This is a genomic window from Cryobacterium inferilacus (assembly GCF_019599185.1).
Classification (GTDB): domain Bacteria; phylum Actinomycetota; class Actinomycetes; order Actinomycetales; family Microbacteriaceae; genus Cryobacterium; species Cryobacterium inferilacus.
Map to the genome: position 1 here is coordinate 114,580 of NZ_JAIEUL010000007.1, position 57,671 is coordinate 172,250.

45 protein-coding genes (2 of these 45 only partly in view) are annotated in these 57,671 nt (G+C 70.0%); 17 read left to right on the forward strand and 28 right to left on the reverse strand.

What is annotated here, in order from left to right; genetic code table 11:
• The 6 genes from K2F54_RS08435 to nirD form a co-directional block, all read right to left on the reverse strand.
• A protein-coding gene (locus tag K2F54_RS08435; protein ID WP_220605426.1) for an FdhF/YdeP family oxidoreductase crosses the window boundary here: on the reverse strand, positions 1-1,372 show its 5' portion. 992 nt of this gene lie to the left of the window's left edge; the window shows 1,372 of its 2,364 coding nt (coding positions 1-1,372); it begins with the start codon at positions 1,370-1,372; its stop codon lies beyond the left edge, outside the window.
• Positions 1,373-1,775: 403 nt separating this feature from the next.
• Positions 1,776-3,578 carry an FAD-dependent oxidoreductase gene (locus K2F54_RS08440; RefSeq protein ID WP_220605427.1) on the reverse strand — a complete coding sequence of 601 codons (1,803 nt, stop codon included), beginning with the start codon at positions 3,576-3,578 and terminating at the stop codon, positions 1,776-1,778.
• Positions 3,571-5,721 carry a molybdopterin oxidoreductase family protein gene (locus K2F54_RS08445; RefSeq protein ID WP_220605471.1) on the reverse strand — a complete coding sequence of 717 codons (2,151 nt, stop codon included), beginning with the start codon at positions 5,719-5,721 and terminating at the stop codon, positions 3,571-3,573. Before K2F54_RS08445 ends, K2F54_RS08440 begins: the two co-directional genes overlap by 8 nt.
• 138 nt (positions 5,722-5,859) lie before the next feature.
• Positions 5,860-7,281, reverse strand: a complete 1,422-nt coding sequence (locus tag K2F54_RS08450) for an MFS transporter (protein WP_220605428.1) — start codon at positions 7,279-7,281, stop codon at positions 5,860-5,862.
• 319 nt (positions 7,282-7,600) lie between these two features.
• Positions 7,601-8,449, reverse strand: a complete 849-nt coding sequence (locus tag K2F54_RS08455) for a sirohydrochlorin chelatase (RefSeq protein WP_220605429.1) — start codon at positions 8,447-8,449, stop codon at positions 7,601-7,603.
• Positions 8,446-8,871, reverse strand: a complete 426-nt coding sequence (gene nirD, locus K2F54_RS08460) for a nitrite reductase small subunit NirD (protein WP_220605430.1) — start codon at positions 8,869-8,871, stop codon at positions 8,446-8,448. Before nirD ends, K2F54_RS08455 begins: the two co-directional genes overlap by 4 nt.
• A gap of 235 nt (positions 8,872-9,106) precedes the next feature.
• On the opposite strand from nirD, the gene nirB reads away from it, so the two are divergent.
• The 3 genes from nirB (at position 9,107) to K2F54_RS08475 (ending at position 14,187) form a co-directional block, all read left to right on the forward strand.
• Positions 9,107-11,872, forward strand: coding sequence for a nitrite reductase large subunit NirB (nirB, locus tag K2F54_RS08465; RefSeq protein WP_255576863.1), 2,766 nt, complete (start codon positions 9,107-9,109; stop codon positions 11,870-11,872).
• A 4-nt stretch (positions 11,873-11,876) separates the two neighbouring features.
• On the forward strand, positions 11,877-12,977 hold the full coding sequence (cobA, locus tag K2F54_RS08470) for a uroporphyrinogen-III C-methyltransferase (protein WP_220605431.1): 1,101 nt from the start codon (positions 11,877-11,879) through the stop codon (positions 12,975-12,977).
• A gap of 103 nt (positions 12,978-13,080) precedes the next feature.
• Positions 13,081-14,187, forward strand: a complete 1,107-nt coding sequence (locus K2F54_RS08475; protein WP_255576883.1) for a uroporphyrinogen-III synthase — start codon at positions 13,081-13,083, stop codon at positions 14,185-14,187.
• Positions 14,188-14,363: 176 nt separating this feature from the next.
• Here the strand turns inward: K2F54_RS08475 and K2F54_RS08480 are convergent, their stop codons facing one another.
• Positions 14,364-15,242, reverse strand: coding sequence for an LLM class flavin-dependent oxidoreductase (locus K2F54_RS08480; RefSeq protein WP_220605432.1), 879 nt, complete (start codon positions 15,240-15,242; stop codon positions 14,364-14,366).
• A gap of 130 nt (positions 15,243-15,372) precedes the next feature.
• On the opposite strand from K2F54_RS08480, the gene K2F54_RS08485 reads away from it, so the two are divergent.
• From K2F54_RS08485 to K2F54_RS08500, 4 genes are all read left to right on the forward strand, one after another.
• Positions 15,373-16,512, forward strand: a complete 1,140-nt coding sequence (locus K2F54_RS08485; RefSeq protein WP_220605433.1) for a M4 family metallopeptidase — start codon at positions 15,373-15,375, stop codon at positions 16,510-16,512.
• A gap of 142 nt (positions 16,513-16,654) precedes the next feature.
• A complete protein-coding gene (locus K2F54_RS08490; RefSeq protein ID WP_220605434.1) occupies positions 16,655-16,921 on the forward strand; it encodes a protealysin inhibitor emfourin in 267 nt (88 codons plus the stop codon).
• 167 nt (positions 16,922-17,088) lie between these two features.
• Complete coding sequence (locus tag K2F54_RS08495; RefSeq protein WP_220605435.1) at positions 17,089-18,366, forward strand: hypothetical protein; 1,278 nt, start codon at positions 17,089-17,091, stop codon at positions 18,364-18,366.
• A 112-nt stretch (positions 18,367-18,478) separates the two neighbouring features.
• Positions 18,479-18,904 (forward strand): pyridoxamine 5'-phosphate oxidase family protein, encoded by a 426-nt coding sequence (locus K2F54_RS08500; RefSeq protein ID WP_220605436.1) that lies wholly within the window; start codon positions 18,479-18,481, stop codon positions 18,902-18,904.
• 15 nt (positions 18,905-18,919) lie between these two features.
• Here K2F54_RS08500 and K2F54_RS08505 read toward each other — a convergent pair whose 3' ends face one another.
• The 3 genes from K2F54_RS08505 to K2F54_RS08515 form a co-directional block, all read right to left on the reverse strand.
• A complete protein-coding gene (locus tag K2F54_RS08505; RefSeq protein ID WP_220605437.1) occupies positions 18,920-19,348 on the reverse strand; it encodes a hypothetical protein in 429 nt (142 codons plus the stop codon).
• A gap of 101 nt (positions 19,349-19,449) precedes the next feature.
• Positions 19,450-19,821: an FKBP-type peptidyl-prolyl cis-trans isomerase gene (locus K2F54_RS08510; protein WP_220605438.1), complete on the reverse strand. Its 372-nt coding sequence runs from the start codon at positions 19,819-19,821 to the stop codon at positions 19,450-19,452.
• Positions 19,822-20,002: 181 nt separating this feature from the next.
• Positions 20,003-21,211 (reverse strand): PrsW family intramembrane metalloprotease, encoded by a 1,209-nt coding sequence (locus K2F54_RS08515; RefSeq protein WP_220605439.1) that lies wholly within the window; start codon positions 21,209-21,211, stop codon positions 20,003-20,005.
• Between the two features lie 161 nt (positions 21,212-21,372).
• Between K2F54_RS08515 and K2F54_RS08520 the strand changes: the two genes are divergently transcribed.
• The 3 genes from K2F54_RS08520 to K2F54_RS08530 are packed head-to-tail and all read left to right on the forward strand — an operon-like array spanning position 21,373 to position 24,648.
• On the forward strand, positions 21,373-22,983 hold the full coding sequence (locus tag K2F54_RS08520) for an AlkA N-terminal domain-containing protein (RefSeq protein WP_308287583.1): 1,611 nt from the start codon (positions 21,373-21,375) through the stop codon (positions 22,981-22,983).
• Between the two features lie 4 nt (positions 22,984-22,987).
• Entirely contained in the window at positions 22,988-23,863 is an 876-nt protein-coding gene (locus K2F54_RS08525; protein WP_220605440.1) for a fumarylacetoacetate hydrolase family protein, read from the forward strand.
• Positions 23,864-23,868: 5 nt separating this feature from the next.
• Positions 23,869-24,648 carry a glycosyltransferase family 2 protein gene (locus K2F54_RS08530; RefSeq protein ID WP_308287580.1) on the forward strand — a complete coding sequence of 260 codons (780 nt, stop codon included), beginning with the start codon at positions 23,869-23,871 and terminating at the stop codon, positions 24,646-24,648.
• Positions 24,649-24,691: 43 nt separating this feature from the next.
• Here the strand turns inward: K2F54_RS08530 and K2F54_RS08535 are convergent, their stop codons facing one another.
• The 4 genes from K2F54_RS08535 to K2F54_RS08550 all read right to left on the reverse strand — a co-directional run bounded on the left by K2F54_RS08535 (position 24,692) and on the right by K2F54_RS08550 (position 30,628).
• Positions 24,692-25,606 carry an alpha/beta fold hydrolase gene (locus K2F54_RS08535; protein ID WP_308287581.1) on the reverse strand — a complete coding sequence of 305 codons (915 nt, stop codon included), beginning with the start codon at positions 25,604-25,606 and terminating at the stop codon, positions 24,692-24,694.
• Between the two features lie 60 nt (positions 25,607-25,666).
• Positions 25,667-27,121 (reverse strand): aspartate ammonia-lyase, encoded by a 1,455-nt coding sequence (locus K2F54_RS08540; protein WP_374107276.1) that lies wholly within the window; start codon positions 27,119-27,121, stop codon positions 25,667-25,669.
• A 289-nt stretch (positions 27,122-27,410) separates the two neighbouring features.
• Positions 27,411-28,832 (reverse strand): NCS2 family permease, encoded by a 1,422-nt coding sequence (locus tag K2F54_RS08545; RefSeq protein WP_308287582.1) that lies wholly within the window; start codon positions 28,830-28,832, stop codon positions 27,411-27,413.
• 206 nt (positions 28,833-29,038) lie between these two features.
• On the reverse strand, positions 29,039-30,628 hold the full coding sequence (locus K2F54_RS08550; RefSeq protein WP_220605441.1) for a carboxylesterase/lipase family protein: 1,590 nt from the start codon (positions 30,626-30,628) through the stop codon (positions 29,039-29,041).
• A gap of 121 nt (positions 30,629-30,749) precedes the next feature.
• Here K2F54_RS08550 and K2F54_RS08555 point away from each other — a divergent pair, with 121 nt between their 5' ends.
• A complete protein-coding gene (locus K2F54_RS08555) occupies positions 30,750-32,024 on the forward strand; it encodes a uracil-xanthine permease family protein (protein ID WP_220605442.1) in 1,275 nt (424 codons plus the stop codon).
• 65 nt (positions 32,025-32,089) lie between these two features.
• Here K2F54_RS08555 and K2F54_RS08560 read toward each other — a convergent pair whose 3' ends face one another.
• The 3 genes from K2F54_RS08560 to K2F54_RS08570 all read right to left on the reverse strand — a co-directional run bounded on the left by K2F54_RS08560 (position 32,090) and on the right by K2F54_RS08570 (position 34,263).
• A complete protein-coding gene (locus tag K2F54_RS08560; RefSeq protein ID WP_220605443.1) occupies positions 32,090-32,422 on the reverse strand; it encodes a peptidase in 333 nt (110 codons plus the stop codon).
• Positions 32,419-33,609 (reverse strand): inorganic phosphate transporter, encoded by a 1,191-nt coding sequence (locus tag K2F54_RS08565; RefSeq protein WP_220605444.1) that lies wholly within the window; start codon positions 33,607-33,609, stop codon positions 32,419-32,421. Before K2F54_RS08565 ends, K2F54_RS08560 begins: the two co-directional genes overlap by 4 nt.
• 177 nt (positions 33,610-33,786) lie before the next feature.
• Positions 33,787-34,263 (reverse strand): 8-oxo-dGTP diphosphatase, encoded by a 477-nt coding sequence (locus K2F54_RS08570; RefSeq protein WP_220605445.1) that lies wholly within the window; start codon positions 34,261-34,263, stop codon positions 33,787-33,789.
• Positions 34,264-34,337: 74 nt separating this feature from the next.
• Between K2F54_RS08570 and K2F54_RS08575 the strand changes: the two genes are divergently transcribed.
• Positions 34,338-34,601: a mycoredoxin gene (locus K2F54_RS08575; RefSeq protein WP_220605446.1), complete on the forward strand. Its 264-nt coding sequence runs from the start codon at positions 34,338-34,340 to the stop codon at positions 34,599-34,601.
• Positions 34,602-34,695: 94 nt separating this feature from the next.
• Here the strand turns inward: K2F54_RS08575 and K2F54_RS08580 are convergent, their stop codons facing one another.
• The 6 genes from K2F54_RS08580 to K2F54_RS08605 form a co-directional block, all read right to left on the reverse strand.
• Positions 34,696-35,724: a 6-phosphofructokinase gene (locus K2F54_RS08580; RefSeq protein WP_220605447.1), complete on the reverse strand. Its 1,029-nt coding sequence runs from the start codon at positions 35,722-35,724 to the stop codon at positions 34,696-34,698.
• Between the two features lie 132 nt (positions 35,725-35,856).
• Complete coding sequence (locus tag K2F54_RS08585) at positions 35,857-38,031, reverse strand: DEAD/DEAH box helicase (RefSeq protein WP_220605448.1); 2,175 nt, start codon at positions 38,029-38,031, stop codon at positions 35,857-35,859.
• Positions 38,032-38,242: 211 nt separating this feature from the next.
• Positions 38,243-38,581 carry a DUF6804 family protein gene (locus K2F54_RS08590; RefSeq protein ID WP_255576864.1) on the reverse strand — a complete coding sequence of 113 codons (339 nt, stop codon included), beginning with the start codon at positions 38,579-38,581 and terminating at the stop codon, positions 38,243-38,245.
• The gene (locus tag K2F54_RS08595; RefSeq protein ID WP_220605449.1) at positions 38,581-40,476 is read right to left on the reverse strand and encodes a DUF2207 family protein; all 1,896 of its coding nucleotides are present in this window, start codon (positions 40,474-40,476) and stop codon (positions 38,581-38,583) included. The genes K2F54_RS08590 and K2F54_RS08595 overlap by 1 nt, the downstream gene beginning before the upstream one ends.
• Positions 40,477-40,536: 60 nt before the next feature.
• Positions 40,537-41,097, reverse strand: coding sequence for a GDSL-type esterase/lipase family protein (locus tag K2F54_RS08600; protein ID WP_220605450.1), 561 nt, complete (start codon positions 41,095-41,097; stop codon positions 40,537-40,539).
• A 137-nt stretch (positions 41,098-41,234) separates the two neighbouring features.
• A complete protein-coding gene (locus K2F54_RS08605) occupies positions 41,235-42,821 on the reverse strand; it encodes an SDR family oxidoreductase (protein ID WP_220605451.1) in 1,587 nt (528 codons plus the stop codon).
• 108 nt (positions 42,822-42,929) lie between these two features.
• On the opposite strand from K2F54_RS08605, the gene K2F54_RS08610 reads away from it, so the two are divergent.
• Complete coding sequence (locus K2F54_RS08610) at positions 42,930-43,856, forward strand: TOMM precursor leader peptide-binding protein (protein WP_220605452.1); 927 nt, start codon at positions 42,930-42,932, stop codon at positions 43,854-43,856.
• Here K2F54_RS08610 and K2F54_RS08615 read toward each other — a convergent pair.
• Positions 43,747-45,498, reverse strand: coding sequence for an ATP-dependent helicase (locus K2F54_RS08615; protein ID WP_374107275.1), 1,752 nt, complete (start codon positions 45,496-45,498; stop codon positions 43,747-43,749). The two genes, K2F54_RS08610 and K2F54_RS08615, sit on opposite strands and share 110 nt — an antisense overlap.
• Positions 45,491-46,492, reverse strand: coding sequence for an NAD(+) diphosphatase (gene nudC / locus K2F54_RS08620; RefSeq protein ID WP_220605453.1), 1,002 nt, complete (start codon positions 46,490-46,492; stop codon positions 45,491-45,493). Before nudC ends, K2F54_RS08615 begins: the two co-directional genes overlap by 8 nt.
• 94 nt (positions 46,493-46,586) lie before the next feature.
• On the opposite strand from nudC, the gene K2F54_RS08625 reads away from it, so the two are divergent.
• Positions 46,587-47,786 carry a phosphotransferase gene (locus tag K2F54_RS08625; protein WP_220605454.1) on the forward strand — a complete coding sequence of 400 codons (1,200 nt, stop codon included), beginning with the start codon at positions 46,587-46,589 and terminating at the stop codon, positions 47,784-47,786.
• Here the strand turns inward: K2F54_RS08625 and K2F54_RS08630 are convergent.
• The gene (locus tag K2F54_RS08630) at positions 47,696-51,196 is read right to left on the reverse strand and encodes an ATP-dependent DNA helicase (RefSeq protein WP_220605455.1); all 3,501 of its coding nucleotides are present in this window, start codon (positions 51,194-51,196) and stop codon (positions 47,696-47,698) included. The two genes, K2F54_RS08625 and K2F54_RS08630, sit on opposite strands and share 91 nt — an antisense overlap.
• Positions 51,193-54,744: an ATP-dependent helicase gene (locus tag K2F54_RS08635; protein WP_255576889.1), complete on the reverse strand. Its 3,552-nt coding sequence runs from the start codon at positions 54,742-54,744 to the stop codon at positions 51,193-51,195. Before K2F54_RS08635 ends, K2F54_RS08630 begins: the two co-directional genes overlap by 4 nt.
• 99 nt (positions 54,745-54,843) lie before the next feature.
• Here K2F54_RS08635 and K2F54_RS19540 point away from each other — a divergent pair, with 99 nt between their 5' ends.
• Complete coding sequence (locus K2F54_RS19540) at positions 54,844-55,068, forward strand: DUF3107 domain-containing protein (RefSeq protein ID WP_220605457.1); 225 nt, start codon at positions 54,844-54,846, stop codon at positions 55,066-55,068.
• A 17-nt stretch (positions 55,069-55,085) separates the two neighbouring features.
• Entirely contained in the window at positions 55,086-55,379 is a 294-nt protein-coding gene (locus K2F54_RS08645; RefSeq protein ID WP_255576890.1) for a hypothetical protein, read from the forward strand.
• A 77-nt stretch (positions 55,380-55,456) separates the two neighbouring features.
• Here K2F54_RS08645 and K2F54_RS08650 read toward each other — a convergent pair whose 3' ends face one another.
• Entirely contained in the window at positions 55,457-56,158 is a 702-nt protein-coding gene (locus K2F54_RS08650; RefSeq protein ID WP_220605459.1) for a ferritin-like fold-containing protein, read from the reverse strand.
• Positions 56,159-56,342: 184 nt separating this feature from the next.
• Between K2F54_RS08650 and K2F54_RS08655 the strand changes: the two genes are divergently transcribed.
• Positions 56,343-57,671, forward strand: partial view of a DEAD/DEAH box helicase gene (locus K2F54_RS08655; RefSeq protein WP_220605460.1) — the 5' portion only. 174 nt of this gene lie beyond the right edge of the window; only the first 1,329 of its 1,503 coding nucleotides appear in the window; its start codon is at positions 56,343-56,345; the stop codon falls past the right edge of the window.

A 57,671-nucleotide genomic window follows, 5' to 3' on the forward strand; every position in this document is an offset into this window, starting at 1 on the left:
CGAAGCCGAACTCCCGCTGCAGGGAGTCGAGGAACGCCGGCGGCATTTGTTCCCAGATGCCCATGGTGCGGTCGCCCTGCACGTTGCTGTGGCCCCGGATCGGCGAGGCGCCGGCGCCCGGCTTGCCGATGTTGCCGCGCAAGAGCAGTAGGTTGATGATCTCCTTGATGGTGGCCACCCCCTTCTTCTGCTGGGTCAGCCCCATCGCCCAGGTGATGATCACCTTCTCCGCGCGGAGGTAACGCTCGGCCAGCTCATCGATCTCGACGGCGCTCAGCCCGGTCGCGGCGCGCACGGCTGCCTCATCGACCTGAGCCAGGTGCGCGCTGAGTTCCTCCAACCCGTGGCAGTGCTCGGCCAGGAAGTCGTGATCGAGAACGGTACCCGGGTTCGCGGCCTCGGCGGCGAGCACCCGCTTGGACACCGCCTGCAGCAGCGCCATGTCGCCCCCCAGCCGGATCTGCAGGAACTGGTCGGCCATGTCCGTGCCTCGCCCGACGATGCCCTTCACCCGCTGTGGGTTCTTGTACCGCTTCAGTCCGGCCTCCGGCATGGGATTGACCGCGACGATCTCGGCACCGTTCTCCTTGGCCTCTTCCAGGGCCGTCAGCATCCGCGGGTGGTTGGTGCCCGGGTTCTGTCCCATCACGATGATGAGGTCGGCCTGGCCGAAGTCGTCGTAGGTGATGGTGGCCTTGCCGATGCCGATGGTCTGCCCCATCGCCCATCCCGACGATTCGTGGCACATATTGGAGCAGTCCGGCAGGTTGTTGGTGCCGTAGGCACGCACGAACAGTTGGTACGCGAACGCGGCCTCGTTGGAGGTGCGGCCGCTGGTGTAGAAGGCGGCCTGGTCGGGTGAGTCCAGGGAGTTGAGCTTGTCTGCGATCACCCGGAACGCATCCGCCCAGCTCACCGGACGGTAGTAGTCGTCTCCGGCGGCCTTGTAGACGGGTTCGGTGAGACGGCCCTGCATGCCCAGCCAGTAATCGGTGCGTTCCTGCAGGTCGCTCAGCGGATGCTCGGCCCAGAATTCCCTGCCGATGGTGATGGGCGTGGCCTCCCAGGTGACCGCCTTGGCGCCGTTCTCGCAGAATTCGAAGGTCTTGCGGTGGGTGGGGTCCGGCCAGGCGCAACTCATGCAGTCGAAGCCGTCCTTCTGGTTCATCGCCAGCAGGGTCTTGCGGGTGCGGCTGAACCCCATCCCTTCGAGGGCCGGGATGGTGGAGTGCAGCACCCCCGGGAGCCCAGCGGCCCAGGATTTCGGAGAGCCGACCTCGAGCGAGGATTCACCGACCTCATCGGTGTCATCCAGGTGCACCGGACTGGCGTTGTGCTCCGCCGGGTTGGTGGTGGGCTTCTTGGGCGTCATCGTGGGCATCCCTTCGCAGTGGGAGTCCGGCGCTGACGCACCGGCCCCCGGAAACACTGGAGTTACCCTCTCAGAGCTATCAGCATCCGCTGCCCACGGCAAGGACCAGGCAACGTTCAGGGCACACTCCGGGGCGAGAGCCGCTCGGCCCGGCTCGCCGCGCCGACTTGCGCCAAAGCAACCCCTCCAGCGGGCTGAAGGGGCGTTGTGCGGCAAGTGGGCGGTGCGGGCTGCACCGACTTGCCTCGAACAGCCCCTTCGGATGCGCCAAAGGGGTGCTTTTTCGGCAACTCGGCGGATGGCGGCTCAGCGGAGGGCGGCTCAGCGGAGGGCGGCTCAGCGGAGGGCGGCTCAGCGGAGGGCGGCTCAGCGGAGGGCGGCTCGGGCAGGTGCAGGCTCGGGCTCAGGCGACCGGCTGGGCGGCGACGCGTTCCAGGACCTCCCCGATCCGACCCTTGCAACCCCCGCACCCGGTGCCGGCCCTGGTCGCCGATCCGATGCAGGCGACGGTGTCGTTGCCAGCGTGCGCCGAGGCGGTGATCGCCTCCACCGTCACGCCGTTGCACCAGCACACGGTGGACTCCGGCGCGAAGGCGTCGCCCGCGCTCGCCGGGTCGTAGTCAGGGCCGTCGAACCGAAGCAGCACCGACCGGTCGGCGGGCAGCTCACTGCCGCGCTCGAACAACAGGGTGAGCTCGGCACCGGTGCGGGGCATACCCACGCAGACGAAGCCGGTGAGAATTCCGCCGCGGGTGACCATCTTCACGTAGCGGCCGTGCTCCGGGACGGCCCACTGCGCCACGGCCAGCGGAGCGGGGGCGCCGGTGCCGCAGCCGTGCGCGTGCGCGGAGTCGTCGACGTCGAACGGGTCCGCGGCGGTGTCCCCGGCCGCGACCACGTCGATGCCCTCGGCTTTGAGCATCACCACGGATGCGCCGGGTCCGGCCGCGACGTTCGGCGCCTGGATCGACGCCACGGGTGCCGGGCCGGCCGGCGTAACACCCGCGGCGACCGACTCGACGAGAGCAGCCGACGCGGGGCTCGCGGTGGCCGTTCCGGCGACGCCCGCCCGGATCTCGGCGCTGAACCGGGCCGCGAGGCTGTCGGCCTGGCGCCAGCCGGGTCCGATCAGTCCGCTCGGACCGCCGGCCGGCGCCATCCGGGCCCCGTTCCAGGCGGCCCCGAGGTCGGCGTCGGCGGGCCGGGCGGCCACGTGCGCGCAGTCCCCGATGGCGTGGATGGCCGTATCCGCCCAGCTCTGCAACGACTCATCGACCAGGATGCCGGTGGACACGGGCAGCCCCGCCAGGTGAGCGAGTTCGGTGCGGGCCCCCACACCGCAGGAGAGCAGCAGCAGGTCGCCGCTGATCTGCTTGCCGTCGGCGCAGATGAGCGCCTCGAACCGCTCCACGCCGTCGTCGTCGTGCTGGAACAGCACGCTCTCGGCCCTGGCGTGGTTGACCATGGTGACGCCGGCGCGCCGGGCGGCGCGGGTGAGCACCGAGCCGCCGCCGCGGTCGAGATTGCGGTTCATCGGGATCTCGCCGTGATAAACCACGCACACCTGGGCGCCGCCCGCCGCGGCGGCGAGGGCGATCTCCATGCCCAGCACCCCGGCGCCGAGCACCACGATGCGCCGGCCGGCCTGCACGGCGGCGAGCACCACGGCCGCGTCGGCGAGGTCACGGAGAGCGCTGACCCCGCGGGGCAGCGGCGCATCCGCCCAGTCCAGAGCCGCGGCGTCGAGGCCGGCGGCATCCGTACCGGGTTTCATCACGGCCCGCCGCACCCGCTTGACACCGTCGAGGGTGGGCACGTTGGCGCGGGCGCCGGTGGCCAGCACCAGCCGGTCGTATGGCAGGGTGCTGCCGTCGCTGAGGCTGACGGTGCGGATGGTGCGGTTCACCGATGTCACGGTGGTGCCGGTGAGGATGCGCGCCCCGGCCGCCATGGCCCGGCCGCCGTCGGTGAGGTCGAGGGTGTCGCGGTCGGTGTGGCCCACCGCGTAGTCGGCCAGCAGCACCCGGTTGTAGGCGTGCACGGCCTCGGCGCCGACGACGGTGAGTTCGGCCAGGCCGGCCTCCACCAGCGGAAGGATCTCGTCGACGAACCGGGCGCCGACCGGTCCGTAGCCGACCACGACGATGCGTTCGGGAGCGGCGGGGCGCCCAGGTGACGTCGGGCCAGATGAAGTCAGCTCAGGCATCCGCCATCACCCTTTCGTGGTCGGTGGCCGGCCGGCCTGGCGCCGCAATCGCCCGCACCCGCACGGCCGTGCGCTTGAACTCCGGCATGCCGGAGATCGGGTCGGTGGCCGCCGCGGTGAGCAGGTTGGCGCGCTGGTCGGCTGGAAAGTGGAACGGCAGGAAAACCGTGTCGGGTCGGATGTCGGTGCTGAGTTGCGCGCGGCACCGCACGACGCCGCGTTCGTTGGTCAGCTCGACCCAGCCGCCGTCGATCACGCCCAGGCCCACTGCCGTGGCCGGGTGCACCTGCATCCGGGCCTCCGGCTGGGCGCCGGAGAGCTCCGGCACCCGCCGGGTCTGCGCACCGGACTGGTAGTGCTCGAGCAGGCGGCCGGTGATCAGGGTGAGCGCGCCCTGCGTCTGGGCGGGCGCCGGCACGGCGCGGGGTGTGACGGCGACGATGCGGGCCCGGCCGTCGTCATGGGCGAACCGGTCCAGGAACAACCGTGGGGTGCCCGTGGACCCGACCGGGTACGGCCAGTAGGCCGGCTCCCCCGTGTCCAGCAGCGCGTAGTCGAGGCCGGAGTAGTCGGCGACACCTCCCGCGGACGCCCGGCAGAGCTCATCGAAGACCTCGCCGGGCTCGGCGCTGTACACCCCGGGCGCGTCCAGGCGGCGGGCCAGCTCCTGGAAGATCCACAGTTCGCTCCGCACCCCGGCGGGCGGGTCGATCGCCCGCCGGCGACGGATGACACGACCCTCGAGCGAGGTCATGGTGCCCTCCTCCTCGGCCCACTGGGTGACCGGCAGCACCACATCGGCCAGCGCCGCGGTCTCAGAGAAGAAGAAATCGCAGACCACGAGGAAATCAAGGTTCTTCAGGCCCCGGCGCACACTGTCGGCGTCCGGCGCGGAGACCACGACGTTCGCGCCGTGCACGAGCAGGGTACGGATGCCGCCCGGCCGGCCGAGCGCGCCGAGCAGTTCGACGGCGGGGATTCCCGCACCGGGAATGACCGCCGGGTCGACGCCCCACACGCCGGCGACGTGGGCGCGGGCGGCGGGGTCGGTGATCTTGCGGTAGCCGGGCAGCTGGTCGCACTTCTGGCCGTGTTCGCGGCCGCCCTGCCCGTTGCCCTGACCGGTGAGGGTGCCATAGCCGGAGTGCGTCGTGCCGACCAGGCCGAGCACCAGGGCCAGGTTGATCGCGGCAGTGGCGGTGTCGGTGCCGTCGACGTGTTGTTCGACGCCCCGACCGGTGAGGATGTAGCTGCCCCGGCCCGCGGCCAGCCGCCTGGCCAGCTCACGCAGCTGCCAGACCGGCACGCCGGTGTGCTCCTGCACCCGGTGCGGGTACCAGCCGGCCACGCTGAGTCGCAGTTGGGTGAGGCCGGTCGTGCGCCGGGCCAGGTAGTCGGTGTCGGCCAGGCGTTCGGCGAGCACCAGATGGGTGAGGCCGAGCAGCAGCACCAGGTCGGTACCGGGCGCTGGCTGCACGTGCATCCCGGCGCCGTCGTCGGTGAGGCGGGCGGTGGCGGTGCGGCGAGGGTCGACCACGATCAGGCCGCCGGCCTGCCGGGCGCCGTCGAGGTGACCGATGAACGGTGGCATGGTCTGGGCCACATTACTGCCGAGCATCAGGATGGTGTCGGCCGCGTCGAGGTCTTCGACCCGGAACGGCAGGCCCCGGTCGAGGCCGAACGCCCGGTTGCCCGCGGCGGCGGCGCTGGACATGCAGAACCGGCCGTTGTAGTCGATGCGGGAGGAACCGAGGGCCAGCCGGGTGAACTTGCCCAGCTGGTAGGCCTTCTCGTTGGTGAGCCCGCCGCCACCGAAGACACCCACCGAGTCTGCACCGTGCTCGGCACGGCCGGCCAGGAGCTTCTCGGCGACGAGGTCCAGAGCCTCGGCCCACGAGACCGGTGCGAAGCTGCCGTCTGGCCGGCGCCGCATGGGTTCGCGGATGCGATCGGCCGAGTCGAGCAGCTCCGCCGCCGTCCAGCCCTTCTTGCAGAGCCCACCGCGGTTGGTGGGAAAGGCTCGGCCGGCGATGCTGACCGGCAGGCTGATCGCATCCGTCGGGCGACCGGGAGTGGCAGCCGGCGTGAGCGTCATCGCGCACTGCAGAGCGCAGTACGGGCAGTGCGTGTCGACGGGGTTCACGGTGGTGCCTTTCGTATCGCTGGTCGAGCTTGTCGAGACCCGCTGATCGAGCTTGTCGAGATCCGGTGAGGGGTTCACTTCGACAAGCTCAGTGCAAGTCGACAAGCTCAACCAGCGGATGGTGACGAGCGGGTTGGACTAGATACGGTGACCGGCGACGGAGGACCCGCGGCGGAGGTAGACGAAAGCGGTGACGGCCATCATCACGACGTAGGCGCCCGCGAAGGCGTAGATCGCGCTGGAGTAGTCGCCGGTGGAGGTCTTCGAGAAGCCGAGCACCTGCGGGATGACGAACCCACCGTAGGCGCCGATCGCGGAGATCAGGCCGAGAGCGGCGGCGGTCTTGCGCTGCGTGCCGACGTCGCCGGAGTCCGTGTGCGCATTCGCCACCCCGCTCCTGGCGGCGAAGACACTGGGGATCATGCGGTAGGTGGAGCCGTTGCCGACGCCGGTGGCCACGAAGATCAGCAGGAAGGTGACCAGGAACAGCCAGAAGTTGCCCAGTGGCAGCACCAGGTTCACCAGTACGGCACCGGCAGCCATCACGCCGAAGGCCACGACGGTGACGAGAGCACCACCGAAGCGGTCGGCGAGGCGACCGCCGAACGGGCGGGCCAGGGAACCGGTGAGGGCACCGAGGAAGGCGAGCGACAGCGAAGCGGACACCACCTGGAACGAGGAGTAGTCGGGGAACTGGTCGGCGATGAGCTTGGGGAAGACGCTGGCGAAGCCGATGAACGAGCCGAAGGTGCCAATGTAGAGGAACGCCATGATCCACAGGTGCGGTTCCTTCACGGCGGCGATCGAGCCGGCGAAGTCGGCCTTGGCGTTGGAGAGGTTGTCCATGTACTTCCAGGCGCCGAACATGGCGAGCAGGATGAACGGCACCCAGAAGAACCCGGCCAGCGGCAGGTTGAGCGTGCCGAGGGCGCCGAGGGTGATCACGATCGGCACGACCAGCTGGGCCACTGCCGCGCCGAGGTTGCCGCCGGCGGCGTTGAGGCCGAGCGCGTACCCCTTCTGGCTCTGCGGGTAGAAGTAGGTGATGTTCGACATCGAGCTGGCGAAGTTGCCACCGCCGAGTCCGGCGAGCGCGGCGATGAGGAGCATCACCGGGAACGGGGTGTCCGGGTTGCCGACCGCGAAGCCCAGGGCGATCGACGGGATCAGCAACAGGCCGGCGGAGATGATGGTCCAGTTGCGGCCGCCGAACTTGGGCACCAGGAAGGTGTACGGGAACCGCATGGTGGCACCCACGAGCGTGGGGATGGAGATGAGCCAGAAGATCTGGCCGATGTCGAAGGTGAACCCGGCGTTCGGCAGCTGCACCACCACGATGCTCCAGAGCTGCCAGATCACGAAGCCGAGGAACTCGGCGAAGATCGACCACTTGAGGTTGCGGGAGGCGATGACCTTGCCGCCGTTGGCCCACTGCGTCGGGTTCTCGGCGTTCCAGTTGTCGATCCACCGGCCGGGGCGGTGGACGAGCTCGGCAGACGCGGCGGGAGCCGTGGTCGTTGCCTCCATGCTGAGAGAGGGCGGGGCGCTGGTCGGGGTCATCAGGTTCTCCTCAAGAATGTGGTGCCGGGGTGTGGTGCCGAGGTGGTGGTACCGGACGTGCTGCGGTCCGTGTGTCTTCGACGCTACGCATCCGGTGTTTCGGCGGAACGCTGGCGCAGTTACCTTCTGGTCACCGTGTTGTCACCTCAGGCGACTGCCCCTGATAGGCCGCTGTTACATGTCGGACACATGAGCGCGTCGCCCCCGCGGGGGTGCATAACTCCTGCTGGATTCTCGGCCGGCCCGGTCAACCGGCAGATCCAGGGCCTGATTCGAAAAATTGCAGGAGTTATGCGCGCGGGCGGGTCGCGTCGAGGGGTCAGGGGCGGGGGCTGAACGACCAGGGCAGGCCGGCGAGCGCCTGCTCCAGCCGGGCCGTCGACGAGTAGAGGTCGAGCACCACGTCGACGAGCAGTCGCGGCGGGGCCTCACCGTCCACCAGCAGCGGGCGGCTCACGGCATCCGCACCGCAGTTCTCGGCCAGGCCGGCGAAGTAGCCGGGGGCCAGCAGGTAGGTGGCCACGACGACGCGCACCGGTGCGCCGGCGCGAGCCGTGCTGACGGCATCGGCCAGGCGCGGCTCGGCGGCGGAGATGAACCCCACCCTCACCGGCCGGCCGAGCACCGCGGCGAGTTGGGCACCCGTGGTGTGGCAGTCGGTGACGGCGTTCGCGTCGGTGGACCCGGCGGCGGCGAGCACCACGGTGTCGTCTGGCCGCAGGTCGAGTTCGTGCAGGCGGTCGGCGAGGATGCGCGCCAGGCGCGGGTCGGGGCCGAGCGCCCCGGTCACCCGCACCGGCTGGCTGGCCTCCGCGGCGGCCTCGGCGAGGTCGACCCGCACGTGGTACCCCGCCGAGAGCAGCAGAGGCACGATCACGACGGGCCGCCCGGCAGACTCGGCGGACTCCGCAGAGCCGGCGGACTCGGCCGCGCCGGCAGAGCCGTCGGCGATGCCGCTGAGGCAGGTGGGCACATCCGGGCTCTGCACGTCGACGTAGCCGCCCACCACGGTGAGGTGCGGGGCCGCGGCGGTCACGGCGTCGACCAGCGCCACGACCGCGCGCTGCCCGGCCGGGTCGCTGGTGCCGTGTGAGGTCGCCAGCAGCACCGGGGCGACGACGGGGGAAACCGTGCGCACAGGCGCCGTGCGGGTGGGAACCGTGATCATGCGGCCACGAACTCCACGTCGGCGCCCCTGGCGGCCGGCTCGCTCGCCTCGACCTGCTCGCGCACCTGGATCTGCACGGTGCCGTGGTCGATGCGCACCGGGAAGGTGCGCAGGCTGTAGTCGGCCGACGTGAAGCATTCGCCGGTCTCGAGGTCGTAGATCTGCTTGTGCAGGGGCGATGCGAGCGTGGGACGGGCGCCACGCGAACCGACTATGCCGCGGCTCATCACGTACGAGCCCGTGGCCGGGTCCTGGTTGGAGACGGCGTAGAGGCTGCCGTCGGGCAGTAGAACCAGCGCGACCTGCACGCCGTCGATGAGAGCGGCCTCGCCCCACAGCGGTTCGAGCCGGTCCAGGGCGCACACGCTGGTCCAGTCCGCCGGGGCGCCGCCGGAGTCGTGCGAGTGGGTGGGTGTGTGCACGGGTTCCTCCAGTGTGTGGCGATGACGAAAACGTCGGGGGACGATTCCGTGCTGCCAACGGTAAGCAGCCCCCGTGTCGGTCGTCGTGCGGGGCCGTGACGATCGCGTAACGAAGACCTCTCACGTTAGCGAAATGGTCGTGAGACGCCCGTCACACTCCGTTACGTAAGGGACACGGTCGGGAAATCGCCGACTTTTAGGCTGACGGAACAGCTCGTCACTCGGAAGGTTTCCCATGGACAACGTCACCCCCGCCCCGGATGGTTCCGGCATGCCGCGACGCGTCGTGGTGATCGGCGGCGGCCCCGCCGCGCACCGATTCACCGAAGCCATGTCCGCCCGCGCCACCGCAGCCGGAACCATGGAACACACCGTGACGGTGTTCGGCGAGGAGCCGCACCTGCCCTACGACCGGGTGGCGCTGTCCCGCCGCCTGGTCGACTCCGAAGACCTCACCCTGGGCGACACCGCCCTGTGGGAGTCCGAGGCGATCAGTTACCGCAGCGGCAGCAGAGTCGTGGGCCTCGACGCGGAGACCCAAGCGATCACCCTCGACACCGGCGAACGCGTCGGCTACGACGACCTGGTCTTCGCCACCGGGTCCGCCGCCACCGTGCCGCCCATCCCCGGCGCCGAGGCCGGCCACGTCTACCGCACCCTGGAGGACGTCGACTTCCTGGTCGGCGAGGTCGCCCGGTTGAAGGAACGTTTGGGCCGCCCGGCCAACGTCGTCGTCGTCGGTGGCGGGCTGCTCGGCCTCGAGGCCGCCGGCGGCCTCGCCAGGCTCGGCGCGGCATCCACCCTGGTGCACTCGGGTAACTGGCTGATGAGCGCGCAGCTCGACGAGGGCGCCGGCCAGGCGCTCGGCCGGCTGATCGGCGCGCAGGGCATCACCCTCGCGCTCGGCACCCGACCCACCGAGATCCTGCTCTCCCCCACCGGTCGGGTGCTCGGCGTCGCCCTCACCAACGGCAGCCAGCTGCATGCCGACCTCGTGGTCTTCTCCATCGGCATCACCCCGCGCGACGAACTCGCCCGTTCCGCCGGGCTCGACCTCGGCCCGCGCGGCGGCATCGTCATCGGCGACGACTGCCGCACCTCCGCCGCCGGCATCTGGGCCATCGGCGAGGTCGCCAACATCAACGGGATCTGCGTCGGCCTGGTCGCCCCCGCAAACGCCATGGCCGAGGTCGCCGCAGACCGGCTGCACGGCGGCGAAGCGGTCTTCCCCGGCATCGACGACGCCACCAAGCTCAAGCTCTCCGGGGTGGAGGTCGCCAGCTTCGGCGACGCCCTCGGCCGCACCGAGCACTGCCTCGAGGTGGTCTACGCCGACCCCGCCCGCGGCCTGTACCAGAAGATCGTGGTCACGGGTGATGCCAAGACCCTGCTCGGCGGCATCTTCGTCGGCGACGCCTCGCCGTACACGTCGCTGCGCCCCCTCCTCGGCCGGGAGCTTCCCGCTGAACCCGGCGCGTACCTCTCCGCCGCCGGCGCCGAACCGCCGGCGGGCAGCGACCTGCCCGACGACGTGCAGCTCTGCTCCTGCAACAACGTGTCGGTCGGCGCCGTGCGCGAAGCCATCCGCGGCGACCACGCCGAGGCCTGCACCGAACTCGGCCCGCTCAAGGCGTGCACCCGCGCAGGCACCCAGTGCGGTTCCTGTGTGCCACTGGTCAAGAAGATCCTCGAGACCGAGCTGAAGAAGGCCGGCATCGAGGTCTCCAAGGCCCTCTGCGAGCACATCGCGTTCAGCCGCAGCGAACTGTTCGAGAGCGTGCGCATCCTGCAGCTCACCTCGTTCGACGACATCATGGAGCGCTTCGGCACTGGCCTCGGTTGCGACATCTGCAAGCCCACCATCGCGTCGATCCTGGCCAGCCAGACCAACGGCTATGTGCTGGATGCGGGCCGAGGCGGACTGCAGGACACCAACGACAGGGCCCTGGCCAACATGCAGAAGGACGGCACCTATTCGGTGGTGCCGCGCATCCCGGGCGGGGAGATCACCCCGGCCAAGCTCAAGGTGATCGCCGAGGTCGCCGAGCAGTACAACCTGTATACCAAGATCACCGGCGGGCAGCGCATCGACATGTTCGGCGCCCGGCTGGAGCAGTTGCCCGAGATCTGGACGATCCTCGTCGACGCGGGGTTCGAGTCCGGTCAGGCGTACGGCAAGAGCCTGCGCACCGTGAAGAGCTGCGTGGGCAGCACCTGGTGCCGGTTCGGCGTGCAGGACGCCGTGTCCATGGCCATCCAGCTGGAGCTGCGGTACCGGGGGCTGCGCTCGCCGCACAAGTTCAAGCTCGGCGTCTCCGGCTGCGCCCGCGAGTGCGCTGAGGCTCGCGGTAAAGACATCGGCATCATCGCCACGGATGTGGGCTGGAACCTGTACGTGGGCGGCAACGGCGGTTTCCAGCCGGCGCACGCTCAGCTGCTCGCCCAGGACCTCGACGACGACACCCTGATCGCCTACATCGACCGTTACCTGATGTACTACATCCGCACCGGTGACCGGCTGCAGCGCACCGCGCGCTGGCAGGAGGAACTGCCGGGCGGGCTCGAGCACGTGCGCGACGTGGTCGTGAACGACAGCCTCGGCCTAGCCGCCGAGCTGGAACTGGCGATGAGCGCGCACGTGGGCAGCTACGAGGACGAGTGGGCGGCCACCCTGAAAGACCCGGAGCGGCTGCGCCGGTTCCGTTCGTTCGTGAACGCGCCCACCACCGCCGACCCCGCCGTCGTGCAGGTGCTCGAGCGCGGCCAGCCCCGCCCGGCCTGGCCCGGCGAGCGCGATGCGGCTCAGAACCTCGCCACGGCGAGCGCGACGGATGCGTCGGCGCGGCCGACCGAGTACCTCGGCGTCAGCGTCAACGAACCGTCAGATGACGCCGAACCGACCGGGCCGGTGCTGCTCTCCGGCGCCAGGATCCCGCTGCGCCCCGCGGATGACGCCCCGCGTCACGCACATTCCGCCTCGACGGCAGAAGTTGGAGAATAGGGCCATGTCCCACCGTTCCCTCGATCTCAGCCTCGACGTCACCGGTCGGCGCGTGCTCATCGTCGGCGGCAGCCGGCTGGCCCGCCGGGTGATCGCCCGGTACCTGGCTGCCGGCGCCATCGTCTTCCTGGCCGCAGACACCTACGAGGTGCCCCACCCGGATGTGCGCCCGGTCGAGTGGCCGCGCTCACCGGCCGGCTGGCGCAACCTCGTTTCGGCCGTTGACCTCGTCGTGGCCGTCGACCTGCCGCCCAAGTCCGACCCGCTGCTCGTCGCCGCCTGCGCCGACCGGTCGGTCTGGCTCACCAGGGAAGCAGCGGCACCGGTCTCCCGGCCCGGCCACGTCACCCTCGTCGGCGGCGGCCCCGGCGACAACGACCTGCTCACCGTCGGCGCGTTGAACGCGCTTCGCGGCGCCGACATCGTCTACCACGACCGGCTCGGCCCGCACGACCTGCTCGACCAGTGGGCCCCGGGCGCCGAACACGTCAACGTGGGCAAGCAGCCCGGTCACCACGCCGTGCCGCAGGTCGAGATCGAACGGATGCTGGTGGCCAGCGCCCTCGCCGGCCTCACCGTCGTGCGCCTCAAGGGCGGCGACCCGTTCGTGTTCGGTCGCGGCGGCGAGGAGGTGGCGGCGTGCCGTGCCGCCGGAGTGAGCGTCACCGTCATCTCCGGGGTCACCAGCGCCATCTCGGTGCCGGCGCTGGCGGGCATCCCGGTGACCCACCGTGAGGTCTCACGCCTGTTCACCGTGCTGAGCGGCCACGTGCCGCTGAGCGAGGAGGAACTGGCCCACCTGGTGGGCCTGGGCGGCACCATCGTGGTGCTCATGGGGGTGGGCACGCTGCCGCACCTGGCCAGCGGGCTGGCCAGGCACGGCATGGCGGCCGACATGCCCATCGCCATCATCGAACGCGGCTTCTCCTCCCAGCAGCGCACCACCGTGGCCGACATCTCGACCGTCGTCACCGTCGCCGGCGAGGTCGGCGCCCGCTCCCCCGCCGTGCTCGTGATCGGCGAGGTCGTGCGCCTGGCCCAGTGCGACGACGCCGCCGCCGTGGCGGAGCTCGCAAACGCCGCTACACTCACAGGCCAGAGGTAACGCTGCCCAGACGGGTACCCATCCCCTGAGCGCTCCCCTGTTCCAGACAACTCTGCCCCAGACCATCGGAGACACCGTTAACGACATCGGAATCGAATCGGGGCTGCCCGGCTTCCGACCGGACCAGCTCGAGGGCTTCCGCATTGGCGTCACCTCAGACCGCCGCAGCGAAGACCTGATCGCCGCGTTCGAGCGGCGCGGCGCAGATGTGCTGCACGCCCCGGCCATCCGGATCGCGGCCGCAGCGGACGACGCCCGCATCACCGTGGACACCGCGGCCATCATCGCCGCCCGCCCCGACGTGCTGCTGGCGACGACGTCGTACGGCGTGCGGCGCTGGTTCGAGGCGGCGGATGCGGCCGGGCTCGGCCACGAGCTCGCCACCACCCTCGAGCACAGCCGCATCCTCGTGCGCGGTCCCAAGGCGCGCGGTGCCATCCGCGCGGCCAACCTCGACGACTCCGGCATGAGCGACGAAGAGACCACCCGTTCGCTGGTGGACAAGGTTCTCGCTGAAGGCGCGGACGGGCTGACGGTGGCCGTGCAGCTGCACGGCTTCACCGACGAGTCCCAGATTCAGCGGCTGCAGGACGCCGGGGTCACCGTGCTCACCGTCGCGCCGTACCGGTGGCTGCTGCCGGAGGACTCCAGCCGGGTGCTCAAACTCATCGACGCCGTCTGTACGGGCACGCTCGACGCCGTCACCTTCACCAGCGCGCCCGCGGTCGAGGCTCTGTTCGGGGCGGCGGATGGCGTCGGCAAGCTCGAGGCGCTGCAGGAGGCCCTGCGCGGCCCGGTGGTGGCCGCGGCCGTCGGGCACGTCACGGCCGCTCCCCTGGTGGCGGCGGGCATCACCCCGATCGTGCCCGAGCGGTTCCGCATGGGCGCGCTGATCAAGCTGGTCTGCGACTACCTGGCCGAGGAGAGGGTGCTCAGGCTGGACACCAGGCACGGCGCGGTGGAATTGCGTGGTCGCCTGGTCAGGGTGGGCGGCGCATCCGCCCTGCTGGCGCCCACCTCGCTCACGTTGTTGCGTGCCCTGCTGGCCGCGCGCGGCACTGTGCTCTCCCGGGCCGACCTCACGGCCGCCCTGCCAGACATCCAGGACGACCACGCCGTCGATGTGGCCATCAGCCGGCTGCGCCAGGCCCTACCGGTGCCTGCCCTCGTCGCCACCGTCATCAAACGCGGCTACCGCATCGACATCTAGCTCCCCCGTCCGAATGACGCCCGAATCGACGCCCCAGCTCTCGCCGGGGAGCATAACTCCTGCAGATTCTTGATCCCTGCGGCGCACTTCCGCGAGATTGCGGCACAGTTGCCCGGCTCGGGGAAAAATTGCAGGAGTTATGCACGTGCACCACGGGGCGGCCGGGGTGGGGCGGGCTAGGACAGGCGGGCGGCGACCTCGTCGAGCACCGACTCCGCGCCGGCGTAGATGCCGTCCGGCCGGGGCCAGTGGCTGATCACATCCGTGAAACCGAGCTCGGCTGCGCGCCCCACGGCGTCGTCGAAGGCGGCGACACTCTGCAGCGAGTAACTGCCACCGCTGTCCAGGGATAGGTGCCGGTCGACGGTGCCGGGGTCACGGCCGGCCGCGACCAGGGTGTCGTCGAGCCGTCTCACCAGCCGGGCCACCGCGGTCCACCATTCCTCGCCGACCGCGCCGTCCGCGCCCGTGGTCACCCAGCCGGCCCCGTGCTCGGCCACGATCCGCAGGCCCTTGGGGCCGTTCGCGGCGATCACGAACGGCACCCTGGGGTTCTGCGCCGGCCGGCCCACCATGCGCGCGTCCACCGCCGTGAACCAGTCGCCGGAGAAATTCACGCCACCCGCACCAGGGGCCTCGTGCCGCAGCAGCAGGTCGAGGTCGGTCACGAACTCGGCGAACCGCTCGTGCCGTTGGCGGGGCGAGTAGGCAGGCTGGCCGAGCACGAACGCATCAAAGCCGGTGCCGCCGGAACCCACCCCGAGGGTGAACCTGCCTCCGGAGATGTCATCGACCGTGGCGATCTCCTTGGCGAACGGCACCGGATGCCGAAAGTTCGGCGACGCGACGAAGGTACCCAGCCGGATGCGGTCGGTGACGGCCGCGGCCGCGGCCAGCGTGGGGGTCGTGGCGTGCCACGGTTCGCTCGCGAGGCTGCGCCAGGAGAGGTGGTCGTAGGTCCAGGCGTGGTCGAAGCCGTAGTCCTCTGCGGCTTGCCATCGGCGGCGGGCCTGGCGCCACTCGAACTGGGGCAGGATGACGATTCCGTGGCGCATGAGGGCAGTCTACAAACCGATCGCACCGAACCGAGCGCAGCATCGCAACCTCCTGCGCGCGACTCGCGGTCCTGCCGGACCGCGAAAATCTCCAGGTGCGGATGTCGGTGGGGGCTGGCAGACTCTCGGCATGACAGGCACAGACCACACTCGCCGCCCCGTCCCGTCCAGCGCCGTCCCGTCTCAGGCCGTCGGCCCGGTGCACTGCGGCATCGTGCCGCCGTATCTCCTCGCCCACCTGGCCACCGTTGACGATCCACGCTTCTCGGCCGCAGCCGAGGCCGCCAGGCGGTCCCTGCGGGTGGACGCCCCGATTCGCAGCCTCCGTTCGTCTGACAATCGCCCCACTGCCCGCCCGGCTGTCCCCGCACCGGGCATGGCCGGTGTCGTCCGCCGCACCATTTGGGACGCCGATCACCTGCAGTCCCTGCCCGGCCGGATCGTGCGCACCGAGGGCGCTCCTCCGGTCGCCGACGTGACCGTGAACGAGGCATACACCGGTCTCGGCGATACCCACGACCTGTTCTGGAGCCGCTACCAGCTGGACTCCATCGACGGCAGGGGCCTGCCGTTGGACGCCACCGTGCACTACGGCCAGGCCTACGACAACGCATTCTGGGATGGTCAGCGCATGGTCTTCGGAGACGGTGACGGCGAGGTCTTCAACCGATTCACCCTCTCGCTGAGCGTCATCGCCCACGAACTCACCCACGGTGTCACCCAGTACAGTGCCAACCTCGCCTATCGCAACCAATCCGGCGCCCTGAACGAGTCCGTCTCCGACGTCTTCGGCGCTCTCGCCGAACAGTACGCCGCCGGCCAGGACACGGCCTCGGCGAGTTGGCTGATCGGCGAAGGCCTGTTCACCGACGAGGTGCAGGGGCAGGCCCTGCGTTCGATGAAGGCGCCGGGCACCGCGTACGACGACGACGTGCTCGGCACCGACCCGCAACCGGGCTCCATAGCCGGCTACATCGACACCGACGCCGACAACGGCGGAGTCCACCTGAACTCCGGTATCCCGAACCGGGCGTTCTACCTGGTCGCGGCCGCCATCGGCGGCAACGCCTGGGAGGCACCCGGACAGATCTGGTACGACACCCTCACCGGGTCCGACCTCACCGAGACCTCGACCTTCGCCGTGTTCGCCCGCGCCACCGAGACGGCCGCCGTCGCCCGCTTCGGTCGCGGTTCCCGTGAACACGAAGCCGTGCGCACGGGCTGGGATGGTGTGGGGCTTCCCCTGTCACCCCTCCGGGCGGCGTCCTGACCGCACCGGACCACGCCTGACGTCGCCTGCCTGGCGGCCGACAGTCGGCCGACGGGCCGCTGAACCTGTGGGTGACTGGGAAGGCACTGCCGATCAGCCCGACATCCCCGATCGTGGCGCTCCCGGACGTAGCATGGGGGCCATGAAGGTCGTCGTCTCACGCAGCGGAGGTCTCGCCGGACTCCGGGTGACCTGGGACGTCCAGGTCGACGATCAGCCGGATGCGGCCGCCTGGATGGCCTTTCTGCAGCAGCTGCCCTGGGACGAAGCCGAGGACACCACCCCGGCGCCCGACCGCTTCGTCTACCGGATCCGCTGCGCCCCGCACGAGGTCGTTCTCGCCGAGCCGCAGGTGCACGGCCCGTGGAAGGACCTCATCGACCGGGTCCGCGCCGTCAGCGAACGCTGACCCGCACACGTCGTCGACCAGCCGGGCGCCCTCTCGCGGGAGCAGAGCTGGACACCACAGGGCACCGGGAAATCGATACCGTCATCGTTCCGTAATGGGTGCGGATGCCGCAACTGGTAACGCGACCCGTACGGGGGTAACGGCACCTCCGAACAGGGGGGCCTCCAGTGGCGACTGCACGATCGACCAATTCCACAACCACCGCCTCGGGCGCTGACAAGCGCAGTCGATCGCGCTTCGTCCTGCGTTCCGGCCTCGCGGTCACCTTCGCGATCGTGGTCGCCGCCGCGGCGATGCTCGGCACGACCCAGGCCCCGGCCTCGGCCGCGGTCGGACCCGGCGTCACGGAGCAGTGCAACGGCATCGAGAACGGCGGCGGCCGGGCCGTGGAATGCCAGGTCACCGTCACCAACTACCTCGACGTCGCCACCGGTCTCACCAGCTCGACCATCGTGGCGCGTGCCTGCGTCGGTGCCGCCAACGCCGAGCCGACCTGCACGGTCCTCCCGATCACCTTTCCCACCGCCACCACGGTGGTGAACCAGTGCAACGCCTCCGGCCAGGGCGGCGGGGCCACCGTCACCTGCGAGGTCAGGGTCGTCAACAACATCATCGGCGACACCACCCTCACCCCCGCAACCGTGAACCAGTGCGTCGGTTCGGGCGCGGGCGGCGGCACAGAGCCCACCCTGGACTGCAGCCCGGTCCAGTCGACGACGAACGCCACGATCACCCAGTGCAACGGAGCCGCCAACGGCGGTGGCGGAACCCGCCGGGTCACCTGTGTCGTCGATCCCTCCACCCAGAGCACGGCACTGCCGGTGACGATCACCCAGTGCAACAACGGCAACGTCACCGCACCCGGCTCGTACGTCACCTGCACCGCATCGCTCACCCACCGCCTGCTGCCGGCCGGCACGGTGATTCCCACGCCCACGCCCACGCCCACCCCGACCCCGACCCCGACGGGCACGCCCACCCCCACCGGCACACCCACCCCGACGCCGACACCGACGGCCACGCCCACCAGCACGCCGACGTCCAGCCCCTCCGCCACCCCGTCGGCCACTCCAGTCCCGACCCCGACCCCGACCGCGACGGTTCCCGCCGAGACCCCGACGCCCACCCCTGCGCCCACTGAAACGGCCAGCCCGGTCGTCCCAGTCGTCCCGGCGTCCCCGTCACCCACGCCGACGTCCACCAGCCCAGCCAGCCCCCTGATTCCGGCCGTCGGAGCCGACCAGGGCGGCGGACTCGGTGCCGGACAGGGCGCTGAGCAGGACACCGAACCGGGCGCAGAGCAGGGCACCGAACTGGCCGAGACCGGTGTGGATCCACTACCGGTCTTCCTGATCGCCGCTGGAGCGCTGCTGGTCGGCGGGATCCTGGTCGCCGTCATGCTCGTCCGTCGGCGCACCGGCCAGAACCCGACCCGCCGGTCCTGACCCCGGTACGCCCATCCGGCGCTTCCCTGAGCGTCCTGGCACCGGCTGCACCGACACGCCGCGGCCCACTCGGCACACTCGCCGAGTGGGCCGCAAAGTGGGAACATGGGGCATGGCCACTGACAACGCTAATCCCGTCCGCATTCTGCGCGAAGAAGAGTGCTGGGAGTTGCTGCTCTCCTCCAGCTTCGGCCGTCTCGCGGCGAGCGTCGCCGACGACATCGAGATCTTCCCACTCAACTTCGTCGCCGCGGATCAGCGCCTGCTCTTCCGCACCGCAGAGGGCACCAAGTTGCTCGCACTGACCGTGAACAACCGGGTCGCCCTGGAGACCGACGACATCGGCCGCGCAGACGCCTGGAGTGTCGTGGTCAAGGGCATCGCGCGGATCCTGGACACCCAGGCCGAGATTGATGCCGCGAACGAGCTGCCGTTGCGCCCGCTCATCCCCACCCTCAAGTACATCTGGGTCGAGATCACGCCCACCGAGATCACCGGTCGCCGGTTCAGCCTCGAACCGGAGCCAGAGCGCTACTAGGTTCTCCTGGCTGAGCTACGCCCCGGCGACCAGGCTCGCACCGGCACGACCGATGAGCATGAGCACGGCGGTGCCGTACGCATCCTCGGCCGTCGATGCCTGGAACGACTCGTCGACGCCGGACACATGAACGTTCACCCGGTAGCTGTCGTCGCCCTGCCGGTGCAGGGAGCGGAAGGTGCCACGCAGCAGCTGGCGAAGCTGGTCCTCCCTGGGCAACCAGAGCGCATCCTCCAGGGCGAGGGAATCGAGCGCCCACTCGGTGGTGCCGTTGAAGCCGAGAATCGTGCCGGTGTCGAACTCGTGCGCCTCGATGGTCATCTCGCTGACCGTGAACACGTCCGCGTCGAATCCCGGCCGTTCGATACTGAACGAATCACCGGATGCCGGACGCCAACGCAATCCGGCCTGCTGCAACGCCCGGGCACAGTCGATTGTGATCATGTCCCATTATCGGCACGGGAAGCGTTGAGCGCGAGGACCCGCACGCCGTCGGGTACCCCGGAGAGCGCTCGGCGTTCTCCGGGGCCACTCACAGGGGCTGCTTAGCTGACGCCGAGCAGGTCGATCACGAAGATCAGGGTCTTGCCGGACAGGCGGTGCCCGGAGCCGGCCGGGCCGTAGGCCAGGTGCGCAGGCACGGTCAGCTTGCGTCGTCCGCCCACCTTCATGCCGGGGATACCCTGCTGCCAGCCGGCGATCAGGGAGCGCAGCGGGAAGTTGATGGACTGGCCACGGTTCCAGGACGAGTCGAATTCCTCGCCGGTGTCGTACTCCACGCCGAGGTAGTGCACGTCAACGGTGGCGCCGGCGGTGGCCTCGGCCCCGTCACCCACCACGATGTCGACGATGTCGAGCTGTTCGGGCGCGGGGCCCTCCGGGAAGTCGAGTTCTGGCTTGCTGTTGAGATCGGTCATAAGACCATCCAACCGGATCGGGAGCCTCGGTGCCTACCTCGAAATTCCCCCTTGCGCGAACGAGGAGGCGAGGTGCATTCTTTATGCATAGAAACTCGCCGCACCGGGAGAGTTGTCGGCAGTGCCACACCACCGGGCGGCGAGTTTTTCCGTTCAGCGCCGACAGGTCAGCGCCGACAGCTCAGTTCAGTATCTCGGCCCGGTCGGCCATCAGCAGGCCCAGCAGCCGGGTTTCCTCCGCCTGGTCCGGTGAGACGCCCGCCGTCGCGGCGCGCACGGGCTTGGCCTGGGCCGCGATCAGGCGATGACGCACGGATGCCAGCCTGGCGGCATCCACGATGAACCGCTGCATGGCGAGTCGTCGCGACGTCGGCTGGGCGTGCGCCCAGGCGAGGGCCTGCCTACGGCCGTGACCTGTGGCGAGCATCTGCACCTCGGCGGGGGTGAACCAGCCCACGGCGGCATAGTCGCCGAGTCGCTGCACGGTCAGTTTCTCCTCGTGCCGGCGCAGCAGCACCACGGTGAGGATGGCGCCGAGGAACATGGGCACCTGCACCAGGAGGTAGTAGCCGAGCAGGGACCCATCCGTGGTGAGGACGAAGAACGCCCCGTTCCACAGCGCGTGCAGCAGCACCGCCGCGACGAAGCCGATCAGGACCGTGCCGATGTAGCCGGAGCCGGTGGCACGCCGGGCGGCCAGACCCAGGGCAAACCCGGTGCAGGCCGTGAACAACACGTGTGCGAACGGCGAGAGCACCCCGCGAAGCAGGAACGTGACCCCGAGGGTGCCGAGACCGCCCTCGAGCATGGCCACACCGAAGTACTGGATGTTCTCGGAGAAGGCGAAGCCGGCGGCGATCACGGCCGCATAGACCAGCCCGTCGATCGGACCGTTGAACTGTGCCCGGATCACCCAGAACAACAGCAGCAGGCCGAAGCCCTTGGCCGCTTCCTCCACCAGGGGTGCCTGCACGACGGCGGACAGGAAGTCCCCGCCTGGGCCGGTCCCACTGGCGGCCGCGTATATCTGCACGCCGAGGTCGAAGACCAGCGCGGACACCACGGACACGCCCGCACCCCAGAGGAAGGCGAACCACAGCGCCGGGTGCGGTTCGGGTTCCCAACGGTCCACCCAGCGCACGGCCAGGATCACGAGCGTCAGCGGGATGAGGGCCAGCACCAGGCAGATCCCCACCGCGGCCGCCCCGAGGAAGGTGGCCATGTACACCAGCACGAGCAGCACGGCCAGCGCACCCACCACGATCCCGAGGCTGGCCCAGATCACGGTGCTGGTGCGGTGCCGCTGCACGGGCGCGCTCCAGACCGGGGTCGAGATGGGCGCATCCTGGGCGGGGACGGCGGTGGTCCGGCCGGTCGGGTCGAAGGTCATGCGAGTCAGTTTAGGGGTACGGCCGAAACGGCCGTGTCCGATTTCCGCTACCGACCGCGCGACGGTCGTGTCAGGCTGGAGGGGTGAGCACAACTTCCGGCCCCCGCACCCCGGCCGCCCCGCCGCCGGCAGCGTCGGCCAGGGGCAGCGTCGACGATCCCGTGTTCGCCGAGCGGTACCGGGCGATGTCGTCACGGGATGCTCGTTTCGACGGCCAGTTCATCACCGGTGTGCACTCCACGGGCATCTACTGCCGACCGAGCTGCCCGGCCATGACGCCCAAACCGTCGAACGTGTCGTTCTACCTCACCGCCGCGGCGGCCCACGAGGCGGGCTTGCGAGCCTGCAAACGCTGCCTGCCAGACGCCGTGCCCGGGTCGCCGGACTGGAACATCCGGGACGACCTGGCCGCCAGGGCCATGCGGCTGATCGGTGACGGCACCGTGGAGAGGGAGGGCGTGCCCGGGCTGGCCCACCGGCTCGGCTACACCGCGAGGCACCTCACCCGGGTGCTCGTCGCCGAGGTCGGTGCCTCTCCCCTGGCCCTCGCCCGCGCCCACCGGGCACAGACCGCCCGGGTGCTGCTCACCGGCACCGACCTGTCGATCACCGATGTCGCCTTCGCCGCCGGCTTCGGCAGTGTGCGGCAATTCAACGACACCATCACCGCGGTCTACGAGCGCACCCCGTCTGCCCTGCGCGCCGGCGCGCGAGTGGCCGATCGCGCAGGCACCCCCGGCGACGACGCCGCAATGCCCGGCTCGGCCATCCGCCTGCTGTTGCCCGCCAGGGCACCGTTCGACGGGCCGGGCCTGCTGGGGTTCCTCCGGCAACGCGCCGTGGCCGGCGTGGAACGGTGCACGACGGACGGCTACGAACGCACCCTGCGGCTCCCGCACGGTTCGGCGACCCTCTGGGTGACCCTCACCGGCACGAGCGCCGCCCCTGCCCTGGCCTGCGAGGCCCGGCTGGACAGCCTCGCCGACCTCGCCCCCCTGGTCAGCCGGGTGCGGCGACTGTTCGACCTCGACGCGGATGCGCAGGCCATCGACACGGCGCTGGCCGACGATCCCGCGCTGGCCGGGTCGGTGCGCACCACCGCTGGGATGCGGGTGCCGGGCAGCCTCGACCCCGAGGAGACGCTGTTCCGGGCGCTGCTCGGCCAACAGGTGTCTGTGGCCTCCGCCCGGACCGCGCTCGGTCGCCTGACTAGCGCCCTCGGCGACCGGATCGCGGGCGACCCGGCTGGCGAGACCGCGGCCGCGTCCGGCGCACCCGAGCACCCACGACCAGAGCAGGCCGACAGCACCGCCCCGACCCTGCTCTTTCCCACCGCGGCGCGCATCGCCGCCGACGGCCGCGAGATGTTGCGCGGCCCGGCCGCGCGCATCGACACGATCGTGCGGGTGGCCGAGGCGCTGGCGACGGGCGAGCTGGTGCTGGATGTTGGCGAATCCCGCGCCGACCTCACAGCCAGGCTCACCGCGCTGCGCGGTATCGGCCCGTGGACGGCCGGATACGTGGCCATGCGCGTGCTCGGCAGCCCCGACATCCTGCTCACCAGCGATCTTGCGTTGCGGCAAGGAGCGGAGCGCCTCGGCCTGCCGGCGCGGGCGGCCGACCTCGCCGCCCACGGCAGCCGGTGGGCACCCTGGCGCAGCTACGCCGGCATGCACCTCTGGCGGTCTGCGGCCGCGGCCACACCCCAGAAGCCGGAGGGCACGGCCGGCCCGCGCGCTGCCAGCGGGAACGGGGCCGCGCCGTTACGCTGAACAGGTGAAGTTTGCGCATCTCAGAGTCGAAGGCCAATCCGTCCCCCGTCTAGCTGTTGTGGTCGAGGACTCAGCGCTGTTCCTGGACGAGGTGCTCGACGACGCTCCGCGCGACCTGCAGGACCTCCTGGAAAAGGGCACGGCCGAGTACGACCGGGTGCGCGCGCTGACCGCCCACGCGTTGACCCACGGGGCGAGCCTCACCCCGATCGACGAGCTGCGGCACTCCTCAGCTGTTCTCCGGCCCCCGCAGATCATCGCGATCGGCGCCAACTACGCCGCCCACTCCTCCGAGCTCAAGCTGCGCAGCGAGACCGCCGCCACCGTGTTCTCGCTCTGGCCCAACTCGCTCACCGGGCACGAGTCGATCATCACCTGGCCCAGCGACCTGACCGGCCAGGTGGACTACGAGGCCGAACTCGGCGTGATCATCGGCCGGCCCGCCCGCAACGTCTCGGTGCAGAACGCCCTCGACTACGTCTTCGGCTACACCGTCGTGAACGACATCACCGCCCGTGACCTGCAGTTCTCCGAAGCGCAGTGGTCGCGCTGCAAGTCCTTCGACGGGTTCACCCCCACCGGCCCGCTGGTCGTCACCGCCGACGAGATCGCCGACCCGCAGAACCTGTGGTTGACCACCCACGTCGACGGCCGCATCCTGCAGGACGCGTCGAGCGGCGACATGGTGCGCACCGTGGCCGAGATCATCGCGTACCTCTCCCTCACCTCGACTCTGCTGCCTGGCACGCTCATCTCCACCGGCAGCCCCGGCGGTGCCGGTTACAGCCGCAAGCCGCAGGTGTTCCTCAAGGACGGTTCGACGGTCACCGTCTCCATCGACCGGATCGGACTGCTCACCACTCACTGCCGTGAGATCTGACCATCGTGAGATCTGACCCGGCCGGCCCGGGGTCGCCGATCACGATCTCGGTGGTCATCCCGGTGTACAACGACGCCGACTTCCTGCGCACCTGCCTGCGCGCGCTGTCACAGCAACGCCGACCGGCCGACGAGATCATCGTGGTCGACAACGCCAGCACGGATGACACGGCCGCTGTTGCGCGCGCCGCGGGTGTGCGCCTGGTCACCGAGCCGCTGCGGGGCATCTGGCCGGCCACGTCCGCCGGTTACGACGCGGCCACCGGCGACGTGATCGCCAGGCTGGACTCCGACTCCGTCCCGCCGGTGGATTGGATCGAACGGATCGAGGCCAGGTTCACGGCCGATCCGGACACCGCCGTCTACACCGGCCCCGGCGACTTCTACAACTGCGGCCCGGTCACGGCCTGGCTCGGCAACCACGTGTACATCGGCGGTTACTTCATCTGGATGGGCCTGTGGCTCGGGCACTACCCGCTGTTCGGGTCGAACTTCGCCATGCGCAGCCGGGTCTGGGCCGCCAACCGGGACCGGGTGCGCCGCCGGAGCAACGACGTGCACGACGACCTCGATTTCAGCATGCACCTGGGGCCGGACGAACGCGTCGTCCTGGACCGGACGCTGCGGGTCGCCATCTCCTCCCGCCCGTTCGAGACCGCCGGCGGGCTCGGCCGACGAGTGGCCTGGGCGGGTCGCACGCTCTTCTCCGGCTGGCCGGACTACTCGCCGTGGCGCATCCGCCACCGGTCGGCGAGTCGCCGCAAACGTCCCCTTCGTACGCGCTGAAGCGGAGTTTTGCGGCAACTCGCGAGAAATCCTGCCGACTCGCTCAGCGGCCGCGCGCGTAGAGCGCCAACAGGTCCCTGGCCAGCTGGTGCGGTGTGGTCTCGCAGGGACTGTGCCCGGCCGGGTACACGCGCAGCTCCGCGCCGATTCGCTCGGCGAAGAGGCGGTGCAGGCGCAGCGTCCACAGGTCCCGGTCACCGACGGCGATGAGCTTGGGCACCGGGCTCTCTGCCAGTGCGCCCTGCACGTCTGGGGTGTGCTTCATCAGGCGCATGATGTCGTTCAGGCTGGTCCGGCGGGTGTGGCCGAACCGCATCCGGGCCAGGGCGAGCCGACCGGGGCTGGTGTGGTTGCGGTTGGTGACGATGCCCCAGACCATCAGGCTGGCGATGGTGTGCGGTGGGACCAGGCCGCTGACCGGTCCCAGCCAGCGCACACCCCTGAAGGTCTGCCCCTGCCCCGGTGGTGTGGTCAGCAACACCAGCGAGGCGAACAGGTCCGGCCGCCTGGCCAGGGCCAGCTCGGCGACGAGGCCCGCGAAGGAATAGCCCAGCACGTGCACCGGGGTGTCCCCCGACTCCAGCACCGTGATCAGGTCGGACACGAAGAGGTCGTAGTCGAAGTGCCGACCGGGTGAGGGTCCGGCGGCCGCCGATTCGTACTGGCCGGCCAGGTCGTAGCTCTCCACCCGGTACCCGGCACCGGCGAGGATCGGCGCGAGCAGCACGAAGTCCTCTTTCGACCCTGTGGCCCCCGGCACCAGCAGCACCCGCGGGTCACCCGGCCGGCCGAGGGCCATCGCGGCCCGGTCACCGCTGGGCGCAGGCACGGCGTACGTCTGCGCCCCCAACGGCAGCACGGTCCAGTCCAGGTCACCCAGCGCGGCATCGAGAGCCGCGAGACGGTCGCCAGGGACCGTCTCGTGCCGGCGGTTCTGCTGCCTCACACGCAGGGACACGGCACCAGAGTAGCGCCGCCCGCCGATCGGCGGCGCTACCTGCTGCGCCGGCCTGCCGGTCTACTCGATGATCGGGATGGACGAGGTACCGGTGTCCGGCAGCATGCCGGAGAGCCTGGCCGGCTCGAGCTCGCGCATCACGTCGTCGCGGGTCATCAGCTTGGCCTCCACCACCAGGTCGGCGACGTTCCGACCGGTCAGCAACGCCGTCTGGGCGAGAGCCGCCGCGGCCGCGTAACCGATGTGCGGGATGAGCGCGGTGATCACGCCCACGCTGGACCCGACCATCGCGGCCAGCCGTTCCTCGTTGGCGGTGATGCCGTCGATGCAGTTCACCCGCAGCGTCCACATCGCCTGGGTCATCCAGGTGAGACTCTGGAACAGGTAGTGCGCGATGACGGGTTCGAACGCGTTCAGCTGCAGCTGCCCGCCCTCCGCGGCCATCGTCACCGTCACATCCGCCCCGGCCACGGCGAACGCCACCTGGTTGACCACCTCGGGGATCACCGGGTTGACCTTGCCGGGCATGATGCTCGAGCCGGCCTGACGCGGCGGCAGGTTGATCTCCCCGAAACCGGCCTGTGGGCCGGAGGAGAGCAGACGCAGGTCGTTGCAGATCTTGGACAGCTTGATGGCGCTGCGCTTGAGGTTGCCGCTGAACGACATGAAGCTGCCGGCGTCGCTGGTCGACTCGATCAGATCGGGCGCGGCCTCGAGCTTGAGCCCGGTGATCAGGTTGAGGTGACGGATGGCCGCGGCCGCGTAGCCGGGATCGGCCGTGATGCCCGTGCCGATCGCGGTGGCACCCAGGTTGATCTCGGCGAGCAACCAGATCGTCTCGGTGAGCCGGTCGTAGTCCTCGCCCAGGGTGGTGGCGAAACCGTGGAACTCCTGGCCGAGGGTCATCGGCACGGCGTCCTGCATCTGGGTGCGTCCCACCTTGAGGATCTGGTCGAACTCCCCGGCCTTGACCGAGAACGACCCCTGCAGGGCCTTGAGTTCGCGGAGCAGGTGCTTGAGGAAGAAGGCCAGGGCGATCTTGATGGCCGTGGGGTAGGTGTCGTTGGTGGACTGGCTGCGGTTGACGTGGTCGATCGGGCTGAGGATGTCGTACCGGCCGCGGCCGTAGCCGGCGTTCTCCAGTGCGAGGTTGCAGATGACCTCGTTGGCGTTCATGTTCGTGGAGGTTCCCGCACCGCCCTGCATCACCCCGACCACGAACTGGTCGTGGTGCTTGCCCTCGATGATCTCCTGGCAGGCGGCATCGATCCAGTCCGCCCGCTCCTGGCTGAGCGCGCCCACCTCCGCGTTCGCCCTGGCGCAGGCCTGCTTCACCGAGGCGAGGGCCACCACGAAGTCCGGGTACACCGAGATCGGCCGCTTGGCGATCGGGAAGTTCTCGAGCGCCCGCTTGGTGTGCACCCCCCAGTAGGCGTCGGCCGGCACCTCGACCCGGCCGAGCGAGTCACGCTCGATGCGGAAGCCGGGTGTGGCCGTCGGCACGTCGGCGGCCAGATCAGATGAGCCGGCCGAAGCCGGGGGCGAGGCGGCGGGCGTGTCGTGGGTCACGTCGGTGTTCATCGTTTCAGTTGCTGCGGACATGCTGGGTGTGGTGTGCACGCTGGCTCCATTGCCGTCGGTGAAGAGCTCGTGGCTCATGACCGATTCACTCTATCGCGCAGGCCGAGACCCACACCCAAACTGCACATTTCGCCGGCTCGACGCAAGGAACCAGCGCCTCCTGGCGGGGTGCCGCAGCTAAACGCAGGCGAGGGAACGGCTCGCGGCGACAGCACGCATCCGCCTAGACGCCGAAGAGCACCTCGACCGGGCCACGCACGAAGAAGACCAGGAAGCCGACCGCGACGACCCAGAGCAGCGGGCTGATCTCGCGGGCCTTGCCGGACAGGGCCCGCACGATGACCCAGCTGATGAACCCCGCGCCGATGCCGTTGGCGATGGAGTAGCTCAGCGGCATCACGATGATGGTGAGGAACACCGGCAGCACGATGGAGAACTCGCTGAAGTCGATGAACCGGATCTGGGACACCATCATGGCACCGACGATGACCAGGGCCGCGGCGGCGACCTCGAGGGGAACGATCTGGGTGAGCGGGGTGAAGAACATCGCGGCCAGGAACAGCAGCCCGGTGACGACGTTGGCGAACCCGGTGCGGGCGCCCTCGCCGATGCCGGCGCCGGACTCGATGAAGACCGTGTTGGACGACGAGGACGAGGCGCCACCGACAACGGCGCCGACACCCTCGACGATCAGGGCCGACTTGAGCCGGGGGAAGTTGCCGTTCTTGTCGGCCAGCCCGGCCTCGTTGGAGAGCCCGGTCATGGTGCCCATGGCGTCGAAGAAGTTCGTGAAGACCAGGGTGAAGACCAGCATCACTGCCGCGAGCATACCGATGCGTTCGAACGCGCCGAAGCTGACCTCGCCCACGAGGGACAGGTCGGGCAGGGCGACGAAGCTCGACGGCAGCACGGGCGCGTTGAGGTTCCAGCCGGCCGGGTTGGTGCCGAGCGACGGGCCGACTTTGAAGATGGCCTCGAGGATGACGGCGAGCACCGTGGTGCCGACGATGCCGATGAGCAGGGCGCCCTTGACCTTGCGCGCCACGAGCACACCGATCAGCAGCAGCCCGATCACGAACACCGCGGTGGGCAGGCTGGCGACCGACCCGGACTCGCCGAGCTGCACGGGCGGGGACGCGACGCCGCTGGCACGGACGAACCCGGAGTCGACCAGGCCGATGAAGGCGATGAACAGGCCGATCCCCACGGTGATGGCGATCTTGAGCTGGCGCGGCACGGCGGTGAAGATCATTTCGCGCAGGCCCGTCGAGGCCAGCAGCACGATGATCAGGCCGTTGATGACGACCAGGCCCATGGCCTCCGGCCAGGTGACCTGACCGACGACGCTCACGGCGAGGAAGGAGTTGATGCCCAGCCCGGCGGCGAAGCCGAACGGCAGGCGGGCGATGACACCAAAGAGGATGGTCATGACCCCGGCGGTCAGCGCTGTGACGGCGGCGACCTGACCGTTGGGCAGCCAGTTGCCGGCCACGTCCACCGCGGCCTGGTCGGCGCTGAAGCCGCCGAGGATCAGCGGGTTGAGGATGACGATGTACGCCATGGTGACGAAGGTCACCAGGCCGCCGCGCACCTCCCGGCTCCAGGTGGACCCGCGGCGGGTGATCTCGAAGTAGCGGTCGAGCACCGACTTGGTGCCACGCCCGGTCGGTTCGGCCCGAGGCGCTGCCGGGGCCGTGACGGCGGCGGTGTCGGTGGCGGCGGTGCCGGTCGAGGCGTTGGAATCGTGCTCTGATGCGGAAATGATGCTCTCCCGGTCGGTCTGCGGCGAGGTGCCAAACGCCTTAGTCTACGACGTGGCCCCCGGCCGGGAAAACCGTGCACTGCGTCTGGTCAAACGTGCGGCACGAACTTGCCCCACGCCACCCGCCGTTCGGCCTGCGGGTCGGACTCGATCCGGTCGTGGGTGTCGATGATCAGGGTGCGCCTCTCGGCCTCGGTGTAAACGGGCCAGGCGGCATCCGGCAGGCCGGTGCCGGCGAAAGCCAACCACCAGCCCTGCATGCGCCTGCCGATCGCCTTGAACGCCCGGCGGCCGCCCAGCGCCGTCATCCCCCGGCCGAACCAGCCGTCGAGCCGGTCGAAGAGCGGGAACAGTTCGAGGCCGTGGGTGGCGTCCAGGCCCATCCGTCTCAGCAGCCGCGGTGCCGCGTCGAACCGGTAGAAGTACACCGGGGCGTACCGGGAGTGCCGCTCGGCCACCTTCACGCTCGGGTACCAGAACGAGTAGTCGCCACCGAAGTCCAGCGCTGCACGGGGCGCCGGAATGCCCGGGTACTGTGCCTTGAGCGCCTTCTTGGCCTTCTTTTTCGTGTTCTTGAAGACCGCGCGTATCCGTGGCGGGGTCGACGCGAGGATGTCGATGCGGCCGCTGAACAGCGACCCCTCTCTCTGGTTGGTGCCGATGATCAGCGGGATGCGGTGCGCCCGGCCGTCCTTGAACGCGTCCAGCGGGCGCTCGGGCAGGAACTCCCCGTCGATGACCGGGCAGAGCGGAATGGTGCCGGGGTGCCGGTCGGGCGAACGCACGGTCAGGGTGGTGGTCGCCTCGGCCAGCCGGGCGGGATCGGCCTCCAGCAGCAGCCGCACGGCGTCGGCGTGGGCGAGGCCGGCAGCGGGTGGGGCTGGGCGCTCGGTGACGGCGTCGCCCCCGGCCTGCTCGGCGAGGATCTCCACGAACGACTCCGCCCACTCCGCGGTCAGGCTCGGCGGGTAGACCGCGTTGGGCGGGGCGCTCTGCGCGATGGCGCGCTGGAACAGGCCCATTGCGGCCGGAACGGTCATCAGGGTGGTCACGGCGTTGCCGCCGGCCGATTCGCCGAACAGGGTCACGGCATCCGGGTCGCCGCCGAAGGCACGGATGTTGTCGCGTACCCAGGCGAGAGCGGCGACCTGGTCGCGCAGCCCGAGGTTGCTCTCGAACGGGCGCTCCGGGGTGGAGTAGCGGCTGAAGTCGAGGTAGCCCAGCGCCCCCAGCCGGTAGTTGATGCTCACGTAGACGATGCCGCCGCGGCGCACGAGACCCTCGCCCTGGCGGGGGTTCTCCCTGGAGGAGCCGACGCTGTACGCGCCGCCGTGCACGAAGACCATCACTGGCCTCAGCGACGCGGGGTCCACCGGCGCATCCGGCGCCAGCACGTTGAGGTTCAGGCAGTCCTCGCTCTGCGGGATGCGAGGGTGCGCGCCGATGAACTGGCCCTTGTGACTCTGCGTGGCCACCGGGCCGAATCCGGCGGCGTCACGCACACCCGGCCACGCCGCGGGCGGCTCCGGGGCACGGAACCGTCGTGGACCCACCGGCGCGGCCGCGTACGGAATGCCACGCCAGGCGCGGATTCCGCGAACACTGACGCCGCGCACCAGCCCGCCGGCGACCCTGACCTCGAGCGGATTCTGGGCGCGGGTTCCGGTGTCCGACGTCATGGGCCGATCCTAAACCGGTCGGCTGAACGGCGGGCACTGAGCGTGGCCGGTCCGCGGAGCAACTACGCTCAGCTAGGGCCGCCAGTGGCGGCCGACCGGCTTGAACAGAAATGAGTTACCAATGGCACTGCCCTGGACCCTGCACGGCGACGGGAAAACCGTCGGCCCGACCGACGTCGTGGCCCCGGGCGAACGGCTGAACTGGCCGATCACCATCGGCATCGGCGCGCAACACGTCGTCGCGATGTTCGGCGCCACCTTCCTGGTTCCGCTGATCACCGGCTTCCCGCCGAGCACCACCATCCTGTTCTCCGGCATCGGCACGCTCCTGTTCCTGCTGATCACCCGCAACAGGCTCCCCTCCTACCTGGGTTCGTCGTTCGCGTTCATCGCGCCGATCACCGCCGCGACCGCGACCGCCGGTATGGGCAGCGCACTGTTCGGCATCCTCGCGGTCGGCCTGCTGCTGGCCGTGGTGGGCGCCATCGTGCAGTTCACCGGGACCGGCTGGATCGAAGCGCTGATGCCGCCAGTGGTGTCAGGCGCCATCGTCGCGCTGATCGGTTTCAACCTGGCGCCGGTCGCCAGGGACAACTTCACCCTGGCGCCGCTCACCGCGGTGATCACCCTCACCGCCGTGATCCTCTCCACCGTGCTGTTCCGCGGCATCCTCGGCCGGCTGTCGATCTTCCTGGGCGTGATCGTCGGCTACATCGCCGCCGTCATCCAGGGTGAGGTCGACTTCAGTGCCGTCGGCGACGCCGCCTGGGTGGGCCTGCCGCCGCTGACCCTGCCGACCAACCCGTTCGAGAACCCGGCCGTCTGGGCGATCCTGCCGGCGTTCCTGCCCGTGGTGCTGGTGCTGATCGCCGAGAATGTGGGCCACATCCGTGGCGTCGCGCAGATGACCGACAGCTCGGTCAACAAGCTCACCGGTCGCGCGCTGCTGGCCGACGGCCTGGCCACCGTGCTCGCCGGCTTCGGCGGCGGCTCAGGCACCACCACCTACGGCGAGAACATCGGCGTGATGGCCGCCACCCGCATCTACTCCACTGCCGCGTACTGGGTGGCCGGTATCACCGCGGTGCTGCTCGGCCTCTCCCCCAAGATCGGCGCCGTCATCAGCACCATTCCCGCTGGCGTGCTCGGCGGCGTCACGACGGCGCTGTACGGCCTGATCGGCATCATCGGCGTGAAGATCTGGCTCGACAACAAGGTGGACTTCTCCAAGCCGGTCAACCAGTTCACCGCCGCGACCGCGCTGATCATCGGCATCGCCGACTACACCTTCAGCGCCGGCACGCTCACCTTCAACGGCATCGCGCTCGGCACCCTCGCGGCGATCGTGATCTACCACGTGATGACCTGGGTGGCCCGCGCCCGCCGCACCGCCTAGCGGTAGCGGCACGTCCGCGCACCAGCGGTGCGCGGGCGCTGCTGCGGTGCACGGACGCTGCTGCGTCAGCGGTGCAGGGCGGGGACGATCAGGTAGACGCCGTAGAGCACGATCAGGCCGCAGAGCAGGAAGCAGAGGTAGCCGGAGTACTGGGCCAGGCGCTTCTGCCCGGCCGTGAGCGGGTTCGCCTTGCTGGCCTTCCTGGCCTTCTTGGCGTTCTTCGCGGCCCTGGCCGGTGTCACGACGGCGAGGGCGCCGGTGAACTCTGCGGGCTCGACGGTGGGGATGCGGCCGGCCGTGGTGAGCAGGCGCAGTCCCAGCGAGTAGAGCGAGACGACGACGGCCGACGAGACCAGTGCGGCAACCGCGACAACGAGGAATGCGGCCCAGTCGATCACAGTGATACCTTCTGTCGGTCCTTGCGGGACGGTTTGCGTGGAGTCTTCTTGATCTTCACGACGTGCCCGGCATCGTCGATGTCGTGCAGGTTGTCGTGCGACACCCTGTCCCGCTTGGACCACTGGAAGAGCACGAAGACCACGACGGTGCCGATCACGACGTCGAGCAGGATGCCGATCGGACCCAGCAGCGCCAGGCCGGCGGCGAAGGCGCCCATGATCGCGGATGCGGGCAGGGTGAGCAGCCACCCCAGGGCGATCTGGCCGGCCATGCCCCAGCGCACGGTGGAGCCTCGCCGGCCCAGGCCGGAGCCGATGACGGACCCGGAGGCCACCTGGGTGGTCGACAGTGCGAAGCCCAGGTGGCTGGACGCGAGGATGGTGGCCGCGGTGCTGGTCTCGGCGGCGAAGCCCTGCGCCGGCTTGATCTCGGTGAGACCGCGACCCATGGTGAGGATGATGCGCCAGCCGCCGGTGTACGTGCCGATCGCGATGGCGAAGGCGCAGCAGGCGACGACCCAGAACTGCGGCCCTGAGCCCACGGCCTGGTAGCCGCCGGCGATGAGGGTGAGGGTGATCACGCCCATGGTCTTCTGCGCGTCGTTGGTGCCGTGTGACAGGGCCACCAGTGACGAGGAGAAGATCTGCGCGTAGCGGAACCCGCCACGGCCATCCGGCTTGCCCGCGTCGCGGCGGGTGATCGCGTAGGCGAGTCGGGTGGCCAGGAACGCGACGATGCCGACCGTGATCGGCGCGATCAGAGCGGGCAGGATCACCTTGGCCAGGACAACGTCGTATGCCACCGCCTGCGAGCCGACACCGATGATGGTGGCCCCGATCAGGCCGCCGAACAGGGCGTGGCTGGAACTGGACGGCAACCCGCGCAGCCAGGTGATCAGGTTCCAGACGATCGCACCGATCAGTCCGGCGAAGATCATCTCCGGGGTGATCTGGATGCCCCCGTCGCCCTCCTTGATGATGCCGCCGGAGACCGTCTTGGCGACCTCGGTGGACAGGAACGCACCGACGAGGTTGAGCACGGCCGCGACGCCGACGGCGACCTTGGGCTTCATGGCCCCGGTGGCGATCGGGGTGGCCATGGCGTTGGCCGTGTCATGGAACCCGTTGGTGAAGTCGAAGATGAGTGCCAGAGCGATGACCAGCACGACGATAAGGGAGAAATCCACCAGCGTCTTTTCCTTGTGTTTCAACCCGAACCGTGGCGAGGGGGAAGACACCGGGCACGCAAGGGAGATGACTGGCCCGAGACCGGGCCTCGTTGATCCTGACAGCCCCGGACCGACAGGTCAATTCAGGGCACGTTCACCTGCCGTTTACCCGCCGTTCAGATTGGCGGATCCGGGTCAGGCGCGGGCGACGACGGTGGCCAGGTCCTCGCCGAACGTGAAGGTGGCCTCCACCGGGCGGCCGGCCAGAACACCCGGCAGCCAATGCCTGGCGTCGTCCCACATCTCGTCGACGGGGAGGCGGGCGATGGTGAACCACACCGGGTTCAGTTCGTCGGACTCCCGCGGGATGCCGCTGAACCGGTCCGTGACGAACACATTCGAGCGCTGGCTCCAGGCCGGCCGGTGCGGGAACAGGTAGGTGAGCACACCCATCGGCGTGAGCGCATCCGCCGTGACCGTGAGGCCGGACTCCTCCTCGACCTCGCGCACGGCGGCGTCCAGGGCGGATTCGCCGGGTTCGAGCTTGCCGCCGAGCCCAACGATATTACCCAGGCCCAGGCCCTTCTTCTTGCGGCCGAGCAGCACCTGGGGTTCACCGCTGGCAGACAGGCGGGTGAGGTAACACACGCACACCTGGGGAAGGTCGGTCATGGCCTCAATCGTAGCGAGGAGCCAACGTGAGCTACTCGCAAGCGTTTTCCAGCCGGGGAGGTTACGATGTACGCATGAATTTTGTGCCTGAGACCGGAACGATCACGATGTTCACCACGACCTGGTGCGGCTACTGCTCGCGACTGAAGACCCAGCTCGATAAGAATGGCATCGGTTACACCGAGGTGAACATCGAAGAGGTCGACGGCACCCCCGAGCTCGTGATGAGCCTGAACAACGGCAACCAGACGGTTCCCACGGTGCTGTTCCCGGATGGCTCGGCCGCGACGAACCCGTCGCTCGCGCAGGTGCAGGCCAAGCTCGCACCCGCGGCCTGAGCCGACCAGCCGGCCAGCCGCCCACCCCACCCCCAGACAGCGAACTGCCCGGGCGACCTGACTCGCCCGGGCAATTCTGCATACTGGTGCGGGTTTAGCCGAAGAGCACGGCCGCTTCGTCGTAACGCGCCTGGGTGACCCGGTTGAGGTCCATGGTGGCGTCGGCGATGCTGACGGTGTTGATGTCGGTGCCCTTGAGGGAGACCATCGAACCCCACTTGCCGTCGACGACGGCGTCAACCGCCGCCATGCCGAGGCGCGTGGCGAGCACGCGGTCGTAGGCGGACGGGGCGCCGCCGCGCTGGGTGTGGCCGAGCACGGTGGCGCGGGACTCGATGCCGGTGCGCTCTTCGACCATGGGGGCGATGAGTTCGCTGATGCCGCCGAGGCGGGGACGGTTGAACGCGTCCAGCCCCTTGTGCGAGTGCGCCTCGCCCATTTCGGCCAGGGTGAAGCCCTCGGAGACGACCAGCACCGGGGCACGGCCGCGGTCGCGGACGCTTTCGACCCACGCGCAGATCTGCTCGATGGTCTGCGGCTGCTCGGGGATGAGAATGGCGTGGGCGCCGCCGGCCATGCCGGAGTGCAGCGCGATCCAGCCCACGTGGCGGCCCATGACCTCGACGATCATGCAGCGGCCGTGCGAGTCCGCCGTCGTGCGGAGGCGGTCGATGGCCTCTGTGGCGATCTCGACGGCGGTGTTGAATCCGAAGGAGTAGTCGGTGGCGGCGAGGTCATTGTCGATGGTCTTCGGCACGCCGACGATCTTGATGCCGGCGTCGGTGAGACGACGGGCGGCGGTGAGGGTGCCCTCGCCGCCGATGGCGATGATGGCGTCGATACCCTCGGCATCCATGGTCTTCTGGATGTTCTCCGGGCCGGCGTTCTCGCCCTCGAACGGGTTGGTGCGGGAGCTGCCGAGGATGGTGCCGCCCTGGCGGGAGAGGCCACGAACGCTGTGCCGGTCGAGTTTCATGAACTCGCCCTTCACCAGCCCGCGCCAGCCGTTGCGGATGCCCACGAACTCGGAGTCGTAGGCGCGGCCGCCCTTGAGGACAGCACCCCGAATCACTGCGTTGAGGCCCGGGCAGTCTCCACCGCTGGTGAGGATACCGATCTTCATTTCTTGGCTACTCCTTTAGTGCATGCATGTTGTGTTTCGGCAGGTGCCCGTCCCCATCATGGTGGCGGACTCGTGCCTGGATCAAGTCAACACCGGCGGCGCTGCTCAGGGATAGGGACTTCCGGCCCGGTGTTACAGCTCTCCGTCGAGCGCCTGCGTGAGCACGAACGCCAGCGCACTGGCCTGCACGGAATCGGCCGGCGACACCTCGTCGTCCGCTCCGTCGAGCGCGCGGGCCGCAAGGCCCTGCTTACTGCCGATGAGCTCGGCGATGCGCGCGTCGATGGTGTGCGCGGCGATGATCCGCCACGCCGTGACCGGTTCGGACTGGCCGATCCGGTGCACCCGGTCGATGGCCTGCGTCTGCTCCGCCGCGGTCCAGCTGAGTTCGGCGAGCACCACGTTGGATGCCGCCTGCAGGTTCACACCCACGCCGGCGGCGGTGAGCGAGCACACCACCACGGCCACCTCCGGGTCGGTGTTGAAGGAGTCGATCGCGGCCTGGCGGGCCAGCGCGCTCTGATCGCCGCGCAGTGACACGGTGCGCAGGCCTCGCTTGGCGAAGATCTCCTCCGCGGCATCCATCACGTCGATGTGCTTGGCGAAGAACACGACCTTGCCCACCGAGTGCGCCAGCTGCGCGGCGTAGTCGGCGGCGAGCCCAGCCTTGGCCTGGCCGATCTTGCGCACCATGGTGAACACGTTCTCACCGGTGCTGGTGCCCTTGGACTCTTCGAGGTCCGCGTGCGCGACGGCGCGGATGTACGCGCCTCGTTCGTCGTCGGTGAGCACGGGAGCCTTCACGCCGGGGTGGCGGGCGGCCACGAGGGCGTTGTAACGCTTGACCAGGCGTGCGCCGAGCTCACGTTCGGCCTTCTGGATGGAGCGTCCCAGTTCGCTGTCGAGCTCAACGGGAAGGTCGGCGATCCGCTTGGCGGGCAGGTCGGCGGCGACGTCGACCTTGCGTCGGCGCACGATGCCCATGTCGATCACAGCGGAGCGGGCCGCGGTGTAGAAGCCGGCGTCGGCGGGGGTGAGCCCGGTTTCCTCCAGGCGGGCCATGAGCTTGGCTGTGGGTTTGTCGCCGTCGATCCAGCCGAGGAACTGCCAGATCGCCCGGAAGTCGTCGACGTCGTTGATCAGCGGGGTGCCGGTGAGCGCCATCAGCAGCGGGTTGTTGCCAGGGGTGCGCCGGCGGATCTGCTCGGCGAGGCTGAGCACGTGCTTGGACCGCTGGGACTGCAGGTTCTTGATGAAGTGCGCCTCGTCGACAACCATGCCCTTGAAGCCGAGGGTGCCCAACCAGGCCAGGTGGCGGTCGAGCACGTCGTAGTTGACCACGACCACGTCGGCGAAGGCGTCGAGGGTGTCACCGTCACCGTGGATGACGGTGGCGCGGCGGTGCGGCGTCCACAGTTCCACCTCGCGCACCCAGTTCATCTTCACGACGTTGGGCACGATCGCCAGCAGCGGGTATGCGCCGGCGACGGAGGCGGCGAGCAGGCTCTGCGCGGTCTTGCCGAGGCCGGGTTCGTCGGCGAGCAGGTAGCTGCGATGGCCGAGCCGGGCGCTCTCGATGAACCGTGCCTGGTGACGCATCAGCTCCATGCCGCGCGGGGAGAACCTGTCGACGGCGGGGGCGGGGGGCAGCTCCATGCTGGCGGCCTGGCCGCCGGAGCCGTATTCGAAAGCCTTGAACAGCGGGCCGAGCAGCTCCCAGTTGGCCAGCCGGCGGGCGGAGGACGCCGGGGCCGCCTGCGCCGCGCTGAAGTCCGGGGCGAGGAACGGGTTGGCCAGCTGGCGGGCGCGCACGGACTGCGGAATGACCTGGTTCTGCGGCACCTCCGGCTTGGCCTCGGGTTCACGGGTGATGATGAGCTCATCCGGGCTGAGTTCTGCGCCGGATTCCAGCAGCCAATCGCGACGGAAACGCTGCGCGACGGTGGAGACACCGGCATCCGGTTCGAGCAGCGTGATCAGGCTGGTGTCGCGGGCGGCGGTCTTGGCGAGGATCTGGGCGATGCCGTCGAGGCGCTTGAGCAGTTCGGCGCGGTTCGCGTCGGTGAGTTCACCGTCGGCCTTCACCCTGGCGCGTTCCTCGCGCATGAGCAGGGCGATGACCTGGTACTTCGTGCGGTTGGTGGGGCCGAGTTTGGCACCGCTCTGCGCTTTGGCCTCGACCTCGCGCACCTTGCGGGCGAGGATCGGGATGATGGGCGCGTCGTCGTCGCGGGAGCGCGGACGTTGACGGGTGCGACCGCTGCCGGCGCCAGCGCGGCCCGCTCCGTTGGGGCGGGTGTAGGCCATTTTTCTCCACTTCACACCAGCGCGTACAAACATGCGCGCTCGTCGTGTTGCGCATCCGCAGGATGCCTTTGCGATCGATACGCCGAACCCCAGAATCGAGCAACGTGACGCCGTTTTGGTCAGGCACGAATGCGCTGATCGCTGCGGGGCCACGGTCGAGACCCTAACCGGGTTCTCCAGACGTGCCTTCAGTCTATGCCCGCACCCGGATTCAGCGGTGCATCGTGGTCGGGACCTTGGTGCGGATGCCGCTGATGATGAACACCAGCGCGGCGATGAACTGCGCAGACACCCAGCCCTGACCGTGCAGGTCGATGATCACGATCGGGTTCCACAGCACCACGATGGGCACCAGTCCGATCAGCCACCACCAGGACTTCGCCTGGATGACGAAGACGCAGATGATCAGGGCCAGGATGCTCACGACGTAGCGGATGATGACGAAGCCGCCGCTGTCCAGCAGCGCGAGGCCGGCCAGCAGGGCGATCGCGCCGAGCAGGCCGGGAGCCAGTGCCGGCCGGGTGAAGGTAGGTTCCGCCGGGGTTCCCATCAGACTCCTCCCCCGCCGCCGCCGCCGCCTCCGCCGCCGACGGAGCCGCCCCCGCTTGAGCCGGAGCCGGATGAACTCGATGCGACGCCGGTCGACGCCGAGGCGGCGAACGCCGACACTCCGGTGGCGAAGTAGGCGGCGCTGAACGGCGCGGTGCCGACGTACCAGTCCGGCTGCTGGTGGGCACCGGCGTAGTAGTCACCGAGTACCGCCGACCATTCCTTCTCCTGGCCGGTGAGCACGGCGAACGGTAACAGCCGTTCGTAGAGCTTGAGTACCTGCACGGGCTCGGTGGCCACGCTTGACCGGGCGGAGTCGGGTCGGTCGGGGGTGCGCAGGGCTCCGGTGGGGCTCTGCAGCACCCGGAGCCGATCGGCTTCGGCCAGTGAGATGTACAGGGAGACACCCTTCAGGTAGTCGCGCAGCTCGGCACCACGGGTGGTGAGAGGGCGCACGTCGACGGTCACGGTGATCGTCATGATCGCCGCCAGCAGGCCCACGATCAGGAACAGGGCAGGCCAGGCGCCGGCGACCTCGGTCGCGAAAGCGACGATGCTCGCGATGACGGCGACGAATCCGGCGACGATGCCCACGCCGAGCAGCCAGCCGCTCAGGGGGGCGCCCTTCTTCTCGCGCAACCCGTCGGTGAGCAGGCGTGCGCGGGCGGCGGTCGTGGCAGCGGCCAGGGCCGTGCCCAGTTTCGCATCCGTCTTCGTGAAGTCGCGGGTTGCGCCCACACTCTGATCGAGGGGGAAGAGGGCGTCGAGCACCGCGGTCTCGGTGCTGTCCAGGCTATCCCTGCTACGCAGCTCCAGCAGGTAGTGCTTCGTGCCCTCGCCCTCGAGAACGCGCACATTGCCGTTCACGGCGAACTGCAGGAACTGGGCGGTGAGGGCCTTGCCTGCGGCTTTGGCGCCGAGCACCCCGCCGGCCTGGAGCAGGTTCACCCCAGCCGGCGGCAGGTATTCGGCGATGATGGTGGGCCGGCCGGGCCGGTTGCGCCAGCGGCCGGTGCGCAGGATGACGCCGGTGACGGCCGTGCCCAGCGCAGCCAGGGCCGCGAGCAGCGCGAGGGACGGGAACACATTGGCGGTGAACGAATCGTCTCTGGGCACGAAGGTTCCCGCCTCGAAGCCCACGGCCAGCGCGAGGCCCTCGTGTGGGCCCAGGTCGTTGGCGACGGCCGCGATCAGCCAACCGTCACCGTCTGCGGCGCTCTCGAGCAGGTCGCAGGTGGCCCCTGAGGCCGACCCGCCCTGGTAGCAGGCGGTCTGCCCGGTGAGCGCGGGCACCAGGTCGGGCTCCACGCGCACGGTCGCCGACACCGTGCCGAACGGCTGCGCCCACCCGGTGCCGTTCACCTCCCAGTAGAACTCCTCATCCGTCGTGTCGTCCGGGAAATGGGCGACGTTCGTCTGGGTGTAGCTGATGACGTAGGTCTGCTCGCCGTGCACGAAGTCGTCGGCGGCGATGGTGACGATGAGGAACTCGTCACCGTCGTCGTTATCGTCGGTGTCGGTGTCGAAGTCCCGCTCGTTGCCGTTTCCGTCGGTGACGCTCACATCGACCGGATTGGTGGGCTCGCCCCGGTAGTGCGTGGGGATCAACCGCCGCATGCCCCGATTCTGGTCGGTCTCGGGGAACCTGGCCACGAACGTCTCGGTGGTGACCAACGTGGAATGGCCCTCGTCATCGCGGCCGAGGGTGTAGTCGGCGTGCAGGGAGTCGAAGGCGAAGTCGTCCACACCGGCTGAGAGCAGCTGTGCCACCGGGGCCGCTGGTGCGGCAGCGGCGGGGCTGACGGCAAGCGCTGGGCTGACGGTGAGCACGGCGAGACCGGCGATGAGAGTCGCTGCCAACGACAGTCGCAGGCGGAAACTATCGGATCGGCGCATGCTCTCATGCTAGCGAGGCGGCTCGGGCACCGGCGGCGCACGTCGTGCGAACGGGCAGCGTCAGGCGGGATGCCTGCTGACCGAGAGGGTCTCTGGCGGATGCTCGAGCAGGTCGATGAGTGCCGGCCGGAGTTCGGCGAGCCAGACGACGTACCCGGCCTCGGTGAGGTGCAGATGGTCGGTGGACCATTCCCCGCTGAGCACACCCTCGTCATCGGCGAGGATGGGCCACAGGTCCAGGTAACGCGCCTTGACGGTCGGCGCGAACTGCCGCAGGTGCCGGTTCACCGAGCGGATCAGGGGAACGAACTCCTTCTCCCTGGGGGGAACGGACTGCACGAGCACCCGTGCGCCCGGCAGCCGTTTGCGCAGGGTGCAGAGGATGGTTTCGATGTTGCGCACGATGTACTCGTCCGAGCGGTTCCAGCCGACATCATTGGTGCCCACCTGCAGCACGACGGCATCGGGGTCGGTCTCGACGACCTGGTCGAGCCGGCCGAGCACCTCGTCGGTCGTGTCCCCGTTCACGCCGAGATTGTGCACATCGAGTTCGGGGAATCTCTCCTCCCACCTGGCACCACCGCTGAGGCCGTCGCCGACGAACACCACCACTCCGGACATCTCGACTCCTCAACGCTCAGCCTCCATGATGCGCTCACCGGTGGATGCTGGCTAGGGTCGAAACCGACAAGGTTCCGTCAGGGTGGTGCCGTCAGCGCGGTCACCTCAGCGCTAGGTCATCTCAGCGCTAGGTCATCTCAGCGCAGGGTCGCCTCAGCGGCGACGGCCTCGGCGGCGGCCACGACGGCATCGGCGTCGGCATTCACCTCGGCGGCCTCGGATTCGGCTGCGGCCGTGATGCGGTTGGCCATGCCGGAGAAGATCACCCCGTGGAACGGCAGGATCGAGAACCAGTACAGCCTGCCGCCGAGGCCACGGGGGAAGAACACCGCGCGCTGGCGGTACACGGAGCCACCGTCGCTGGTGGGTTCCGCCCGCATCTCGAGCCAGGCCCGGCCCGGTACCCGCATCTCGGCGCGCAACCGCAGGAAACTGCCCCGATCGATGCGTTCGACCCGCCAGAAGTCCAGCACGTCACCGGTCTGCAGACGGTCGGGATGCCGGCGGCCACGGCGCAGGCCCACTCCCCCGACGACCTTGTCCATCCAGCCGCGCACGGCCCATGCCAGCGGGAAGGAATACCAGCCGTTCTCCCCGCCGATGCTCTCGATGACCCGCCACAGGTCGGCAGGGTCGGCCGAGGTGCGCTTCTCCTTGAGGTCGGTGTAGACCAGATGACCTGCCCACTCGGGGTCGCTGGGCAGGGGGTTGCTCGAGGCGCCCTCGGTGGATGCGTTCTGCCAGCTGGTCTCCACGTCGCCGTCACGCATCCGCCCGAGCGCCAGGCGCACGGCCCGTCGGTAGGTCGTCAGGCCGCCCTCCGGCGGCGGGATCACGGCGTCGATGTCGTGCTCGTGCATGACGCAGTCGTACTGCAGCGACGCGATGATCGGCACGGCGAGGCTGCGCGGGATGGGGGTGACCAGGTTGACCCACTGCGACGCGAGCCACGGGGTGAGCACCGGCAGCGGGGCGATGGGTCGTTGGTGCAGGCCGGCCTCGACGGCGTAGCCGTTCATCATCTGGCCGTAGCGGAGCACGTCGGGCCCGCCGATGTCGAAGGTGCGGTTGACCTCCGCGGGCACACCGGCGGCGGCGACAAGGTAGTAGAGCACGTCGCGGACCGCGATCGGCTGGATGAAGTTGCGCACCCAGCGCGGCGCCGGCATGTACGGCAGCACGTCGGTGAGGTGCCGGATCATCTCGAACGACGTCGACCCGGAGCCGATGACCACCCCGGCCTGGAAGGCGACGGTGGGGACACCGGACTCCAGCAGGATCCGACCGACCTCGGCGCGGGACCGCAGGTGCGGTGACAGGGTGTCGCTGTCGGGGTGCAGCCCGCCGAGGTAGACGATGCGGGCCACCTTGGCCTCGGCGGCGGCGGTGGCCACGTTGCGGGCCGCGGTGCGTTCGGTCTGCTCGAAATCGCCCTTGGCGCCCATCGAGTGCACCAGGTAGTAGAAGACGTCGATGTCCACGCTCGCCCTGGCGACGGAGGCGAGGTCACCGAGGTCGCCCTGCACGATCTCGACCTCGGCCGCCCACGGCACGTCGGTGAGTTTCTGCGGTGAACGCACGAGCACCCGTACCGTGTGCCCGGTCTCGAGGAGTTTGGGAACGAGCCGTCCCCCGATATAACCGGTGGCTCCGGTGACCAGCACCCGTCGTGCGGTCCTGTCGGTCACGGCGTCATCCTGCGGCACTGCGTGGTTGTCACTCATTGCGTCAGCCTAGGGCCGGAGTCTGGGCTGGACCTGCGGATACGGGAGGTCTCGTCGCGCCTGTGGATGAATCCGACGGCGCCGGCCGGTCTGGGGGAAGATCGCCGGATGGTTCTCCGACTCGACCCGCGGTATCCGCTCGTGTGGCGCACCCCCGACACCATCCAGCTGGGCATCGATCGACCCCTGGCGATCGTGCCGGGGGTGACGGGCCCGCTCGAAACCGTGATCGCCGCGTTGCGGGTGGGGGTGCCGGAGTCCGGCGCGTTGATGCTGGGTCGTCAGGCCGGTGCGACCGATGCGGCGACGTCGGCCCTGCTCAGGGCCCTGGCGCCCGTGCTGCTCGCCGACGATCCCCGTCCGGAGCCGCCGGACGGTGCCGCTGCGTGGTTCGACCGCGCGGCACCCGAGCCGGGCAGTCCGCGGCGCCGGGTCGTCTGCGTCGACGGGGACGGGGTCACGGCCGACCGCATCCGCGGCCTGGTGACCGACCTGGGCATCACCGTCGTGCCCACCGCGGAGATCGTGCCGGCGGCCCCGGCGCACGACCAAGCCAGCCCCGCGCCCGACCTGACCGTGATTGTGGACCATTTCGTGCTCTCCCCTGCGCGGCACGGCCGGTGGCTGCGCCGCGATGTGCCGCACCTGCCGGTGCTGTTCAGCGACGCCGAGGTGCGCATCGGCCCGCTGGTGGAGCCCGGCGCCGGCCCGTGCCTGACCTGTCTGGAGCTCGAGCGGGTCGACGAGGACCCGGCCTGGCCGGCGATCGCCTGCCAGCTGCTGCACCGCACCGCGCCGACCGAGAGCACCAGGCTGGGCATCCAGGTCGCCGCGACGGTCGCCGGCATGGTGCACGATCGCGTGTTCGCGGGCTCGAACCAGTTCGCGGCGGTCTCCCTGGCCATCGACGCGGAGTCGCTGACGGTCAGGCGCCGCGCGCACCGGCCGCACGAGCGGTGCGGATGCCGATTTCTGCCAGAAAACGTGATCGTTCTCGCGGGGAACGTTGTTGGCTTCCGGCGGCGGACCAGCTGAGCGAGAGCCGTTTGCGCGCACGGGTGACCCCGACGTAGAGCAGCCGGCGTTCCTCGTCGACCTGCTCGAAGGTGCCGGCGTAGCTGATCGGCACCAGCCCCTCTGAGAGGCCGATCACGAAGACGGCGTCCCACTCCAGGCCCTTGGCCGAGTGCAGGGTGGCCAGCGTCACGGCCGCGACGGTGGGTTCGTGCTGGCCGGCCTGGCGCTCCATCAGCTCGTCGGTGAACTGGCGGAAGGTGGTGCCGGGCGCGGCCTGGTCGACGAGCCCCATGATCGCGTTCAGCGCCTCCCACCGGTCGCGCACGGCACCGCGGGCCTCGGGCGCCCGCTGGCTCCAGCCGAGGCCGCGCAGCACGTCGCTGACCGATTTGAACAGTGGCTCGCCCATGATCGAAACGGATGCGGCGCGCAGCGACATCACCGCCTGCTTCACCTCAGGCAGGTCGAAGAACCGCTTCGACCCGCGGATCTGATAGCTCACCCCCACGTCACCGAGGGCGGTCTCGAGCAGGGCTGCCTGCACGTTGACCCGGTAGAGCACCGCGATGTTCTCCGGCGCCAGGCCGGCCTCGATCAGTTCGAAGATGCTCTGGGCCACGCCGCGGGCCTCGGCCATGTCGTTGGGGTAGTCCCGCACAGCGGGCTCCACACCGGTTTCGGCGACGGCGGCGTGCAGCGACAGTGCGCCGGGGCGGCCGCGCATCAGCTGGTTGGCGGTCGCAACGATCGCGGCCGTTGACCGGTAGTTCTGCTCCAGCCGCACCACGGTGGCGTCCTCGTAGTGCTTGGGGAAGTCGAGCAGGTAGTCGCTGCGGGCGCCGGCGAAGGAGTAGATGGTCTGGCTGGCGTCGCCGACCACGCAGAGGTCGCGCCGGTCGCCCAGCCAGAGCTTGAGCAGGTCGTACTGCAGCGGCGACACGTCCTGGAACTCGTCGACGACGAAGAACCGGTACTGCTCGCGCACCTGCAGGGCCACCGACGGTTCGGCCTCGATCATGCCGGCCATGGCCAGGAGCACGTCTTCGAAGTCGATCTGCTTGCGATCGTCCTTGAGCCGTTCGTACCCGGCCTGCATGTCCATGGCCTGGTGGATGTCGAGCCGCCCTGGCAGGGCGCGGCCGGCCGTGGCGTACTGCTCGAGGCTGAGCCCGCTGGTCTTGCGCCACTCGATCTCCCCGGCCAGGTCGCGCAGGGTGGCGGTGTCGAGCTTGAGTTTGAGCACCTCGGCGGCGTGGCCGAGCAGCCGGCCCTTGCCCTCGAGGATGCGGGGCGCCTGGCCGCCGACGACATGCGGCCAGAAGTAGTTCAGCTGGCTCAGCGCCGCGGCGTGGAAGGTGCGCGCGGCGACCCCTCCCGCACCGAGCTGGCGCAGCCGGCCGCGCAGTTCGGCGGCGGCGCGGGCGGTGAAGGTGAGCGCCATCACCCGGTTGGGTGAGTAGGCGCCGCTCATCACGCCGTAGGCGATGCGGTGCGTGATAGCCCTGGTCTTACCGGTTCCGGCACCGGCGAGCATGCAGACCGGCCCGATCAGCGCCTCTGCGGCCACACGTTGCTGTTCGTCGAGGCCGGTGAGCAGGGACTCGGCCGTGGGCGTCAGCGGCTCGGGGCTGATCGACCCGGGTGTCACCGGGTCAGACACCCTGCGGCACCTGCCCGGGGTCGCCGCCACCGCGCACGCCGGCCGGCTGGCCCAGCCAGTCGTCCAGCAGCGCGCGGGCGATCGACGATGCCCCTGGCAGCGTGATGCCGCTGTCGGGGTCGGTCAGCTCGGCGCGGCTGAACCAGCGCAGGTCAAGGATCTCGGTGCCGTCCGGCACCAGCCCGCCGGCGGTTTGACCGTCGGCCAGTCTGGCGGTGAAACCCACCATGATCGAGGCCGGGAACGGCCACGGCTGCGAGCCCCGGTAGACCGGGTCGGCGACGCGCATGCCCGATTCCTCGAAGACCTCCCGCACGACGGCGGCCTCGAACGATTCGCCCGGCTCGACAAACCCGGCCAACAGGGAGTACCGGTTGGCTTCCCACATGGCGTTGGAGCCGAGCAGCACGCGGTCCTGCTCGTCGGTGATCAGCACGATCACGGCGGCGTCGGTGCGGGGGAAGACCTGGCTGCCGTCGGCCGGGCAGTGCCGCACCCAACCGCCGGAGCGCACCTCGGTGGCTTCGCCGCAGCGCGGGCAGAACGGGTGCGAGTCGTGCCAGTTCAGAATGCCGAGGGCCTCGGTGAGGATTCCGGCATCCCGGTCGGAGAGGCGGGTGGCGATCGCGCGCAGGCCGACCCAGCCGGACTCGTCCGGTTCGAGCCCTTGGGCCTGGTCGTCGGTCAGCGGCACGGCCACCAGGGCGGTGCCCACGGGCTCAGCGGCATCCTCGGCGAGCGACTTGCCCAGGTACACCCGCAGGGCGGATGCGTCCAGGTCGGCCAGGTCAGCGGCGGGCAGCAACGTCAGTCGGGGCGTTCCGAGAGCCGCGTCGGAGTCCGCCAGCAGCACCTTGCCCTTCCAGAGCGGCAGCAGCCGGGTGCCCGCATCAGCCCACAGCCGGTCGAACAGCTCGGGCTCCGCCCTGGCGTCGTGGTCGCGATCGACGGCGTGCCTGGACAGTGGCAACCGGGCCGTGAACCTGAACGACATGAGACCCCTCGAAGAATCGGGCAACACGTGCCGAAGTTGACTGCAGGCGTGGCGAATGACCCCACCGGGAGGAAGTCGACCTAACCTATAAGGCATGGCCAGATCCCATCTCACTCTAGCCGCGTTGGCCACCAATGCAGTGCCTGAGCTCGACGTCGCCCACGCCCGAAACCACAGCCTCGGCGGCGGCGGGTCGTTCGACTCTGCCCTGCTGGTCACGCGCGACGAGAAGGAGCTGATCATCAGGGTTCCCACGTCGCAGGCGGCGGAAACCGAGCAGTCAGCCGACCTGGTGGCGCTGCGCGCGCTCACCACCGGCAACCGCAGCCGGTTACCGTTCGACGTGCCGGTGTTCGTCGGGCAGGCCCCGTTCGAGGGCACCAGGGCCGTCGTCTACGAGCGGGTACCCGGTGCCTCCTACGATGCGGATGCGCTCACCGGCCATGTCGGCGTGTCCGGCTCGATCGGCCGCGCGATCGCCGCCATCCACGGCCTGCCCACGGCATTCATCGGCGACGCCGGCCTGGTGCAGCAGAGCGCCATGGACTGCCGCACCGCCACCATCGACCTGATCGACCGGGCCGCGAACACGGGCAAGCTGCCGGCCGCGCTGCTGCGCCGCTGGGAGCTCGCCACCGACGACGACGCGCTCTGGCAGTTCACGCCCACCGTGATCCACGGGTCCCTCTCCGCGGAGTCCTTCCTGATCAGCGACGACGCCGTCTGTGGTGTGCTCGGCTGGTCGAACCTGTGCGTGGGCGACCCTGCCCGTGACATCAACTGGCTGCTCGCCGCGCGCGGTGACGCCGCGGAAACCGCCATCGCCACCTACACGGCGACCAGGCAGGGCAACGACCCGCTGATCACCCAGCGGGCGATGCTCTACGCCGAGTTGGAGCTGGCCCGCTGGCTGCTACACGGCGTCGACACCCACGACGAGGCCATCGTCGAGGACGCCGTGTCGATGCTGGACGGGTTGGTGGACAACGTGCACAGCCACACCATGAACTCGCTCTCCCCCGACACCGGCCCGATCCTCAGTGTCACCGATGTGGAGTCGATGCTCGCGGACACCCCGCGCACGCCTGACACCGGGTCGGCCAGGCGCAACGACTTCGAGAACGACGACTACGGCACCAGCGACTTCGCCGAGACCGGGTCCTTCGCCCGGGTGACGAGCTTCGACGGCACCGGGTTCGAGGGTCAGGACGAGGCGCCGGCTGACTCGTCAGAGGGCGCGACGGATGACGCGGCCACCGACGACCAGGCCCGCACGAGGTCGTCCTCGGAGTAGAGCCGTTCGGGGGCGACGATGCGGTCGTCGGCGACGAAGTAGAACACCGCGTCGACCGTCTCCGGGTCGATGCCCTTCCATCTGGCGTAGGCCAGCCGGTAGAGCGCCAGCTGGGTCTGCTTGAGCTCGAGGTCCGCGGCGTCCTTGGGCGCCTTGCCGGTCTTCCAGTCCACCACCTGGTAGCCGGTGGGGGTCTTGTAGACGGCGTCGAGCTTGCAGATGAAGACCTGGTCACCGATGACGTGGTGGATCTCGATCTCCACCTCCTCCGGCGCCAGGGTCGCCCACGGGGACCTCTCGAAGGTGGCCTTGAACCTCTCGAGCTGGTCCAGTTCCTGCGTCATCCCCTCGCCGGTTCCGGTCACGGCGTCGTACTCGGTACCGAGGTCGCTGTCGATGTCCGCGTTGATGTCGATGTCGAGTTCGCCCTGACCCGCATCGATCAGGTCACCAAAGGACGCCCCGGTGGAGCGTTGCTCCACCCAGGAGTGGAACAGGGTGCCGAGCCTGGTGGCCCGGTATGGCCGTTCGGGCATCGGTCGGCGCAGCTTCGCCAGCACGGCTGCCGGGTCGTCGACGTAGTCCTTGAACCGCGACGCCGGGATGCGGGTGGGCACCGTCAGGGCGCCGGGCCCGGCAAGGCGCTCGGCCCGTTCGGCGAGCAGCAGGGTGACCTCGCGCGACCAGGGCGTCTCGGTGGGTGTCGGCGCGTGGTCGGTGTCGGAGCGGTCGGCGGCGGGGCCGGCGGCGGGCGCATCCGGTGCCCGGTCGTCGTGCGCGCGCACCAGCGCGGCGGCCGCCTCGACCACCCGGCGGCGGGCGCCGAGCGGGTCGAACGGCCAGACTTCGCTGGCGTCCTCGTCGGTGGCGGGCTTCTGGTCGAACTCGCTGCCCTCCGCCAGCTCGCCGATCAGCCCGGCCTCGGCCAGTTCGAGCAGGTAACGACTGGGCTTCCGCACGGTCGTCCCTCCGCCCCAGAACGCACCGGTGAGCAGCAGTTCCTGCTGGGCGCGGGTGGTGGCGACGTAGATCAGCCGGCGTTCCTCGGCGTCGTGCCGGTGGGCGAGCTGGTCCTTGTAGAGGGTGAAGTCCTCGTCGAAGGAGAGCTGGGTGTCGTGGCCCAGCCGGCGCAGCTCAGGCAGCTCGGCGCGGTCGCCGCGGCAGGGGTATGGCAGTTCGCCGAAGCGCAACCAACCGGTGGTCTCCCTGGACGGCGCCGGCAGGTTCTTCTCGGTCAGGCCGGGGATGGCCACGTAGTCCCACTCCAGGCCCTTCGAGCCGTGGATGGTGAGCAGCTGCACGGTGCCGGGTTCTGCGGCCTCGCCGCGCGGACCGAGGTCGTCCTGGCGTTCGGCGCGGGCCAGCCAGCGCAGGAAGCTCGCCAGGGTGCCCAGCTCGTCGCTGTCGAGAAACGCCGAGACGGCGTCGTGGAAGGCGTAGAGGTTGGCCAGGGCCCGGCCGTGGCTCTCGTTGGCGACGAGTTCGAGGTCGAGCAGGGTCTCCTGTTCGATCAGGCGCACGAAGTCGAGCAGGCCCAGGCCCGCGCGGCTGCGGAGCCAGGCGAGTTGCCGGCCGGCCTGGCGCAGCCGCTGCCGGCCGTCGGCGCTGAAGGCGGCCAGTTGCCCGTGCGTCTCGGGAGCGGAGGCGACGAAGTCGAGGGCGTCCACGAGCGAGCGGGTCTCCTCTGTGGCCACCGAGGCGCGCAGCTTGGCCTTGAGTTCGTCTGGCACGGCCTTCTGCGCCCAGTCGTGGGTGGCCAGCCAGCCGGCCACGCCGGCCAGGGCCTGCAGGTCGCGCACGCCGATGCGCCAGCGGCCGCCGGTGAGCAGCCGGATCAGATCGCTGCCGGCGGAGGGGTCGTGTACGACCCGCAGCACGGCGAGCACGTCGGCCACCTCTGGGGTGGAGAGCAGACCGCCCAGGCCGAGAACGTGCGCGGGCACGCCGTGCTCACGCAGCACCTCGGCGTAGAACTCCATGTCGCGGCGGGCGCGGAAGAGCATGGCGCCGGACTCCGGGGCCGTGTCGCCGGCCGGCGCGGAGCCGGTGCCGGTACCGGTACCGAGCCTGGCGGCGAACCAGCGGGCGACAGAGGCGGCTTCCTCTGCGATGCTCTCGTGCATCTGGGCGTCTACCCGGCCGGCCGCCTTGCCCGGCGGCACCTTGAGGGTCTCCACCTGGATGCCGTTCGGCCTGGCGCGCAGTTCGGCGCTGAGCGGGGCGACCAGGGCGTTGGCGGTGTCGAGCACGGTGACCGGGTTGCGCCAGGTGAACGAGAGCGACATCGACGGCGCCTCGGTGTTGGGCAGGTCGGCGAAGTCGGTGGAGAAGCCGAGCAGGTTGGCGGAGCTGGCGCCGCGCCAGCCGTAGATGGACTGATGCGGGTCGCCGACGGCCATGACCGGGTGGTGGGCGAACAGGGTGCGCAGCAGCTCGGTCTGCAGCACCGAGGTGTCCTGGTATTCGTCGAGCAGCACCACCCGGTACTGCTCGCGGTAGCGGGTCACCACGGCCGGCACCTTGCGGCAGACCTGCAGGGCCAGGGCCACCTGGTCGGAGAATTCGATCAGCCCCTGGCGGCGCTTCTCCGCCTGGTACGCATCCGCCAGCTCGGCCAGAACCGGCAACGGCGCCGCCGCGGCGATGGCCTCGAGTACCGAGTCGTACGGTTTCTTCTTGCGCGGGTTGCCGTACGGGAGCTCGGCGAGGTAGTCGAAGCTCTGCGCGAGTCTGGCCAGGTCGTGCGGCACCGGGTCCTCGCCGGGCACGAACGGGGGCGGGTTCTCGGCCAGGGCACGGCTGAGCGAGAGCACGGCATCCGTGACGGCGTCGACATTCTTGCCGTACCGCACCAGCCGGCCGTCGCCGTGGGCCACGACCACCCGGCGGGCGAGCAGCCAGGCGCTGGTTTCGCTGAGCAGCACCGATTCGGGTTCACGGCCGAGCAGCAGGGCGTTGTCGGTGAACAGCCGGCTGGCGAAGGAGTTGTAGGTGGAGACGGCGGGGGCGTTGAACAGGTCGGCGGAGTCGAGGCTATGCGGGGTGGCTGCACTCTCGGCACCCGGATCGTGCGCCGTCTGCACGGAACTCGAGGGCATCAGCCCGGCTTCACTGAGCTGGCGGATGCGCCCGTTGATGCGTTCGGCGAGTTCGCCGGCGGCCTTGCGGGTGAAGGTGAGCCCCAGGATCTGGTCGGGCCTGGCGTGCGAGTTGGCCAGCAGCCAGAGCACCCGGTTGGCCATGGTCTCGGTCTTGCCGCTGCCGGCCCCCGCCACCACCAGGGTGGGGCTGAGCGGAGCTTCGATCACGGCCTGCTGCTCGCTGGTGGGTGGGAACATCTGCAGGGCCTCGGCAATGTCGAGGGCGGAGACGGGCCGTCTCGGTGCGGCTGCTGCGGATACCTGGCTCATGAACTGACCTGCTTGATGACGTGGATGCGGCACGACCCGTATGACCGGGGGTCGAGGCAGTGGTCGGCGATCTCGGCCACGAAGGTGGCCGCACCCATGCCGGCGGCATCGGTGCTGACCCGCTGGCTGAACGCCGCGAGTTCCTCCGGCGTGAAGGCCGGCTGGGTGGGATTGCGGTAATTCTGCTTCTGGGTGCCCGAGGACACGATGACCAGGCGGGCGCCGGCCAGTTCCATGCCCGGTTCGAGGCCGTCGATGACACCGGCGGAGAAGGCCAGCTGGTAGGCGCCGAGCTGCGGGTGGTCGGCCACGCCGGCGTCGCTGGTGGCGTCGCCCTTGCCGGTCTTGAGGTCGACGATCACGGCCCGGCCGTCCGGTAGCCGTTCGACCCTGTCGATGGTGCCGGAGAGCACGGCGCCGTCCAGTTCGAGCGCGAACCTGCCCTCAGCGCTGAGCAGCCGGGTGCCGTCGCGGGCGCCGTCGCCCAGGTAGGCGGCGAGCCGGTCGGTGAGCTCACGGGCCTGGGTCTTCTGCACCCTGGACTGCCAGTCGGCGTCGAAGACCAGTTCGCCCCAGCGCGCCTCGACGCCGGCCCACAGCGCCTCGGCGCTGATCAATGCCGGGTTCTGAGGCAGCTCAGGGTCTGTGGCGTCCTCCATCACCTTGTGGATGATGGTGCCCAGGTTGGCCGCGGTGCTGGAGTCGCCGCCGCCGATCTGGCCGATCAGCCAGTGTAACGGGCAGGTCTCGAACGCCGACATGCGGGACGGTGACACCCGCACGGGGCCGTCTCCGGCGTCGGGGTCGTTGAGCGGCCGGTCGGTGCTGGCCGCGCGCAGCCCGTACCACTCGTCGGGGGTGGCGCCTGGCACCTTCTCCCTGGCGAGACGGGCGAGCGTGGCGGCCGCATCCGTGGCTCGCACCGGCAGCACCGCCGGCAGGGCGGCGACGGGATCGGGGTCGGTGCGCTCGGCCGGCTGCAGCCGGGGCCGCAGGGTCTGGGTGAGGTCGCGGCGGAGGCGCCCGACCAGTCCGCGCAGCGACAGCGGGTAGCGGGCCAGCGGGGCAGGGTCTGGGTCGGGCAGCAGTCGTAGGAACGCGCTCGGCTGGTTGTCGTCGTTGTCGACGGCGGTGACCAGCAGCTCGGCCGTGCTGCGGGAGGCGGCTTGGGCGAACATGCGCAGCTCGTCGTGCAGCACGCTCGTGCGGGCACCGGCCGGGTCCGGCCTCTCCCCCGCGGCGAGCAGGGCCACGTCGCCTGCGCCGAGCAGTGACCCGCGGATGCGGAGGTCCGGCCAGACGTTTTCCTGCACGCCGGCCAGCACCACCAGATCGTAGTCGCGGCCGATGGTGCCGCTGGGCGTGGAGACGAGCACGGATTCGGCCAGGGCGCGGGGGGCGAGGGTGTCCTCCGGCACATCGGTGTCGACGAGGTGTTCGACGAAGAGAACGGGCGGCGCCGCCGGAGTGCGCTCGACGAAGCGTTGCGCGGCCGAGAACAGGGCCACGACGGCGTCGAGGTTGGAGTTGGCCTCGTCGGCGTCGATGCCGGTGCCGGTGGACTGCTCCGCCCAGGCCGGGGCCAGGCCGCTGCGCTGCCAGAGGCCCCAGAGCAGTTCCTCGATGGTGGCGCCGGCGGCGAACGCGGTGCGGGTCTGGCGCAGGTTTCTGGCGCAGGATGCGGCGCGCCTGGCGGTGCGGTTGTCGATGCTCTCCAGCAGGGTCGGGTTGGCGAACACCTCGACGAGCAGCTCGTCGGCGGTGCGGGCGCCGGCCGTGCCGTCGGTCTGACTGTCGGTCCTACCGTCGTCGTCCGGGGCGTTGTCCTGTGTGCCTGGCCGGCCGAGTTCCTGTTGCCGCAGTGCCGCGCGCAGTCGGCGCAGCGTGATCGGGTCGAGGCCGCCGAGCGGGCCGCGCAGCAGCTCGACCGCGGCGTCGGCGTCGAGCGGGCGGCGGCCGAGGGTCACGTCGAGGGCCAGGATGAACGCGCGCACCGCGGGTTCGTCGCGCAGGGCCGCCGTCGCCGCGGCCACCTGGGTGGGCACCTCGAGAGCGGCCAGCCCCTTGGCCAGGGCCGGCACGAGAGCGCCGGTACGCACGATCACGGCCATGCGCCCCCAGGGCAGGCCCTCGAGCACGTGCCGTTCGCGCAGCCGCCTGGCGATCACGGCGAGCTGATCGGCCGGGCTGGCGGTGACCACGGTCTGCACGGCGCCTGGCACCGTGTCTGGGACGGCAGGGTCGGGGTCGGCAGGGTCGGGGTCGGCAGGGTCGGGGTCGGCAGGGTCGGGGTTGGCGGGGTCGGCAATGTCAGCAGGGCCGGCAGTGTCGGCGGGTGCGGAGGGTTCAACGGGTTCGGCCGTCCCGGCGGGGTCGGCGGCCGTGGCAGCCTCCCCTCCCCGCACCTCGCCCACTGCGCCGGCGGCGCGCTGGGTGCCGGCGGCCGCTGCTCCGATCCGGCCGGTGAATTCGCGGATCACCGCGCGCAGCTCCGCGCCGTGCCGGTAGACGGTGTCCAGCGTGAGGGTGGCCACCTCCGGCAGGCCCAGGTAGTGGCCGAGCCGGCCGAGGGCATCCGGGTGGGCGCCGCGGAACGACCCCGTGCTCAGGTCGGGGTCGCCGAAGGCCACGACGGTCACGCCGCGGGCGGCGAACTGGGCCAGCAGGGCCAGGGTGGACTGGGTGGCCTCCTGGGCGTCGTCGAGCACGATCAGCCTGAGCGCGCCGAGTGCACCGAGCGGGTTGCCGACGGTCACCGCCTCCACGGTCTGGCCCTGGCGCGAGTCCTGGCGGAGGCTACGGCGCGGTGCGTCCTGCACGATCGCGGCGGCGAACTGCACGAGCTCGGTGGAGTCGAACTGGCCGGGCCGGCTCTGGTCCTTGATGTCCTGGTAGTCGCGGATGAACTCGGCGGCCGCTGCCCACTCCTGGCGGGAGTTGTCTGCGGCGAGGGCCATCAACCGGCCAGGGGTGACGCCGTATTCCACCGCGCGCATCATCAGGTCACGCAGCTCGGTACGGAACCCGCGGAGGCTGCGCACCTCGGCGTCCAGGGGGGCCGGCCAGGCGGGACCGGTGCCCTCTGAGATGTCCCCGGCGAGGATCTCGGCGATGATCTGGTCCTGTTCGCCGCCGGTGAGCAGGGTGGGGCTGGTGCGGCCGGCGGCGACCTCGGCGCCCTGCACGATCTGGAACGCGACGGAGTTCATGGTGCGGGCCAGCGGCCCGTTGGTGGGCACCCGCAGGCGCAACGCGAGCCGGTCCCGCAGGGCGGTGGCGCCGGTGCGGGTGGGCACGAGCACCAGTACCTCGCTGGGCGAGAATCCCCTGGTGAGCACCCGGTCGGCCACGAATTCGACGAGAGTGTGGGTCTTGCCAGACCCAGGCGCGCCGATCACGGCGGCCGAACGGTCACCGGCCAGCTCCAAGACGGCGCGTTGCGACGCATCCAGAACCACGGGCCGGATGGCGGTGGAATCGTGGGCGGAGTCGGGGTGGGCGGGCGTGGAGACGGGCGGCTCATCGAGGAGTTCGGACACCGGGTTCATCACGCTCCAACGGTAACGGGTTGCGCCGACAGTGAACGTGGCGGGCCGACCTGCGGGCATGTCGTAATCTGGGCGGACAGGCAACCGAAAGGCGCATCCGTGGACATTCGCATTGGTATTTTCAACTCCCCCCGGGAGATCAGCTTCGAGACGACCCAGCCCGCCACTGAGATCGAGGAGACCGTCGCCGCCGCCCTCGCCGGGCAGACCGGCTACCTCAAGCTCAGCGACAAGAAGGGGCACGTCTACATCGTGCCGACCATCGGCCTCGCGTACGTCGAGCTCGGCTCCGAGTCCTCCCGTCGCGTCGGCTTCGTCGCCTAAGACCTGCCGTGGAGCTCATGTTCGTCGCCCTCGGCGGCGCGATCCTCGGGCTGATCGTGCGCTACGCCCTGCCCAGGCGCCTCACGCACGGTTCCGTGCTGGTGCCGGCGGTGGGCACCGGGGTTGCGGCGCTGGTCTGGGTCGCCCTGACCTGGCTCGGTTGGGCATGGAACGAAGGGTGGATCTGGTGGGTCTCCCTGATCGTGGCCGGTATCGCCGCTGTGCTCGCGGACATCCTGCTCGGTAAGCGCCGCGAGGCGGCCGACCTGGCCATGCTGCACCGGATCACCAAGACCGGTCAGCCGGCCTGACCTACCCTGGTCGCATCATCCGCTTCACACCACAACACCCTCATCACGCGTGATGAGGGTGTTGTGGTGTGCGGGCGCTACGCCGTGAGTCCGAGCCCGTCCATGCGGCGGGTGTGCGCCGCGATGAGTTCGGTGAAGACCGGTTCGATGCGGGAGTCCTGCGCCACGGCCAGGGCCGAGCGGGCCACGAGCAGGGTGTCGCCGACCAGCCGCCGACCCCAGAGGGCCAGACGGGATTCCAGTGCCGGCTCAGCGGCGATCGCCGCGTTGAGTTCGTGCACCAGCACGTCTGCTCCGCCGTGCTCACCGAGCAGGTGGGCGACGCGCGGACCGATGTCGCCGGGCAGCGCGTCGGAGAGCCTCATGAAGAAGTCGTCCAGCAGTCCACCGGTGAGGTAGCAGCTCAGCAGCAGTTCCTGCCAGTCGGCACCGGCCGTGGCCGCACGGAAGTGGTCGAGGGCCGGAACGAACGGGCTCATCACGCTGGCCGGTTCGCCGTCGCGGCGGCGGATCTCATCGATCAGGCCGTGGTGCTTGGACAGCGCCCGCCCGGCGGCCAGGCTCAGGCCCTCCTTCGCGGCGAGCGTCGGCGCCGTGATGACGGCCGTCGACAGGCTCTCGAACATGCCCAACTCGAAGTAGGCGACCTGGCCGAGGTAGGTGAGCAGGTCTGGCACCAACTCGGTGATGTCGACCTTCGTCGTCGCTCGCCGGTCTGCCCTGGCCGACAGCCGGGGCGACTCTGCCCGTTTGGGACGTTCACCTAACCACGAGATCACCAGCCAAGCATAGGTCCACCTCCCCGTTCGAGGTGTGTCTTGGCGTGGGCTCGCCGGGCAATCACCGGCGTGCGCCCAGGACCGCCCTATAGTCTGGTGTCATTCACCGGCGTCGGATCGGTGAACTTGCGCCTGAAGCAAAAGACGGGCGCATCCCGCTTCCAGCTAGACAGGCAAACACACAGTGACCTTCACCGAACTCAATATCGACCAGGACATGGTCGAGGCTCTCGCCGCCAAGGGCATCCTGGAGCCGTTCCCCATCCAGACCCAGACCATCCCCCTCGCCCTCAGCGGCCAGGACATCATCGGACAGGCCAAGACCGGCACCGGCAAGACCCTCGGTTTCGGTCTTCCTCTTATCCAGCGCCTCGGACTGAACCCGGAGCCCGGCGTGCAGGCCTTGGTCGTCGTGCCCACCCGCGAACTGTGCGTGCAGGTCAGTGAAGACCTCGAACTCGCCGCCAGCAACCGTGGCACCACCATCGTCTCGATCTACGGCGGTAAGGCCTACGAGGGCCAGATCGAGCAGCTCAAGGCCGGCGCGCAGATCGTCGTCGGCACCCCAGGACGCCTGCTCGACCTCGCCAGCCAGCGCCTGCTCAGCCTCAGCAACGTGCGTGAAATGGTGCTCGACGAGGCCGACAAGATGCTCGACCTCGGCTTCCTCGCCGACATCGAGAAGCTCTTCTCGCAGACCCCCTCCACCCGCCACACCATGCTGTTCTCCGCCACCATGCCCGGCCCGATCGTGGCGCTGGCCCGACGGTTCATGACCAAGCCCATCCACATCCGCGCGAGCGACCCCGACGAGGGCCTGATGCAGGCCAACATCGAGCACCTCGTCTACCGCGCGCACAACATGGACAAGGACGAGGTCATCGGCCGCATCCTGATGGCAGAGGGCCGCGGCAAGACGGTGATCTTCACCCGCACCAAGCGGGCCGCCGCCAAGCTCGTCGAGGAGCTCGGCGACCGCGGCTTCAACGCCACCGCCGTGCACGGCGACCTCAACCAGGAGCAGCGCGAGCGCGCCATGGCGTCGTTCAAGGCCGGCAAGAAAGACATCCTGATCGCCACGGATGTCGCCGCCCGCGGCATCGACGTCGACGACGTCACCCACGTGATCAACCACACCATCCCCGAAGACGAGAAGGCGTACCTGCACCGCGTGGGCCGCACCGGCCGCGCCGGCAAGACCGGCATCGCCGTCACCTTCGTGGACTGGGACGACATGCCCAAGTGGACCCTGATCAACAAGGCCCTCGACTTCGGCACCCCCGAACCGCAGGAGACCTACTCGTCCTCACCGCACCTGTACACCGACCTGAACATCCCGGCCGGCTCGAAGGGACGCCTGCGCGCGACCCCGATCAAGGAGACCGTCCCCGGAACGGCGTCCGGCCGCGACTCCGGTCGCGGCGGCCGCACCGACAACCGCTCAGGCGGCCGCTCGGACGGACGCTCCGACGGACGCTCCGAGGGCCGTTCTGGCTCGGGTCGCTCCGGCGAA

Coding starts and splice junctions, on each gene's coding strand:
- K2F54_RS08440 (WP_220605427.1), bottom strand. CDS start 3,578: ATGCCTGAGCTGACTTCATCTGGCCCGACGTCACCTGGGCGCCCCGCC.
- K2F54_RS08450 (WP_220605428.1), bottom strand. CDS start 7,281: ATGACCCCGACCAGCGCCCCGCCCTCTCTCAGCATGGAGGCAACGACC.
- K2F54_RS08455 (WP_220605429.1), bottom strand. CDS start 8,449: ATGATCACGGTTCCCACCCGCACGGCGCCTGTGCGCACGGTTTCCCCC.
- nirB (WP_255576863.1), top strand. CDS start 9,107: ATGGACAACGTCACCCCCGCCCCGGATGGTTCCGGCATGCCGCGACGC.
- cobA (WP_220605431.1), top strand. CDS start 11,877: ATGTCCCACCGTTCCCTCGATCTCAGCCTCGACGTCACCGGTCGGCGC.
- K2F54_RS08480 (WP_220605432.1), bottom strand. CDS start 15,242: ATGCGCCACGGAATCGTCATCCTGCCCCAGTTCGAGTGGCGCCAGGCC.
- K2F54_RS08485 (WP_220605433.1), top strand. CDS start 15,373: ATGACAGGCACAGACCACACTCGCCGCCCCGTCCCGTCCAGCGCCGTC.
- K2F54_RS08490 (WP_220605434.1), top strand. CDS start 16,655: ATGAAGGTCGTCGTCTCACGCAGCGGAGGTCTCGCCGGACTCCGGGTG.
- K2F54_RS08500 (WP_220605436.1), top strand. CDS start 18,479: ATGGCCACTGACAACGCTAATCCCGTCCGCATTCTGCGCGAAGAAGAG.
- K2F54_RS08505 (WP_220605437.1), bottom strand. CDS start 19,348: ATGATCACAATCGACTGTGCCCGGGCGTTGCAGCAGGCCGGATTGCGT.
- K2F54_RS08510 (WP_220605438.1), bottom strand. CDS start 19,821: ATGACCGATCTCAACAGCAAGCCAGAACTCGACTTCCCGGAGGGCCCC.
- K2F54_RS08515 (WP_220605439.1), bottom strand. CDS start 21,211: ATGACCTTCGACCCGACCGGCCGGACCACCGCCGTCCCCGCCCAGGAT.
- K2F54_RS08550 (WP_220605441.1), bottom strand. CDS start 30,628: ATGACGTCGGACACCGGAACCCGCGCCCAGAATCCGCTCGAGGTCAGG.
- K2F54_RS08555 (WP_220605442.1), top strand. CDS start 30,750: ATGGCACTGCCCTGGACCCTGCACGGCGACGGGAAAACCGTCGGCCCG.
- K2F54_RS08570 (WP_220605445.1), bottom strand. CDS start 34,263: ATGACCGACCTTCCCCAGGTGTGCGTGTGTTACCTCACCCGCCTGTCT.
- K2F54_RS08575 (WP_220605446.1), top strand. CDS start 34,338: ATGAATTTTGTGCCTGAGACCGGAACGATCACGATGTTCACCACGACC.
- K2F54_RS08580 (WP_220605447.1), bottom strand. CDS start 35,724: ATGAAGATCGGTATCCTCACCAGCGGTGGAGACTGCCCGGGCCTCAAC.
- K2F54_RS08585 (WP_220605448.1), bottom strand. CDS start 38,031: ATGGCCTACACCCGCCCCAACGGAGCGGGCCGCGCTGGCGCCGGCAGC.
- K2F54_RS08590 (WP_255576864.1), bottom strand. CDS start 38,581: ATGGGAACCCCGGCGGAACCTACCTTCACCCGGCCGGCACTGGCTCCC.
- K2F54_RS08595 (WP_220605449.1), bottom strand. CDS start 40,476: ATGCGCCGATCCGATAGTTTCCGCCTGCGACTGTCGTTGGCAGCGACT.
- K2F54_RS08600 (WP_220605450.1), bottom strand. CDS start 41,097: ATGTCCGGAGTGGTGGTGTTCGTCGGCGACGGCCTCAGCGGTGGTGCC.
- K2F54_RS08605 (WP_220605451.1), bottom strand. CDS start 42,821: ATGAGTGACAACCACGCAGTGCCGCAGGATGACGCCGTGACCGACAGG.
- K2F54_RS08610 (WP_220605452.1), top strand. CDS start 42,930: ATGGTTCTCCGACTCGACCCGCGGTATCCGCTCGTGTGGCGCACCCCC.
- nudC (WP_220605453.1), bottom strand. CDS start 46,492: ATGTCGTTCAGGTTCACGGCCCGGTTGCCACTGTCCAGGCACGCCGTC.
- K2F54_RS08625 (WP_220605454.1), top strand. CDS start 46,587: ATGGCCAGATCCCATCTCACTCTAGCCGCGTTGGCCACCAATGCAGTG.
- K2F54_RS08630 (WP_220605455.1), bottom strand. CDS start 51,196: ATGAGCCAGGTATCCGCAGCAGCCGCACCGAGACGGCCCGTCTCCGCC.
- K2F54_RS08635 (WP_255576889.1), bottom strand. CDS start 54,744: ATGAACCCGGTGTCCGAACTCCTCGATGAGCCGCCCGTCTCCACGCCC.
- K2F54_RS08645 (WP_255576890.1), top strand. CDS start 55,086: ATGTTCGTCGCCCTCGGCGGCGCGATCCTCGGGCTGATCGTGCGCTAC.